General features: G+C 66.3%; 63 protein-coding genes and 2 pseudogenes (2 of these 65 cut by a window edge). 35 read left to right on the forward strand and 30 right to left on the reverse strand.

Annotation, left to right across the window (positions count from 1 at the left end; translation table 11 throughout):
- The 9 genes from NS6_RS20310 to NS6_RS20350 all read left to right on the forward strand — a co-directional run.
- Window positions 1–86: the end of an acyclic terpene utilization AtuA family protein gene (locus NS6_RS20310; RefSeq protein WP_068044071.1), read on the forward strand. The gene continues 1630 nt to the left of window position 1, outside the view; the window shows 86 of its 1716 coding nt (coding positions 1631–1716); its start codon lies off the left edge, out of view; it ends in the stop codon at window positions 84–86.
- Complete coding sequence (locus NS6_RS20315) at window positions 38–1234, forward strand: acyl-CoA dehydrogenase family protein (RefSeq protein ID WP_068044073.1); 1197 nt, start codon at window positions 38–40, stop codon at window positions 1232–1234. The genes NS6_RS20310 and NS6_RS20315 overlap by 49 nt, the downstream gene beginning before the upstream one ends.
- Window positions 1231–2829, forward strand: coding sequence for an acyl-CoA carboxylase subunit beta (locus NS6_RS20320; RefSeq protein ID WP_068044075.1), 1599 nt, complete (start codon window positions 1231–1233; stop codon window positions 2827–2829). The genes NS6_RS20315 and NS6_RS20320 overlap by 4 nt, the downstream gene beginning before the upstream one ends.
- A gap of 8 nt (window positions 2830–2837) precedes the next feature.
- The gene (locus NS6_RS20325; protein WP_245669432.1) at window positions 2838–5087 is read left to right on the forward strand and encodes an acetyl/propionyl/methylcrotonyl-CoA carboxylase subunit alpha; all 2250 of its coding nucleotides are present in this window, start codon (window positions 2838–2840) and stop codon (window positions 5085–5087) included.
- Window positions 5088–5141: 54 nt separating this feature from the next.
- Window positions 5142–6302, forward strand: a complete 1161-nt coding sequence (locus NS6_RS20330; RefSeq protein WP_068044079.1) for an acyl-CoA dehydrogenase family protein — start codon at window positions 5142–5144, stop codon at window positions 6300–6302.
- Window positions 6303–6494: 192 nt separating this feature from the next.
- Window positions 6495–7337, forward strand: a complete 843-nt coding sequence (locus NS6_RS20335) for an enoyl-CoA hydratase family protein (protein WP_084471243.1) — start codon at window positions 6495–6497, stop codon at window positions 7335–7337.
- Window positions 7338–7343: 6 nt separating this feature from the next.
- Window positions 7344–7946 (forward strand): TetR/AcrR family transcriptional regulator, encoded by a 603-nt coding sequence (locus NS6_RS20340; protein WP_068044082.1) that lies wholly within the window; start codon window positions 7344–7346, stop codon window positions 7944–7946.
- Between the two features lie 154 nt (window positions 7947–8100).
- Window positions 8101–8520, forward strand: coding sequence for a nuclear transport factor 2 family protein (locus tag NS6_RS20345; protein WP_068044084.1), 420 nt, complete (start codon window positions 8101–8103; stop codon window positions 8518–8520).
- A 326-nt stretch (window positions 8521–8846) separates the two neighbouring features.
- Window positions 8847–9170, forward strand: a complete 324-nt coding sequence (locus NS6_RS20350; protein ID WP_157112852.1) for a hypothetical protein — start codon at window positions 8847–8849, stop codon at window positions 9168–9170.
- Between the two features lie 57 nt (window positions 9171–9227).
- Here the strand turns inward: NS6_RS20350 and NS6_RS20355 are convergent, their stop codons facing one another.
- The 4 genes from NS6_RS20355 to NS6_RS20370 all read right to left on the reverse strand — a co-directional run bounded on the left by NS6_RS20355 (window position 9228) and on the right by NS6_RS20370 (window position 11961).
- On the reverse strand, window positions 9228–10115 hold the full coding sequence (locus NS6_RS20355) for an oxidoreductase (RefSeq protein WP_068044088.1): 888 nt from the start codon (window positions 10113–10115) through the stop codon (window positions 9228–9230).
- A 256-nt stretch (window positions 10116–10371) separates the two neighbouring features.
- Window positions 10372–10797 (reverse strand): organic hydroperoxide resistance protein, encoded by a 426-nt coding sequence (locus tag NS6_RS20360; protein ID WP_068044091.1) that lies wholly within the window; start codon window positions 10795–10797, stop codon window positions 10372–10374.
- Between the two features lie 8 nt (window positions 10798–10805).
- Window positions 10806–11249: a MarR family winged helix-turn-helix transcriptional regulator gene (locus tag NS6_RS20365; RefSeq protein WP_068044092.1), complete on the reverse strand. Its 444-nt coding sequence runs from the start codon at window positions 11247–11249 to the stop codon at window positions 10806–10808.
- Between the two features lie 283 nt (window positions 11250–11532).
- Window positions 11533–11961, reverse strand: coding sequence for a YbaB/EbfC family nucleoid-associated protein (locus tag NS6_RS20370; RefSeq protein ID WP_068044093.1), 429 nt, complete (start codon window positions 11959–11961; stop codon window positions 11533–11535).
- A gap of 37 nt (window positions 11962–11998) precedes the next feature.
- Between NS6_RS20370 and NS6_RS20375 the strand changes: the two genes are divergently transcribed.
- The 3 genes from NS6_RS20375 (at window position 11999) to NS6_RS20385 (ending at window position 13977) form a co-directional block, all read left to right on the forward strand.
- Window positions 11999–12265, forward strand: coding sequence for a hypothetical protein (locus NS6_RS20375; RefSeq protein ID WP_068044096.1), 267 nt, complete (start codon window positions 11999–12001; stop codon window positions 12263–12265).
- A gap of 176 nt (window positions 12266–12441) precedes the next feature.
- The gene (locus NS6_RS20380) at window positions 12442–13443 is read left to right on the forward strand and encodes a DUF6973 domain-containing protein (protein ID WP_157112853.1); all 1002 of its coding nucleotides are present in this window, start codon (window positions 12442–12444) and stop codon (window positions 13441–13443) included.
- A gap of 18 nt (window positions 13444–13461) precedes the next feature.
- The gene (locus NS6_RS20385; protein ID WP_157112854.1) at window positions 13462–13977 is read left to right on the forward strand and encodes a hypothetical protein; all 516 of its coding nucleotides are present in this window, start codon (window positions 13462–13464) and stop codon (window positions 13975–13977) included.
- A 161-nt stretch (window positions 13978–14138) separates the two neighbouring features.
- On the opposite strand, the gene NS6_RS36255 is transcribed toward NS6_RS20385, so the two are convergent.
- The 5 genes from NS6_RS36255 to NS6_RS20405 all read right to left on the reverse strand — a co-directional run bounded on the left by NS6_RS36255 (window position 14139) and on the right by NS6_RS20405 (window position 16951).
- Window positions 14139–14261 (reverse strand): hypothetical protein, encoded by a 123-nt coding sequence (locus NS6_RS36255; protein ID WP_281211425.1) that lies wholly within the window; start codon window positions 14259–14261, stop codon window positions 14139–14141.
- A 101-nt stretch (window positions 14262–14362) separates the two neighbouring features.
- On the reverse strand, window positions 14363–15190 hold the full coding sequence (locus NS6_RS20390) for a hypothetical protein (RefSeq protein WP_068044102.1): 828 nt from the start codon (window positions 15188–15190) through the stop codon (window positions 14363–14365).
- Window positions 15187–15771, reverse strand: a complete 585-nt coding sequence (locus NS6_RS20395) for a hypothetical protein (protein WP_068044104.1) — start codon at window positions 15769–15771, stop codon at window positions 15187–15189. Before NS6_RS20395 ends, NS6_RS20390 begins: the two co-directional genes overlap by 4 nt.
- Complete coding sequence (locus tag NS6_RS20400) at window positions 15768–16559, reverse strand: hypothetical protein (RefSeq protein WP_068044106.1); 792 nt, start codon at window positions 16557–16559, stop codon at window positions 15768–15770. The genes NS6_RS20395 and NS6_RS20400 overlap by 4 nt, the downstream gene beginning before the upstream one ends.
- Complete coding sequence (locus NS6_RS20405) at window positions 16556–16951, reverse strand: type VII secretion target (RefSeq protein WP_084471244.1); 396 nt, start codon at window positions 16949–16951, stop codon at window positions 16556–16558. Before NS6_RS20405 ends, NS6_RS20400 begins: the two co-directional genes overlap by 4 nt.
- A gap of 152 nt (window positions 16952–17103) precedes the next feature.
- Here NS6_RS20405 and NS6_RS20410 point away from each other — a divergent pair, with 152 nt between their 5' ends.
- The gene (locus NS6_RS20410) at window positions 17104–17625 is read left to right on the forward strand and encodes a hypothetical protein (protein ID WP_068044108.1); all 522 of its coding nucleotides are present in this window, start codon (window positions 17104–17106) and stop codon (window positions 17623–17625) included.
- A 160-nt stretch (window positions 17626–17785) separates the two neighbouring features.
- On the opposite strand, the gene NS6_RS20415 is transcribed toward NS6_RS20410, so the two are convergent.
- Together NS6_RS20415 and NS6_RS20420 are read right to left on the reverse strand one after the other, a co-directional pair.
- Window positions 17786–18811, reverse strand: a complete 1026-nt coding sequence (locus tag NS6_RS20415) for an SMP-30/gluconolactonase/LRE family protein (protein ID WP_084471245.1) — start codon at window positions 18809–18811, stop codon at window positions 17786–17788.
- Window positions 18812–18838: 27 nt separating this feature from the next.
- On the reverse strand, window positions 18839–19267 hold the full coding sequence (locus tag NS6_RS20420; RefSeq protein WP_068044113.1) for a pyridoxamine 5'-phosphate oxidase family protein: 429 nt from the start codon (window positions 19265–19267) through the stop codon (window positions 18839–18841).
- Between the two features lie 209 nt (window positions 19268–19476).
- On the opposite strand from NS6_RS20420, the gene NS6_RS20425 reads away from it, so the two are divergent.
- Together NS6_RS20425 and NS6_RS20430 are read left to right on the forward strand one after the other, a co-directional pair.
- Window positions 19477–19941: an SAM-dependent methyltransferase gene (locus tag NS6_RS20425; RefSeq protein ID WP_245669433.1), complete on the forward strand. Its 465-nt coding sequence runs from the start codon at window positions 19477–19479 to the stop codon at window positions 19939–19941.
- A 220-nt stretch (window positions 19942–20161) separates the two neighbouring features.
- The gene (locus tag NS6_RS20430; RefSeq protein ID WP_068044118.1) at window positions 20162–20650 is read left to right on the forward strand and encodes a cupin domain-containing protein; all 489 of its coding nucleotides are present in this window, start codon (window positions 20162–20164) and stop codon (window positions 20648–20650) included.
- Here NS6_RS20430 and NS6_RS20435 read toward each other — a convergent pair.
- The 3 genes from NS6_RS20435 to NS6_RS20445 all read right to left on the reverse strand — a co-directional run bounded on the left by NS6_RS20435 (window position 20610) and on the right by NS6_RS20445 (window position 23460).
- Window positions 20610–21440, reverse strand: a complete 831-nt coding sequence (locus NS6_RS20435) for a DUF2332 domain-containing protein (RefSeq protein WP_068044121.1) — start codon at window positions 21438–21440, stop codon at window positions 20610–20612. The two genes, NS6_RS20430 and NS6_RS20435, sit on opposite strands and share 41 nt — an antisense overlap.
- A 274-nt stretch (window positions 21441–21714) precedes the next feature.
- On the reverse strand, window positions 21715–22293 hold the full coding sequence (locus NS6_RS20440; protein WP_068044123.1) for a hypothetical protein: 579 nt from the start codon (window positions 22291–22293) through the stop codon (window positions 21715–21717).
- A 453-nt stretch (window positions 22294–22746) separates the two neighbouring features.
- A complete protein-coding gene (locus NS6_RS20445; RefSeq protein WP_068044125.1) occupies window positions 22747–23460 on the reverse strand; it encodes a GntR family transcriptional regulator in 714 nt (237 codons plus the stop codon).
- A gap of 99 nt (window positions 23461–23559) precedes the next feature.
- Between NS6_RS20445 and NS6_RS20450 the strand changes: the two genes are divergently transcribed.
- From NS6_RS20450 to NS6_RS20470, 5 genes are read left to right on the forward strand one after another with little or no spacing between them, the layout of a single operon-like run.
- Window positions 23560–24246 carry a phosphonatase-like hydrolase gene (locus NS6_RS20450; RefSeq protein ID WP_084471246.1) on the forward strand — a complete coding sequence of 229 codons (687 nt, stop codon included), beginning with the start codon at window positions 23560–23562 and terminating at the stop codon, window positions 24244–24246.
- A gap of 34 nt (window positions 24247–24280) precedes the next feature.
- Entirely contained in the window at window positions 24281–25240 is a 960-nt protein-coding gene (locus NS6_RS20455; RefSeq protein ID WP_068044128.1) for a phosphate/phosphite/phosphonate ABC transporter substrate-binding protein, read from the forward strand.
- 4 nt (window positions 25241–25244) lie between these two features.
- Window positions 25245–26063 (forward strand): phosphonate ABC transporter ATP-binding protein, encoded by an 819-nt coding sequence (gene phnC / locus NS6_RS20460; protein WP_068044130.1) that lies wholly within the window; start codon window positions 25245–25247, stop codon window positions 26061–26063.
- Entirely contained in the window at window positions 26060–27652 is a 1593-nt protein-coding gene (phnE, locus tag NS6_RS20465; RefSeq protein WP_068044132.1) for a phosphonate ABC transporter, permease protein PhnE, read from the forward strand. Before phnC ends, phnE begins: the two co-directional genes overlap by 4 nt.
- Complete coding sequence (locus NS6_RS20470) at window positions 27628–28641, forward strand: zinc-binding dehydrogenase (RefSeq protein ID WP_068044134.1); 1014 nt, start codon at window positions 27628–27630, stop codon at window positions 28639–28641. Before phnE ends, NS6_RS20470 begins: the two co-directional genes overlap by 25 nt.
- A 120-nt stretch (window positions 28642–28761) precedes the next feature.
- Here NS6_RS20470 and NS6_RS20475 read toward each other — a convergent pair whose 3' ends face one another.
- Complete coding sequence (locus NS6_RS20475) at window positions 28762–29058, reverse strand: HigA family addiction module antitoxin (RefSeq protein WP_068044135.1); 297 nt, start codon at window positions 29056–29058, stop codon at window positions 28762–28764.
- Between the two features lie 26 nt (window positions 29059–29084).
- Window positions 29085–29366: a type II toxin-antitoxin system RelE/ParE family toxin gene (locus NS6_RS20480; protein ID WP_068044304.1), complete on the reverse strand. Its 282-nt coding sequence runs from the start codon at window positions 29364–29366 to the stop codon at window positions 29085–29087.
- A 107-nt stretch (window positions 29367–29473) separates the two neighbouring features.
- Here NS6_RS20480 and NS6_RS34120 point away from each other — a divergent pair.
- A pseudogene (locus NS6_RS34120) lies at window positions 29474–29632 on the forward strand (dihydrofolate reductase family protein); the annotation flags it as partial.
- A 113-nt stretch (window positions 29633–29745) separates the two neighbouring features.
- Window positions 29746–30129, forward strand: a complete 384-nt coding sequence (locus NS6_RS20485; RefSeq protein WP_068044137.1) for a nuclear transport factor 2 family protein — start codon at window positions 29746–29748, stop codon at window positions 30127–30129.
- Window positions 30130–30185: 56 nt separating this feature from the next.
- On the opposite strand, the gene NS6_RS20490 is transcribed toward NS6_RS20485, so the two are convergent.
- The 4 genes from NS6_RS20490 to NS6_RS20505 all read right to left on the reverse strand — a co-directional run bounded on the left by NS6_RS20490 (window position 30186) and on the right by NS6_RS20505 (window position 35243).
- Window positions 30186–32330, reverse strand: a complete 2145-nt coding sequence (locus tag NS6_RS20490; RefSeq protein ID WP_068044138.1) for a glycosyltransferase family 39 protein — start codon at window positions 32328–32330, stop codon at window positions 30186–30188.
- Window positions 32327–33580 carry a bifunctional glycosyltransferase family 2/GtrA family protein gene (locus NS6_RS20495; RefSeq protein WP_068044141.1) on the reverse strand — a complete coding sequence of 418 codons (1254 nt, stop codon included), beginning with the start codon at window positions 33578–33580 and terminating at the stop codon, window positions 32327–32329. Before NS6_RS20495 ends, NS6_RS20490 begins: the two co-directional genes overlap by 4 nt.
- 223 nt (window positions 33581–33803) lie before the next feature.
- Window positions 33804–34643, reverse strand: coding sequence for a bifunctional hydroxymethylpyrimidine kinase/phosphomethylpyrimidine kinase (thiD, locus tag NS6_RS20500; RefSeq protein WP_068044143.1), 840 nt, complete (start codon window positions 34641–34643; stop codon window positions 33804–33806).
- A gap of 42 nt (window positions 34644–34685) precedes the next feature.
- Window positions 34686–35243 carry a TetR/AcrR family transcriptional regulator gene (locus NS6_RS20505; protein ID WP_068044145.1) on the reverse strand — a complete coding sequence of 186 codons (558 nt, stop codon included), beginning with the start codon at window positions 35241–35243 and terminating at the stop codon, window positions 34686–34688.
- A 31-nt stretch (window positions 35244–35274) separates the two neighbouring features.
- Here NS6_RS20505 and NS6_RS20510 point away from each other — a divergent pair, with 31 nt between their 5' ends.
- Window positions 35275–36531, forward strand: coding sequence for a KasA/KasB family beta-ketoacyl-ACP synthase (locus tag NS6_RS20510; protein WP_068044148.1), 1257 nt, complete (start codon window positions 35275–35277; stop codon window positions 36529–36531).
- Window positions 36532–36551: 20 nt separating this feature from the next.
- On the opposite strand, the gene NS6_RS20515 is transcribed toward NS6_RS20510, so the two are convergent.
- Window positions 36552–37217: a TetR/AcrR family transcriptional regulator gene (locus tag NS6_RS20515; protein ID WP_068044149.1), complete on the reverse strand. Its 666-nt coding sequence runs from the start codon at window positions 37215–37217 to the stop codon at window positions 36552–36554.
- 85 nt (window positions 37218–37302) lie between these two features.
- Here NS6_RS20515 and NS6_RS20520 point away from each other — a divergent pair, with 85 nt between their 5' ends.
- Window positions 37303–38391, forward strand: a complete 1089-nt coding sequence (locus NS6_RS20520; protein WP_068044151.1) for an epoxide hydrolase family protein — start codon at window positions 37303–37305, stop codon at window positions 38389–38391.
- 115 nt (window positions 38392–38506) lie between these two features.
- Here the strand turns inward: NS6_RS20520 and NS6_RS20525 are convergent, their stop codons facing one another.
- Complete coding sequence (locus NS6_RS20525; RefSeq protein ID WP_068044306.1) at window positions 38507–38860, reverse strand: nuclear transport factor 2 family protein; 354 nt, start codon at window positions 38858–38860, stop codon at window positions 38507–38509.
- A gap of 112 nt (window positions 38861–38972) precedes the next feature.
- Here NS6_RS20525 and NS6_RS20530 point away from each other — a divergent pair, with 112 nt between their 5' ends.
- Both NS6_RS20530 and NS6_RS20535 read left to right on the forward strand, forming a co-directional pair.
- Window positions 38973–39752 carry a helix-turn-helix domain-containing protein gene (locus NS6_RS20530; RefSeq protein ID WP_068044152.1) on the forward strand — a complete coding sequence of 260 codons (780 nt, stop codon included), beginning with the start codon at window positions 38973–38975 and terminating at the stop codon, window positions 39750–39752.
- A 114-nt stretch (window positions 39753–39866) separates the two neighbouring features.
- Window positions 39867–40490 (forward strand): NAD(P)-dependent oxidoreductase, encoded by a 624-nt coding sequence (locus NS6_RS20535; RefSeq protein ID WP_068044154.1) that lies wholly within the window; start codon window positions 39867–39869, stop codon window positions 40488–40490.
- Window positions 40491–40599: 109 nt separating this feature from the next.
- Here NS6_RS20535 and NS6_RS20540 read toward each other — a convergent pair whose 3' ends face one another.
- The 3 genes from NS6_RS20540 to thiC all read right to left on the reverse strand — a co-directional run bounded on the left by NS6_RS20540 (window position 40600) and on the right by thiC (window position 44103).
- On the reverse strand, window positions 40600–41748 hold the full coding sequence (locus NS6_RS20540; RefSeq protein ID WP_068044157.1) for a GTP-binding protein: 1149 nt from the start codon (window positions 41746–41748) through the stop codon (window positions 40600–40602).
- Window positions 41749–41767: 19 nt separating this feature from the next.
- Complete coding sequence (locus NS6_RS20545) at window positions 41768–42376, reverse strand: hypothetical protein (protein WP_068044159.1); 609 nt, start codon at window positions 42374–42376, stop codon at window positions 41768–41770.
- A 98-nt stretch (window positions 42377–42474) separates the two neighbouring features.
- Window positions 42475–44103, reverse strand: coding sequence for a phosphomethylpyrimidine synthase ThiC (gene thiC / locus NS6_RS20550; RefSeq protein WP_068044308.1), 1629 nt, complete (start codon window positions 44101–44103; stop codon window positions 42475–42477).
- A 216-nt stretch (window positions 44104–44319) separates the two neighbouring features.
- Here thiC and NS6_RS20555 point away from each other — a divergent pair, with 216 nt between their 5' ends.
- Window positions 44320–44898 carry a Uma2 family endonuclease gene (locus NS6_RS20555; protein WP_245669434.1) on the forward strand — a complete coding sequence of 193 codons (579 nt, stop codon included), beginning with the start codon at window positions 44320–44322 and terminating at the stop codon, window positions 44896–44898.
- A gap of 159 nt (window positions 44899–45057) precedes the next feature.
- Here the strand turns inward: NS6_RS20555 and NS6_RS20560 are convergent, their stop codons facing one another.
- The 4 genes from NS6_RS20560 to NS6_RS20575 all read right to left on the reverse strand — a co-directional run bounded on the left by NS6_RS20560 (window position 45058) and on the right by NS6_RS20575 (window position 48233).
- Entirely contained in the window at window positions 45058–45687 is a 630-nt protein-coding gene (locus tag NS6_RS20560) for a GNAT family N-acetyltransferase (protein WP_068044164.1), read from the reverse strand.
- Between the two features lie 109 nt (window positions 45688–45796).
- Window positions 45797–46612 carry an exodeoxyribonuclease III gene (locus NS6_RS20565; protein WP_068044165.1) on the reverse strand — a complete coding sequence of 272 codons (816 nt, stop codon included), beginning with the start codon at window positions 46610–46612 and terminating at the stop codon, window positions 45797–45799.
- Window positions 46613–46645: 33 nt separating this feature from the next.
- Window positions 46646–47653 (reverse strand): N-acetylglutamate synthase, CG3035 family, encoded by a 1008-nt coding sequence (locus NS6_RS20570; protein ID WP_068044167.1) that lies wholly within the window; start codon window positions 47651–47653, stop codon window positions 46646–46648.
- Window positions 47643–48233: a peptide deformylase gene (locus tag NS6_RS20575; RefSeq protein WP_068044170.1), complete on the reverse strand. Its 591-nt coding sequence runs from the start codon at window positions 48231–48233 to the stop codon at window positions 47643–47645. Before NS6_RS20575 ends, NS6_RS20570 begins: the two co-directional genes overlap by 11 nt.
- Window positions 48234–48477: 244 nt before the next feature.
- Here NS6_RS20575 and napA point away from each other — a divergent pair, with 244 nt between their 5' ends.
- The 7 genes and pseudogenes from napA to NS6_RS36565 all read left to right on the forward strand — a co-directional run.
- Window positions 48478–48822 (forward strand): nucleoid-associated protein NapA, encoded by a 345-nt coding sequence (gene napA / locus NS6_RS20580; RefSeq protein ID WP_068044172.1) that lies wholly within the window; start codon window positions 48478–48480, stop codon window positions 48820–48822.
- 89 nt (window positions 48823–48911) lie between these two features.
- A complete protein-coding gene (locus NS6_RS20585; protein ID WP_068044175.1) occupies window positions 48912–49475 on the forward strand; it encodes a LytR C-terminal domain-containing protein in 564 nt (187 codons plus the stop codon).
- A 125-nt stretch (window positions 49476–49600) separates the two neighbouring features.
- Entirely contained in the window at window positions 49601–50287 is a 687-nt protein-coding gene (gene sodC / locus NS6_RS20590; protein ID WP_068044176.1) for a superoxide dismutase[Cu-Zn], read from the forward strand.
- A gap of 25 nt (window positions 50288–50312) precedes the next feature.
- The gene (locus NS6_RS20595; RefSeq protein WP_068044178.1) at window positions 50313–51482 is read left to right on the forward strand and encodes a glutamate--cysteine ligase; all 1170 of its coding nucleotides are present in this window, start codon (window positions 50313–50315) and stop codon (window positions 51480–51482) included.
- A gap of 479 nt (window positions 51483–51961) precedes the next feature.
- On the forward strand, window positions 51962–52606 hold the full coding sequence (locus NS6_RS20600) for a class I SAM-dependent methyltransferase (protein ID WP_068044180.1): 645 nt from the start codon (window positions 51962–51964) through the stop codon (window positions 52604–52606).
- Window positions 52607–53317: 711 nt separating this feature from the next.
- Window positions 53318–53944 carry a hypothetical protein gene (locus NS6_RS20605; protein WP_068044182.1) on the forward strand — a complete coding sequence of 209 codons (627 nt, stop codon included), beginning with the start codon at window positions 53318–53320 and terminating at the stop codon, window positions 53942–53944.
- A gap of 100 nt (window positions 53945–54044) precedes the next feature.
- Window positions 54045–54236: pseudogene (locus tag NS6_RS36565) on the forward strand (hypothetical protein); the annotation flags it as partial.
- Window positions 54237–54268: 32 nt separating this feature from the next.
- On the opposite strand, the gene NS6_RS34870 reads toward NS6_RS36565, so the two are convergent.
- Complete coding sequence (locus NS6_RS34870; protein WP_068044184.1) at window positions 54269–54622, reverse strand: replication initiation protein; 354 nt, start codon at window positions 54620–54622, stop codon at window positions 54269–54271.
- Between the two features lie 302 nt (window positions 54623–54924).
- On the opposite strand from NS6_RS34870, the gene NS6_RS20615 reads away from it, so the two are divergent.
- Window positions 54925–54977 carry the 5' end (the start) of a phosphatase PAP2 family protein gene (locus NS6_RS20615; protein ID WP_084471256.1) on the forward strand. The gene runs 1468 nt beyond the window's last position, so only the first 53 of its 1521 coding nucleotides appear in the window; its start codon is at window positions 54925–54927; its stop codon lies beyond the right edge, outside the window.

Consider the following 54977-nt stretch of genomic DNA (forward strand, 5'->3'; position numbering starts at 1 on the left):
AGGCCCGTTTCGATCCGCAGGCGAAGGGCCTCGGCGAATGGCTGCGGTCCCGCCATATCGATATACCGTTGGAGCTGCTGCCGTGAGCACTGCCTGGAACACGCCCGAACGCCGCGAATTGCGCGCCACCGTCCGTGCTTTCGCCGAACGCGAGATCCTGCCGAATCTGGACGTCTGGGAGCGTGACGGCGAAATCCCGCGGGACTTGCACAAGAAGGCCGGCGCCCTGGGGCTGCTGGGTATCCAGTTCCCCGAATCCGTGGGCGGTTCCGGTGGAGACGGAATCGACGCGGCGATCGTCTGCGAAGAACTGCACTATGCCGGAGTTTCCGGCGGGCTGTTCGCCTCCCTGTTCACCTGCGGGATCGCTGTACCGCATCTGGTCGCTACGGGTGATGCCGAGCAGATCGAACGCTGGGTGAAACCGACCCTGGCCGGCGACAAGATCGGTTCGCTGGCCATCACCGAACCCGGCGGCGGCTCCGACGTCGGCCACCTGACCACCACCGCCCGGCGCGACGGCGACCACTACATCGTCAACGGCGCCAAAACCTACATCACCTCCGGCTGCCGCGCCGATTTCGTGGTCACCGCGGTGCGTACCGGCGGCCCGGGATCGTCCGGTGTGTCGCTACTGGTGGTCGAGAAGGGCACGCCCGGGTTCACCGTCGGCCGCAAACTCGACAAGATGGGCTGGCGGGCCTCCGATACCGCAGAGCTGTCGTACGAGGATGTCCGGGTGCCGGTATCGAACCTGGTCGGCCCGGAGAATTCGGGATTCCTGCTGATCGCCTCGGCGTTCGTGAGCGAACGTGCGGGTCTGGCGGTGCAGGCGTATTCGAGCGCGCAGCGATGCCTGGACCTCACTCTGGAGTGGGTGCGCAACCGGGAAACCTTCGGCCGGCCGTTGATCAGCCGTCAGGCCGTCCAGAACACCGTCACCGAGATGGCGCGCCGGGTCGATATCGCCCGCGTCTACACCCGGGAGGTGCTCAGCCGTGCCGCCGCCGGCGACAACGATCTCATCGCCGAGGTGTGCTTCGCCAAGAACACTGCCGTCGAATCGGGGGAATGGGTCGCCAACCAGGCCGTGCAGTTGTTCGGCGGCCTGGGCTATATGCGCGAATCCGAGGTGGAGCGCCAGTACCGCGATATGCGAATTCTCGGGATCGGCGGCGGTACCACCGAAATCCTGACCGGCCTGGCTGCGAAACGATTGGGGTATCAGGCATGACGACACTGCGCAGCACTCTCGACACCACCAGCGCGGAGTACACGGCGGCGGCCGAGGCTATGACGGCCAAGCTCGCCGAGGTCTCCGCAGAGTTCGAGAAAGTTGTCGCCGGGGGCGGCCCGGAGAAGCTGGCCCGGCACCGCACACGCGGCAAGCTGACCGCCCGGGAACGAATCGAACTGCTCATCGACGAGGATTCGCCGTTTCTCGAATTGTGCCCACTCGCCGCATGGGGCAGTGAATTCCAGGTCGGGGCGAGTACGGTCGCCGGAATCGGCGTCGTGGAGGGCGTCGAATGCATGATCGTCGCTCCCGACCCCACCGTGCGCGGCGGTACCTCCAATCCGTGGACGCTACGGAAAACGCTGCGCGTCAACGACATCATCCGCGAGAATCGCTTGCCGGTGATCTCGCTGGTGGAATCGGGCGGCGCCGACCTGCCTACGCAGAAAGAGGTATTCGTCCCGGGCGGCCGAATGTTCCGCGACCTCACCCAGGCTTCGGCAGCCGGCATACCGACCATCGCACTGGTATTCGGCAACTCGACCGCGGGCGGCGCCTACATTCCCGGTATGTCCGACCATGTGGTGATGATCAAGGAACGCTCCAAGGTGTTCCTGGGCGGGCCGCCGCTGGTGAAAATGGCCACCGGCGAGGAATCCGACGACGAATCGCTGGGTGGCGCCGATATGCACGCCCGCGTTTCCGGCCTCGCCGATTACTACGCACTGGACGAGCAGGACGCCATCCGGATCGGCCGGCGCATCGTCAAAAGGCTGAATTGGCAGAAAAAGGGCCCCGCGCCCCGGAGCTCGGTACCGGAACCACTTTTCGACCCCGAGGATCTGCTGGGTATCGTCCCGCCCGACCTCAAGATCCCGTTCGACCCGCGCGAGGTGATCGCCCGGATCGTCGACGGCTCCGACTTCGACGAATTCAAACCACTGTACGGTTCGAGCCTGGTCACCGGGTGGGCCGAATTGCACGGTTACCCGGTCGGCATTCTCGCCAATGCCCGCGGTGTGCTCTTTTCCGAGGAATCGCAGAAGGCCACCCAGTTCATCCAGCTGGCCAACAAGACGAACACCCCGCTGCTGTTCCTGCACAACACCACCGGCTACATGGTCGGTAAGGAATACGAGCAGAAGGGCATCATCAAACACGGTGCCCAGATGATCAACGCGGTCTCCAATTCGAAGGTCCCGCATATCTCGGTACTCATGGGCTCCTCCTACGGTGCCGGGCACTACGGTATGTGCGGCCGTGCCTACGACCCCCGTTTCGTGTTCGCCTGGCCCAGCGCGAAATCCGCGGTGATGGGCGGGGCGCAACTGGCCGGCGTGATCTCCATCGTCGGCCGCGCATCCGCCGAGGCCCGCGGGCAGGCCTTCGACGAAGAAGCCGATGCCGGGATGCGTGCCATGGTGGAGGCGCAGATCGAGGCCGAATCGCTGGCCATGTTCATGTCCGGGCGGCTCTACGACGACGGTGTCATCGACCCGCGCGATACCCGCACAGTGCTCGGTATGGCCCTGTCGGCCATCCACACTGCACCTGTCCAGGGCGCCGAAGGCTTCGGCGTCTTCCGAATGTGAGGCCGGTCGTGACAGATTCACAGCTCATCACCAGTGTTCTGGTGGCCAACCGCGGTGAGATCGCCCGCCGGGTCTTCGCGACCTGCCGCCGGATGGGGCTCGGCACCGTCGCCGTGTACTCCGACGCCGACGCGGAAGCCCCGCATGTGGCCGAGGCGGATGCGGCGGTCCGCCTGCCCGGGAACACCCCTGCCGAGACCTACTTGCGCGCAGACCTGATCATCGCCGCCGCGCAGGCGGCGGGCGCCGACGCCGTCCATCCCGGCTACGGTTTCCTCTCCGAGAACGCGGAATTCGCGCGCGCGGTGCAAACGGCCGGACTGGTGTGGATCGGGCCGTCCGTCACCGCCATCGAAGAGATGGGTTCCAAGGTGGCGGCCAAGAAGATGATGGACGCCGCCGGGGTGCCGGTGCTGGCCGAACTCGACCCCGACGAGGTCACCGCGGACCAACTGCCGGTCCTGATCAAGGCCTCGGCCGGTGGTGGCGGGCGCGGGATGCGCGTGGTGCGCACCCTCGCCGAACTGCCCGAGCAGCTCGCCGGGGCGCGCCGGGAAGCCGAATCCGCCTTCGGCGACCCGACGGTGTTCTGCGAGCGTTACCTCGAAACCGGCCGCCATATCGAGGTCCAGGTGCTGGCCGATACGCACGGCACGATCTGGGCGGTCGGCGAGCGCGAATGCTCGATCCAGCGCCGGCACCAGAAGGTTGTCGAGGAGGCGCCCTCGCCGCTGGTCGAGCGCATTGACGCCGCACGTACCGGTGCAGCGCAGACGGGCGATACCGCCCCCGACGGTCCCCCGGCCAGGGCGCGATTGCACGCGTCCGAGGACGGGTCGCCGGATGCGGCGCAGGGCAGCTCAGCGGAGTTCGCGTCGGCGTGGGAATCCGAGCCGGTCGACCACCGCGACACCTCCCTGACCGCGGGAGACCGACACCGGGCGCCCTCGGACCCGGCGCCCGAGGGCGGTATGCGAGGCCGGCTGTACGCGGCGGCTCGGCAAGCAACCGCCGCGATCGGCTACACGGGCGCCGGTACCGTCGAATTCCTGGCCGACGAATCCGGCGAGTTCTTCTTCCTGGAGATGAATACCCGGCTGCAGGTCGAGCACCCGGTTACCGAATGCACCACCGGGCTGGATCTGGTGCAGCTACAGATCGAGATCGCTCAGGGCGACCGGCTCCCGGCACAGCCACCCGCCATGCGCGGCCATTCGATCGAAGTCCGGCTCTACGCCGAGGATCCAGCGCAGGACTGGCAGCCGCAGAGCGGCACCGTGCACCGGATCGAGGTGCCGTCGGTGGCAAGCGAATTCGATCTGCTCACACGCCCTGGTATCCGGCTGGACTCCGGCGTCGCCGACGGGTCGGTGGTCGGTGTCCACTACGACCCCATGCTGGCGAAGGTCATCTCCTACGGCCGCACGCGCGACGAAGCCGCGCGGCTGCTCGCCGGTGCGTTGCAGCGCTCCCGGATCCACGGCCTGGTCACCAACCGTGACCTGCTGGTCCGGGTACTGCGCCACCCCGCCTTCCTGGCCGGAGATACCGATACCGCCTTCTTCGGCACCCACGGCCTGGACGCCCTGGCCGCGCCCCTGGTGAGCCCGGACGCCGAGAAACTGTCCATTGTCGCGGCCGCGCTCGCCGAGGCCGCAGCCAACCGGGCGGGCGCCGCGGTGGTCGCGGGGGCGCCCAGCGGCTGGCGCAATCTGGCATCGCAAGCGCAGCGCAAATCCTATGAAAGCCGCACGACCGGTGTGCACGAGATCGACTACCGGTTCACCCGATCCGGTGTCACAGTCGAGGGGTTCCCCGAACTCGAACTGATCTCCGCCACACCGGATCAGGTCGTCCTTGCGGTTCCCGCCGAGCGCAACGGGGACGAACGCACAGCTACGCACGGGCCGGTCCGGCGGCAGTTCTCGGTGGCTCGCCACGGTGAAATGGTCTGCGTGGATTCCGCGTTCGGCCCGGTGGCAGTGCGGCGCCTGCCCCGTTTCACCGATCCGGCCGACCAGGTCGCCACTGGCTCGCTGCTGGCTCCCATGCCGGGCAGTGTGATCCGGCTCGGCGCCGAAGCAGGCAGCACGGTCACTGCCGGCCAGCCCATTTTGTGGCTGGAGGCCATGAAAATGGAGCACACCATCGCCGCCCCAGCGGACGGAGTGCTCAGTGCCGTGAATGTCGAAATCGGGCAGCAGGTCGATGTCGGGGCGGTCCTCGCCGTGGTCGACCCTGCCGAAGAGGGCGAATAGCCGCGCTCACCGATGGCGCCGGATCCGAACCCACACGGAAAACCAGGAGCAGTAATGAGTTTCATAGAATCCGACGAACGCAAAGAGCTGCGGGCCGCCGTAGCCGCGCTGGCCGCGAAATACAGCTACCGCGACTATGTGCTGCCCAAGGCGCGTAACAACGAGCCGCTGGACGAACTGTGGCACGAAGCGGGCGGCCTCGGTTTCCTCGGCGTGAACCTGCCGGAGGAATACGGTGGCGGCGGTGCCGGTATGTACGAGCTGGCACTCGTGATGGAGGAATTGTCCGCGCAGGGTGCGGGTCTGCTGCTCATGGTGGTCTCGCCCGCCATCTGCGGCACCATCATCACCAAATACGGTACCGACGCGCAGAAGTCGGAATGGCTGCCGAAACTCGCCGACGGTTCGGCCAAAATGGTTTTCGGAATCACCGAACCCGATGCCGGCTCCAATTCGCATCAGATCACCACCACCGCGCGCCGCGACGGTGACGATTGGCTGCTCACCGGCCGGAAAATCTTCATCTCCGGGGTCGATCAGGCCGAGGCCGTGCTGATCGTGGCCCGCACCTCCGATCACAAGACCGGCAAACTAAAGCCTGCCCTGTTCATCGTCCCCACCGACGCTCCCGGGTTCGAGAAGACCCCGCAGGAAATGGACATCATCGAACCGGATCACCAGTTCACCCTTTTCCTCGATGATGTCCGGCTCCCCGCCACCGCCCTCGTCGGCAAGGAGGACGCCGCCCTCATGCAGCTGTTCGCGGGCCTGAACCCGGAGCGCATCATGGGCGCGGCGATGGCTGTCGGAATCGGTCGCTACGCCATCGACCGGGCGGTCGAATACGCCAAGGAACGCACCGTGTGGAAATCCCCGATCGGTGCCCACCAGGGAATCTCGCATCCGCTGGCCCAGGTGAAGATCGAAGTCGAACTGGCTCGATTGATGATGCTGAAGGCCGCTACCCTCTACGACTCCGGAGACGAGATGGGTGCCGCCGAAGCCGCCAATATGGCGAAATACGCGGCCGCCGAGGCCAGTATCAAGGCGCTGGACCAGGCAATCCAGACCCACGGTGGTTCCGGTCTCACCACGGAATACGGCCTGGCCGCCATGCTCGGTGCGGCCCGGATCGCGCGTATCGCCCCGGTGAGCCGGGAAATGATCCTCAACTTCGTCGCCCAGCATTCGCTGGGACTGCCGAAGTCCTACTGAGCGACAAACCACTCCGCCGATCCCGAAGAAAGGCAGGTCCGCACCGATGAAGAGGCCGAACTCTGCGCCCGCGTTGTCGGTGCGCCCCGGTGCGCCGGCCTTTCGGCCGGTGGCCCGGCTGCGACTGCCGGCCGGAGACCGCCGGGCCGCTACCGATCTCCCAGCGCCGCGTACCCGTAAAGGCAGGCTCCCGTGACCGGAACCGATCAGGTAGTCCGCTACGCCGTCGAAGACGGGTTCGCGACCCTCACGCTCGATTCCCCGCACAACCGCAACGCCATCTCGTCCGCGCTGGTGACCCAGCTACTGGAAGGGTTCGAGCGCGCCGCCGGCGATGTGGCCGTACGCGGTGTGGTGCTCACCCACACCGGCAACACCTTCTGTGCGGGCGCGGATCTGAAGGAGGCGGTGGATGCCGACCCGGCCGCGGCGGCCGATATCCGCACCCAGTGGATGGTCCGGTTACTGCGCACCGTCCTGGAACTGCCGAAACCGGTGATCGCCCGGGTGGACGGCCATGTCCGGGCCGGCGGTATGGGTGTGCTCGCGGCCTGCGATATCGCCGTCGCGGGCCGTGGCAGCAGTTTCGCCCTCACCGAGGCGCGGCTCGGTTTGGCGCCCTTCGTCATCTCCCTGACTCTGTTACCCAAGCTGACGGCCCGCGCCGCCGACCGCTACTTCCTGACCGGAGAGAAATTCGACGCCGTTACCGCCGAGCGGATCGGCCTCGTCACTGTCGCCGCCGACGATCCACTGACGGCGACGGCCGATGTGCTCACCGAACTCCGGCAGGGCTCGCCCCAGGGGCTCGCCGAGAGCAAACGCCTCACCACCGCCGCGATGCTGGCCGAATTCGACCGCAGCGCAGACGAATTGGCACGGCGTTCGGGCCGTTTCTTCGACACACCCGAGGTGATCGAAGGGATGACGGCGTTCCTGCAGCGCCGCCCTCCCCGGTGGGCCGCCGAACCCAGCGCACCTGCGGAGACCACCGGCTCCGCCGGCCGGGCAACGGAACCACGCTCGGCAGAATAGGCAATTATGGCGACACCGCATGAACCCAAACAGGACCGTAGCCGGGCCACCCGGCAGCGGCTCCTGGAGGCAACTATCGACTGCCTGGCCGAAAAGGGCTGGGCTGCCGCGACGGTTTCTGTGGTCGCCGAACGGGCCGGGGTCTCCCGCGGTGCCGCTCAGCACCATTTCCCCACCAGGGAAGATCTGATCACCGCCGCCCTCACCTATATGTTCGACACCCGCACGGACCAGGCGGTGACGGCTGCGGTCACCGAATCCGGTCCGGCCCGCACCGAAGCGGTCGTCGCGGGCCTGGTCGAGTCCTACACCAGCCCCCTCTTCAAAGCCGCCCTACAGGTGTGGACCCACGCCGCCGCCGACCCGGCTCTGCGCGAACGGATAGCCCCGCTGGAGGCCCGTTTCGGTCGCGGCGCTCACCGCCGCGCCGTAGAAGCCCTCGGTGTCGACGATTCCGACCCGGTCACCCACCATCTGGTCCAGGCCACCCTCGATCTCGCCCGCGGCCTGGGCTTGGCCGACGTCCTCACCGATGATTCCGCCCGCCGCAAACAGATCGTGCACCAGTGGGCCGGCACCCTGCACGATGCCCTCGAGGCTCGGCGGTAGCCGGGCCCGGTAACTCCCGAGGAGCCGGGTCCTATCCGGGCGGCCGGGAGTAGCCGCCGCCTCCTGCACGGAATCCTTTACCTCCCAGGTAATCGCCCCGCCGCGCCGTGCACTGCGAATATCGGGTGACACGGAACGAAACCAGGAGAACCCGATGACCGAAACCACCGTTGCCGATACCACCCGCGCTACCGTCGAGAAGTTTCTCGCAGCCCGCTCCACCGCCGATACCGCGGCTCTCACCGCGCTGTTCGCCGACGAGGTCGATTGGCAGCTGGCAGCGAACCCCGTGGTGCCCTGGATCAAACCGCGCCGCACCGCCGCCGAATGCGCCGCCCAGTTCGATGAACTGATGGCACATGTCGTCGCCGAGGACGCCCGCGCCGAAATCGACACCTTCCTGGTCGACGGGGCAGACGCGGTCCTGTTCGGTCACCTCGCCGGCCGGGTACGCGCCACCGGAAAAACCTTCGAGGGTCCCTTCGCACTGCGGTTGACCGTCGAGAACGGCCGGATCACCCGCCACCACCTCTACGAGAACAGCGTCTCCATCGCCCGGGCCTGCCTCCCCTGACGGAGCCGCACCGCCGGAGTGCATATTTCAGGGATTCATGCCTCGTCACTTCGCGGTACGCCTCCCGCGCGGGCATTTCGCCGCGATCGCCGGTACTCGATGGGCAGCCATCGGTAACACGCGGCGGTCCGGAACGAAAGAACTCGAAGAAGGTCCAGGTAGCGAACGCGGTCGGTAATTCGACCGACGGCTTCGGCTACCAGTGGGACGACCGGTTCACGCGTGTTCGATTACCAACCGTGTTCGCGGTCGGTCTGTTCGACAGTTCGGGTTCATTGCGCAGCGGGGCAAGCGGAACGCGGCCCTGCCGATGAGAAGAGGCGTGGATGACGGATAGAAGACGTTCGAGATATGCGGGCCGGTTGGTTGCGTCGGTCAACACGGTGGGCGCGCGGCTTTCCGACGGATGGCTACGCCACGAGCTTGCGGTGGCAGCCATCGTGCTCTCGTTGTCCACCCTGATGATGGGACTGACATCCGAACACGCCGGATGGCAGATCGGGTACTGCGCCGCGGGCGCCGCGGGTGTCACTGCTTCGGTGCGGGCGCTGCGTGGGCAAGGGCCCCGGCAGTGGGTGGCTCCGGTCGGGATAGCCCTGCTGAACGTGATCCTGCTGATCGTGTACGGGCGGATGTCCGGCGACCTGTGAAGGCCGGGGTGGTGGTCCGGTGCGCCCCGCGCTTCTCCGGACCGTCCGTCATCGGATTCAGCCCAGGCCGAACGGAACCTCGGTGAGATCCTCGGAAACCTCCCAGAGTCGTTGCGCGGTCCCCACATCACTGGCTCCGGCCGAGCGGCCGACCAGTGTGGGGTAACCGTGGAGTTCCCCGCGGCCGTCGGGCCCCACATAGCTCGCGCCCGGCAGGTCCTGGGTCGCGGCGAACAAGGTCGGCCGGGCGGCCTGCTCCGGAGTCTGGGCAAGGATCCGGCCGGCCAGGTGCACGAGCCCGACCAGGTACTTGTTGCGGTCGCGAGTGCCCAACTCTGTGGCCGCGTAACCGGGGTGCGCAGCCATCGAGCGGATATCCGAACCGGCCCGGCGCAGCCTGCGTTCGAGCTCGAGGGTGAACAGCAGGTTCGCGAGTTTGGCGCGGGCGTAGGCCTTCACCGGGTTGTATCCGCGCTTCCGGAAGTCGAGATCGTCGAAGTCGATGGTGCCCGAGCGGTGCACACCGGAGGACACTGTCACCACGCGGTCGGTGATATGCGGCAGCAGCAGGTTCGTGAGCGCGAAATGTCCGAGGTGGTTGGTGCCGAACTGCATTTCGAACCCGTCGGCCGTCCGGGATTCGGGCACGATCGCGACCCCCGCGTTGTTGACGAGAATCGCGATCTCTGCGTCCCATGCTTCGGCGAACGCGCGCACGGAGGAGAGGTCGGCGAGGTCGAGCCGGCGCACCTCGCTACTGCCACCGATCCGCCGTGCGGCTTCGGCGCCACGGTCGAGGTCACGGACGGCCAGCACGGTATGCGCTCCGGCGCGTGCGAACGCGGTGGCGGTACCGAGGCCCACGCCGCTGTTCGCGCCGGTAACGATCACGGTTCGGCCGTCGAGCGCGGGCATCTCGGCCGCGGTCCAGTGCGTGGAACTCATGGCTCCGACCGTATCGGGCCCGGGCGGCCCAGGCGACCCTCCGGAGTCGATATCGCCGCGAACTTCGCCCACCCGGCGCAATGACACAGACTGCGCCGGGCCTGCCATGTGCTCATTGTCTGCACTGATGACGCGCGGTGGCTACGACATCCGGTAGCAGACATTGTCCGGCGGGCCGGGGCGCCGGTGCCGGCGATCCGGCTCCGGAAGGCCGGTCATCCTGTCGTTCTCGGACTGCGGTGACATGGGGCTCTGCTCAGTCGTCGGTGACGACCACATCGACGTCGATATTGCCGCGCACCGCATTCGAGTACGGGCACACCTGGTGCGCGGCGTCGGCGAGTTCCTGGGCGGCGGCATGGTCGAGGGTGGGGATGACCACCTCGAGGGTGACTGCCAGGCCGAATCCGCCGCTGCCGTTCGGCCCGATGCCGACCCGTGCGCCGACACTCGAGTCGCCGATTTCGACCTTCTTCGTGCGGGCCACGAGTTGCAGCGCGGAGTGGAAGCAGGCGGCGTAACCGGCGGCGAACAACTGCTCCGGGTTGGCCCCGTCACCGTTGCCACCCATTTCTTCGGGCATGGCCAGTTGCAGGTCGATCCGCCCGTCCGGAGTGCGGGTGCGGCCGTTGCGGCCGGCGCCCGTGGAGATCGCTTCGGCGGTGTAGGCGATATCGGGCATGGAAATCCTCATTCCTGGTTGTCTTCCCGGTTCTGCGATTCACAGAACCGGGTGGCGAGGTCACGCAGTAGAACGGCTTCTTCGGGGGACATCTGGAACTTCAGTTGAACTCGGCGCTGCACCGCGGCAACTTGCGGCTGCAAGTGCCGGCCTGCTTCGGTGAGGTGGATGGTGACCAGCCGCTCGTCGGTATCCTGACGCCGTTTCTCGACGATCCCGAGCGTCTGCAGCCGCCGCAGCAGCGGTGACAATGTCCCGCTGTCCAGCCGCAGTCGTTTCCCGAGTGCAGAGACTGTGATCCCGTCCTCTTCCCACAGTGCCAGCAAGGTGACGTATTGGGTGTAGGTGAGCCCGAGCTCGCCGAGCCCGTCCCGGTAGGCATTGGACGCCACTCGCGCCGCCGAGTACAGCGCGAAGCAGACTTGCGAGTCCAGCAGCAGGTCCTCTTCCATGCAGGCAATCGTGCCACGCAAGTGAGTATTGCACAACTAAGTAGTGCGCAATCATTCATGCGAAGGGAAACCCTGCGGGGATGCGTCGGTGGTGGGCGCCGCGGCCCGGTGCTTACCGGCCGCCGCGGTATCGCGCGGGGATCCTCGTCGACGCCATAGTGACGGGTTTGGCTGCATGCCGCGCCGTAGGCAGGCGTTGAAAAGCAGTTCCGAAGTCCGGGGCAGCGCGGAAATTCGGCCGACCACGACCCGGCCGATGTCGAGCCCCCATTGGTCGATTCGGTCAGGTTCGGAAAAATCCTTGATTGCGGCGTTGATTCTGTTCGATCAACTCTTCCTCGGTCAGTTCGTCATCCGGATCGACGAATCCGGCGGAAGCTGCCGGTGCCGGCCGGGGTTTCTCGGCGGCGTCACCGAATGATTCGGTGGCGGCGGCAATACGAGGGTCCGATGTCAGTCGGCCCAGGGTGTCACGAACATTGTTGCGCGCGAGGACTAATGCCTCGCCGACGAGTTGCGTGATCAGCTTGCCCAGTTCGGTGCCATAGGGGGTGACCGTCTCGTCGATTTCAACCGATTCGAGCGCGCCGTCCGCACGGACCCGTACCGAGACCCCGTATCGCCCGGCCGTTGCGGCATCGGTCAGCAGCGCGCGTTGTACGGCTTCGAGCTGGCCGCTCAGGGGGTCGATTTCGCCGAAATTTGCTGCCACTGGACTCGGTTCCGTTGATCCACCTGCGGTAGAAGGAATGATCGGAGCACTCGGACGTTCCAGAACCCAGTTGGACGGGGTGTCCACGGAAAGCTTTGTTGCGCAGGTCGAAGGCGCCCTACCGGGATCCGGGCTCGGGCACGCGGTGATGACAGCCGGGTTTCGGGCCCGCGCCGCCACCCGGGGAGCCGGCGGACAGGTCCAGGAGATCTGCGACCGGGCGAGGGCCGATATCGGAGAGTTCCTGCACACCGAGTCACAGAACGTGGCGGGGCTCGAGAATGCCGGTGAGCCACCGCGATGAGTTCAATCCCGCCATCGAAATCACAAATCCGCCAGTGGAACCCGGCGCCGCTGACCGACCAGGGGCAGGAATGGGCACGGGCCGCGCAGGCGGTACTCGTCGAACATGGTGCGGTATCGCACCAGCTCGCGGATTCGCCGGGGTTCTGGCGCGGCGATGCCGCCGATGCCATGCGGGTGAAGGGCGATCAGACGCGAACCTCGCTGTCCAGCGTTTCCACGGCGCTGGAGAAAGCCGGCACTGTCCTTACGAGCGCGGGAACCGCGCTGTTCACTGCGAAAACCACCGCGGTGGACACGATCGCGAATGCTGAACGGGAGCGGTTCCTGGTCGGTGAGACCGGGGATGTGGGCTACAGCGAGGAACTACTCGCTTGGGTGCAGCAGGAGATGGGCGTAGCCAGCTGGATGGTGGCGCATTCTGTTCTGTACAAACAGGCGGAAAGCCATCGAGATGCCATCAAAGCCGCCCTTCGAGCCGCCGGCGATGCCGCCGAATCGGTCCGGACGGAGTTGGACAGAGCTTTCGAAGATGTCCGGCTGCCGCCGGGCTGGGAGTTGGAGGCGGTCCTCCTCGAAAACCAGGCGGAAGCCGACCCGGGCGGCATGGTCAAATGGCCTGAGGACGGCCTGCTCGGTATGATCGCCGGCCCGCTGGGGAAAGCCAAGGATGTTACCGCTGCCGAGGCAGAGATGCTGAGCAATCTCGGTCTCGGCGATCAGATCCGTTTCTATCGGATCATGACCGAGGCCGAGGACACCGCCAACGGGATGTATGACGGCGATGTGGAGCAGGACGACCACACCGATGCTTTCCGTCACGCTTACTGGAATGCGCTGATGACGCAGGAGTTCGGCGAGGACTGGACGACAGAGTTCACCGCCAAGCACGAGGGCCGCCCGGACAATGCCTCTGTTCGAGAGGCCATGGACCTGCACAACAATGAAATCGGGCGAACGATCGCACTACAGAATCCTGATGCGAGCCCGGAGGAGTTGCAGGGGTTGGTGAAGGATGCTGTAGAACGCGGAGACACTGTGGTCATCAACCAGGACCGCGAACTGAGCTGGTCTGATGACGTCGAAATCGGTCAAACGGTGGACTCGGGCGAGCTCGACAACAGGGCCGAGTTCTTGCCGGGTTCGCCGGTGGGTGACGATGGCTCGTCGCCCAAATGATGTCGAGTCGAGGAGACGGTGAATCCGGTGCGCGTTCGGAATTATAGTCGGTGGATCGCGATGGTTGCGGCCGCCGTGACTGCACTGGCTGTGCCGGGTTGTGGGTTTCTTTTCGATCGTATCGAGGTGATCGAGGACGATTCGTCGGTGAACGCGGCATTTCAGCGGGTCCTGGACTCGCGCATGCCGGCTCGGCTGGGCGATGTGATTGCCGCGGCCGGTCTACCGTTGGATTCCTGGGACCGCATGTATACCTTCCATTCGCCTGTCGATAGTGACGAGGTGAATTCCAAGCTCGGCACCGACGCCTATTGGCGGGGTCTGCCCGGTGACTCCGACTCCGCTGTACAGGTGTTCGTGAAGGACGGGGAAGCGGTGGGTGCCTATGTGGACACCTATCCACGGCACAGTGTGGGACGAGATGCATACGCTACGCCGGAGTCGGCGGTGACGCCCGTCAGTGAAGTTGAACCCGATCAGTTCACTCGGGAGCCGACAACGGTTTGGTACCTGGAGATCGAGGAGACTCGCTGAGCGGGCGAATCGCCAGGACGAGGAGCCCGGCCGCCCTGTGATACCGCTGCCGGCGTCGGCCTGCTCCTGCCTTCGCGGCGGCTACCAGACCGAGGGAGCCGCTACCGGCCGTGGATGCCTTCTGAGATCGTCCAGCGCCGCGATGAACGCGGGATGTGCGGTCACCACCAGGGCGGTGCGCTCATCGCTGAGCCGGGCGCGCAGAACAGGACGTGCATAGCTGAAAGCACCATGGGTGAACGGGAGCCCACCAGCGCATAGGGTGCCGCTTTCACGATGTTCACCGAGGCTTCTCCATCGCTCGAGTGTGGCGGTGGCCGTGGAGGTACACGGGTTCAGATCGGCCGCTCTGTGCCGCGGCCCTGGCACGCTGCCCGGAGGGTTTCTATGCTCCCCATCGAGTAGGGCGCTGGGGTCGTGTTGTCCGGTCATTCGGCGCTGAACAGTCCGGCACCACCCGCCCGTTCTCGAGCCGGAGCCGGGGTGGCGGGAGTTCTTCGGCAGGAGGTGGCGAGGGAATCCGGTGAAGGGCTGTCGCGAAATTCGGATGCGCGTCGACCCGGAGGAACCGTTCATCGTCGATCGGTCGGACCTGTACGCGGGTATTGCCTTTCTCGTAGAGCAAGAGCGCGACGATCAACCCGATCGGGAGCGAACCCGGGAAGGTAGCGACGGCCAGTGGCACGATCAGCGGTTCGTACTCCAGGACACGCGCAACCACAATCATCGCGATCACATTGAGAGCCATCACCAGGACGAGGACACCGGCCGTCCCGTGGTACCACTGCCTTCGGCGGGTACACCGGTCGCATATCGGCCACTCACCCGCAACGATGGTCGAAACCGGTGTGGGGTGGCGGCCCATCGAGCGTCCGGTCTGCGGGTGCCGGGGGTGAACTGTGGTCTCGTAGAACAGGGACCGCACGAGTAGCCGGGACACCGCGGGCCGGCCATGCGCGGCGCAGACGTCCGGGAGTGGTTGGATGACCTCCAGTTCGAGCGGTGCCACGCTCAGCGGCGAACGGCGCCTCTTGTACCAGTGCGGGTCCTTGTACTCCCGCGCCCCCGGCCGGCGCCCCAGCGATACGGTCACATCGGTCGGTGCGTAGTGCGCCTCGCGTCCGGCCCCACCCGAATGCTCGGAAAGCGACCACATCCGCTGATATTCGTTGGGGCGGTACCGGACGTCTTCGATCCGCTCCTTCCAGCTCACTGCAACCAGCCGCGTTGCCGTCGCTCCTGGAAGTAGAGGTCGTCCTCGTCGGGTTCGTCCGGGGTGACGACCACGTCGCGCCACGATTGCCGGCGGTTGCGTGGCGGTTGGGGCGCGGGATCGCCCGGTGTTGCGGGGCCTGGTGCGGCCGCAGAACCGGGCAGGGCGCCGGGATGGTGCGGTGCGGGAGCCGGTTTCGGCGGCGGCTCGCTCGCGGCGGAAGGCGGCGCCACGGGGGCGGCCGGAGGGGGCGCCGGTTCCGGGGCGTTGGGATCGCGCCGTCGGTAGCTTTCGAGGGTTGCGTTGCCCTCGTCGATCAGCCGTTGCTTTTCCTCCGGCGTCTGCTCACGCAGGTCTTCCTGCGCCTGCGTGAGCACCGAATCACTGAGCCGCAGAAATGATTCGCTGTGCCGGAGATCGCGCAGACTGCCGTTGCCCTGCGCTATCTCCCGGAGCTGCTTTTCCATATCCGGGGCCAGCCCACTGCCGGCGAGAATGTTCAGAGCACTTCTGAGATGACGTGACATACCGATATCGCCGCCGGCGAGATCGAGCACCGGTTCCTCTTCGGGGTTCGTCATAGCACTCCGGGGTGGTCATAGGATGCGCTGGGCAGGTCGGGGATCGTCCCTGTCTCCAGCGCGGAGAGAAGTCCTGCGGAGATGGCGCCGACCAAGGCTTGAGCCGCGCCCACCCATTGGCTCAGATCGTTGATCGCCTTTGCGACTTTCGTTGCCATGATTGCCGCAATAGCGGCGGCGACACCCTCCAAGATATTTGCGGTAGTCGTCAAACCGGCCGCCACGGCAGCCCCCACACCGGTCGTTGCCGCAATCGCCGCGGCAATACGTTTTGCTGCGGCAGCTGCTTTCGTGATCATCCATTGAATGGCGAGGTCCCCGAGGGCCTGGACCACGGTGGCGAGGCCGTTTGCCATATGGTATGACGCCAGTGCGAATCCATCGATATCGTCCGCCATCTTGTTCAGCGGATCCACCTGGGCGTCGAGGGCGGCGTCGAGAGTTTTGAAGAACTCTCGCGCGGAATCCGCCGCATTGCCCTTCCAGGTCTGTTCGGAGAGGCCCATTGCTCCGTCGAGTGCCTCATGGTAAGCGCCGTTATAGGCGGATAGGTTCCGGATAGCGCTGGAGGATTTCTGAAGCGAGGACCAGTTCCCGGTCACATTGTTGGTTATTGTCGCAAGCAGATCGCACCCGGTAACCATGACGATCAGGTTGTTGGCGTGGTAGGTGAGGCTGAGTCCGTTGCCGTTGATGATCAGTTCGAGGAGATTGGGGTACGGATCATTGTCCGTGGGGTCGGTGAGCTTCTCTATCGGAAACCCGACGACTGCTTCTTCGGTGCTCATTTGCCGCCGCCCGCGGAATAAGTTCGATCCAGATCAGCGGCTGTCGAATTATCGGTATTCCGGTACATGGCCGCCGCATCGGTCAACTCTGTTGCCGAGGAATCGGTGACGGATCCCAGGCGTTCATAGTTGGATTTCAACTCTTCGCAGACTTCCTGTAGCCGATCGAGCACCGGTGTCAATATCAGCCCGCCGCTCTCTTGTACATTCAGCCACTTCTCTGCGTACGAGACGGTTCGGGAATTCTCCTGTCCCAGTCTCCACAGGTGGCGTGCCGACTCGTCGAGATCGTCCGGCTCGACCTTGAACTCGTAGACCAATTCCAACCCCCTGCTGCATAACGAGATTTCGCCATCCGATACTGCCATGTGCTCGACGATCGCGTCGACCATGGCCGGTTGTCGTCAGTGTCATACGGCTATTACCGCTGTCCGGATTGTTGTCTGCACAGCACGCTCGACGCCTCGCTCGGGTCGCAGGCAGACCGGGACCTGTGGTTCGATGGGTCCGTCGGAGTCGGTTCGTGGCCGATGGAGGGGGGAGTATGCCGTTTTGGTTCTGGCGCATCGTCGGTGGCATCGCCGGTCTTGCGCTGAGCGCGATGGCGGCGGTCTTTCTGACCGATCCGATCAATATCGCTGCCTACTACCTGGGTTACGGCAAGGAGATGCGTGTCGAGGTCAGTGCGGGTACGAGTTTCCTCGGGCCCGGCGGTGACTCCCCGGGCCCCGGTGCAGCCGAGGTGATCGGCGAAGGCCGGAAGGTCGGCATCTACGACGCGGATTCCGGGGAGACGCTGACCGCGCGGCCACGGCTGATCGATACCGGAGTCGAAAAGTATGTGTACCACGGGAATGCCTCGGTTCTGAACGGCCTGACATCGATCATTCCGGTGTTTCTGTTCGGCATTCCGGGGCTGCTGTTGCTCTTGTTGCTGGTTCCGAACCGCCTGCTGAGACCACTGGAACCGGTACTGAACCGGCTCACAGCGCGATTGAACAGTTTCAATGATCGGACGTCGAAATCTTCGGCGGATCACGAGAAGCCGGAAGAGCCGAACCGGTAGCGCTCGGAGTGGTGAGGTGCGCAACCACCGAGGACAGTTGACGCGAACAGGCGGAAAACAACCGCGGCTGATTTCGGCCTCGACCCGTTCGTTCTCGTCGGGGAAGAACTCGGCCGGGAAGGTCTCCTTGTCACACGAATGTGCGCTCAGGAGGGTTTTCCTACCCTCGGGGTACCCGGGTTATTGCAATGGCCGACTCGTGCAGGCTGCCGAGGATCAGGGTGCCTTCATGTTCGACCACTCCGGTGACCATGGCGTAGTCCGTGCCGTCGCGCTGTAGGTCGTGGACGATAGAACCGTCGGTTCCCACGCCCAGCACCCACGTGGTTCGGGCCGGCGCCGGTTTCCAGCGGTCGGGCAATGCCCAGATTGCGGTGCGCAGTATGGCGGGCCGTGGTAGCAGTGCGTCGAGCAGCGGATTGCGGGGCGAAACGAGGGTCACCCAGATCAGTCCGTCGCTGCCCAGCGCGATGTTGTCGGGGGCTCCGGGAAGATTGTCCACCAGCGTTTCCCGCGTGCCTGCTTTCGGGCCGCGTAGCCAGTAACGGCCGAGGCGGTAGGCGGCGGTTTCGGCGAAGATCAGCGAATCTCGGTTGGGCGAGAATGCGACACCGTTGGCGAATTGCAGGTCGTCGAGCAGGACGTCTACCGTGCCGGCCGGTTTCCGGCGCAGCAATCTGCCTGTGCCGGAGTGTTCGAACAGGTCACCGAGCCACTGGTCCAGTGGCCAGCGGGTCGACGAGGCGGTGAAGTAGATGGTTCCGTCGGCGGGATCTTCGATGACGTTGCTCGCGAATTCGAGCCGGTGGCCGTCGACAGCATCGACCAGGATCTCGATCGGGCGGTCCGGCCCCGGCCACTGCAACAGACCGCGTTCCGCATCGCAGATGAGCAGTGATCCATCGTGTCGGGCGTGTAGTCCGAGCGGGCGGCCGCCGGTATCGGCGACCGTGGTGACCGCTGCGGTGTCGATCTCGACGCGCAGGATCTCGCCGCCGGCGAGGCCCGTATAGACAGCTCCGTCCACACCGCGAACCACATCTTCCGGTCCGGGACCCGGAAGTTCGATTCGCCGCACCGGTGGAAGTGGTGGCGTGCTCACCTTCTGCTTCGCCCGTGCGGGGGCCGGCGGCGGGGTCCAGCGCTGCGGCCGCAGGCGCGTAGCCGAACGAGCGGCAGTGTTCATGATTGCTCCGGATATGTCGGTCTGTGTTCAGAGAGCGTAGCGGTGCACTTTTTCCGGGTGGATCACGACGCGGAGCAGATCGCCCGCGAGTATCTCGGCGAGTGTGTCGGCTCGGGACTGTTCGCCGAGGTCCCAATAGCGCGGGGCGAGGCGGGAACACAGGTCGTGCGCGCCGTCGGTCTCTATGGTGGTATGGCCGGAGATGGACACCCAGCGTTCGAGCTCGCCTACCGGCGCGGCGACGACGATCGAGGCGCGGGGATCGCGGCGCAGCCGGCGCACCTTCAGCGAGTCCGGTTCCGTGAAGAGCTGGATAGTTCCATCCGTGGTGGCCTCGAACCATACGGGCCGGGGCTGCGGTGGCTGTGTCGCCCCGGCGACGGACAGAAATCCGTGCAGTGGGCGTGCGAGGAACTCGAGATCGGCGGCGGTGAGGTGGGCGGAGTCGTCGCTCATAGCAGCGAGTCAACGGCATTTGCCCGCCCGAATCCATAGGTGGAACGCCAGAGTTTCTGTGTGATCGTCCATGCCGTGGGTGGTGCGCCCGGTCCGTGCTGCGGGGTGTGGCCAGAATAGTTGAAAGCCATCACCGTTAAGGCCAGCTGCACCCGAATATCGGTGACGTCACCGCCTGGCCGTCCGACGGCTACGACCTGGTGCAGGTGGTGCTGGGGATTTTCTTCTTCCCGGATATGACCGCGGGAGCCGAATACCTGATCGGCCGGGTGCGTCCCGGCGGCCGGACCGGGTTCACGATCCGGCGGCGTGGCGCCGTCGAAATCGCGGGTAAGCACCTCGGGGCGGCGGTCGCCGCGGTCACCGGTGCGACACCCCCACCGCCGCGGCCACCGCATCTCGTCGACGAGCTCAACCGACCGGACCCGCTGCGCATCTGGCTCGGTGAACGCGGTCTCACCGATGTCACCGTCAAAGAAAACGAACTCCGGCTCCCGCTGGCACCCGACATCGCCTGGCTGATGGTCACCGGCTCCGGGTTCGCCGGAGCCCTCGCCGAACTAGACGAGGCACAGCGAATTGCGGTCCGCGATGCCTACCTGAGTTCGTTCGACGCCGCCGGGGTCCGCGAACTCGACGCCACCCCCCTTATCGGTGTGGGCATTCGGCGGTAGCGGTGGTTCGCACGGCGACCGATCGGCGAAACCGCCGACGGACCGGTCCGTGGCGCGGGTATCCACCGGTACGGCTCGTGGTCGACGCGGGGCGGCGGCGCCGCGTGGACCTGCGGTCCCGCATGCGTGCTGCGCGTTCGCCTGCCGGGGGCGTGGCTGCCGATTACAGTCGGCTGGGTCAACGAAATCGCCGGTGCCGCAAGAGGAAAGAGGGCTGGACATGACTGCTATCGGTCGTGGCGGCGTCCGTAATCCGTGGACGCAGCCGACATACGGTTACTACAACACTCGATTCGAGCAGTCGCTCACCGAACAGGACACCGCAGGTCAGTTGACCATGATGCGGACGACGCTCAACCCCGAGTCCGCGCCGCCACTGCATTTCCACACCCGGGAGGACGAATTCTGGACGGTGGTCTCCGGCCGGGTGCGGTTCTGGCTCGGCGGACCCACCCTGGAGAGCTGTGCGGTGCAGGAAGCCGACCCCGGCGCCTTCGTATTCGGTCCACGCAATGTCCCGCACACCTTTCAGACCATCACCGAAACCGCCGAAGTGCTGATAGGTAACACCCCGGGCGCATTGGAGGGGTACTTCACCGGAGTCGGTCCGGCGGATGCTCGCCACGACGACGCGAACACCTCCGTCTTGGAGGACTACGGTGTGTTCTTCATCGGCCCGGCGCCGGTGTGGAACGAATGGAACAGGTGATATCGGACAGCTGTCGGTGGTGCGGGGCAGAATCCGTCAGCCAGCTCAGCATGCGGCCCCGTGACCAGCACCGGCCGATGGCCTCGGCGCGCAAGGCCGGACCGTCGAAGATCGCCAGACCGATGATGCTGTGACCGCAAGCGTGCCGATCACCGAGTGTCGGTACGGCCGGCGCCACGCCGACGCCTTCGGCCGAAACCCAGGCCACCACGCGACCGGCGGCCGACTCGTCCAGTCGGTGCAGGAAACGCAGGCGACGTTCGCGCGAGAAGCGGGACAGGGCCCAGGTCGTAGTGACAACGGGCAGGGCGTCCGCGGGGACTCGGGCGATAGCGCCGGGTAACAGGTCGATGGGGTCGCCGCGCAGCAGTTGTGCGGTTGTCGCGGTGGTCAACGTGATATCGGCGTCCAGCCGAGCCGATTGTTCAGGCCGGTCCGGCGGGACGGAGTCTCGTAGCCGTTGGGCCACAGCCGGATCGGTCACGTCGATCGGGTCGTTGTCGATGCCGATCCGGGTGCGGACCTTCGGCATGGTGTGCACCGGGACGGGGCGGTGGCCGACGATCGCGGATGACAGCTGGACAGGAGACTGTGGGTCGCCCAGCGGGTGCCCGTCGCGGTAGGTGATGCCGACACGATCCACGGTGAGATCGAAACCGGCACCGCAACCCACATCGATCAGTCCGACCGTGTTCGCGCTCACCCGGCGGGCTGCTTCGGTGACTGCGGGATACAACACGGCTCGGGCTTCGGTATGTGAGGCGGGGGGATTCGTTGCGGTTCGGTTCATGCATGTGAATCGTATCGTTGAAACAACGGTTGAGACCTGAGCTGAGGTGCCCGGCTCGATCTGCGGTCAAGTCTCGAAACCATGATGGATATCGAATCGGGCTCGGCCGGCACCGATATGCCGGGCCGGCGGTTCCCGGTGGTGCGGTCCGATCTGTCGGCGTCGGTTCTGTGGTGCTTGGGCCGGGTCCCTCAGGGGTGGCGGACCCGGCCCAGTGTCAACAGAGGGTCACCAGAAAACGAACCGTTGAACAACGGCGCGATAGGCGGGGGCGTCAGAACGCGCTACCGGTGCCCGGCAGCCCGGCCATCGGCAGGGGCAGGTGCGGCAGTACCGGCATATGCAGCGCGGGGATCGCCGGCAGCAGGGCCGGCGGGGGCGGCGGGATGTAGGGGTTGGGCATGTTCCAGCCCTGGTTCTGGGTCCCGCCACCGTTGTTGTATCCGTGGCCGGCCGGTCCATCGTGGTCGCGGCCGCCACCGTAACCGGCGTGTGAATCGCGGCTCCCGCGGTTGGTGTGGCCGGTGTTGAACTGGTCGTTCCAGCCGTCGTAGTTCTGCTGGTTGTGGTCGCGATATCCGTAGTGGCCGTTGTCGTCCCAGCCGAAACCGTTATCGCTGATGCCGTAGTCGCCGGGTGTGTTGTCGCCGAGCCTGTTGTCGCCGAAGTTGTGACCGCCGTCGCTGCCGCGGCCGCCGGAACTGTGGGAATCGCGGTCGCTGATCTGTGTCGCGCCTGCCGGGTCCGCCAGGGCGGTGCCGGTGGCGGCGGCCAAGGGAGCGAGGGCGATGACCGCGATCGCGGCGATCCGGGCGGCGATGCGGCGGGTGCGCTGTTCGGGATTTCGGTTCATCGGTGGAGTCCTCACTCGTCGCGCCCCGTGTACTTCGGACGGTTACACCTTCAGGGGCGTCTATCGATACATTCATTACCGTACCGCTAGATAACGGCACATTCAATAGGGACTCGAAACTGGTTGGTAAGCGGGATTGTCAACGGCGTTCACCGTGTCGTATCGGGCAAGGTGGCGGCCCCCTACCGACACGGTCGGCGTCGTGGCTCGGTGCGAGACCGCGTGGTCTGCGAACTCGGCTCGTTGCCGTTCGGCGTGGCGCAATGCGACGGCTCGGCATCGACGAGCGGTCGCACAGTCTTCGGGCCGCAGGCACTGGGCGAGTCGCGGAAGAGGGTCCAGGAGGGGGTGGCCCCGGGGTATGGGCAGGCGGCCGCGGCGGTCCCGGCCGGCATCGAACCTGCCCGCGCGAAGCGGCGACTCGGGGTCTGGCCCGCTCGAACCCGTGCTGGGTTACGGGGTTTGGATGGCGGTGAAGGTCATGCGGTCGCCGCGGTAGAGGGAGCGGCGGTGTTCGATGGGGACCCCGGCGGGGTCGTAGGAGAGGCGTTTCAGCAGGAACATCGGGGTGCGGGTGTCGACGGCGAGCAGGGCGGCTTCGCGGGCGTCGGGCAGGGTTGTTTCGATACTGTCCACTGCTTTGGCGAAAGCTATTCCACGGCCGGCGATTTCGGCGTACAGCGACTGGGTGTAGTCGAAGGTGTCGATCAGTCCGGGGTAGCGGTAGGCGGGGAGCCGGGTGGTTTCGAGGCCGAGGTGTACGCCGTCGGTGGTGAGTACGCGTTCGAGCTGGATCACCGGATCGCCCGGGTCGATGGCGAGTCGGCCGGCGAGATCGGGATCGGCGGCGAGCCGGGACCAGCCGACGAGAATTCGGGTGGCGGTGCGGCCTTCGGTGCGGGCGGCCTCGGTGTAGGAGCCGAGAGCAAGGGGAAGAACGAGTTTCGGGCCGGCCACCAGGGTGGTCTTACCCTGGCGTTCGATCCGTCCGGCGACGAGTAGTTCGCGCAGCGCCTGCCGCACCGTTTCCCGGGCTACGTCGAACCGCACCGCGAGATCGCGTTCGGAGGGCACGGTATCGCCGACGTTCAGCCCGGCGAGCAGTTCTTCGATGCGCGCGCGCACGATCTGGTGTTTGAGAACCCGGGGTTCGACGGTCGACGTCACGGTCCAACCCTACCGCGAAGGTGGTCTATACCAGCTGTTAACCCAAGGTTCGCTCAACGGCAGCCCCCTGGTCTATACCAGCATGGCATTCTCGGTCCCGTGCAAGACAACAGCGATATCGCCCTGGCAGTACTGGATATGGCCGGAACCACGGTCGCCGACGACGGCGCCGTGATCGCGGCCTTCGACGACGCCGCCACGGCGGTAGGTCTGCCGGTGGCCGGCCCCGAGCGCGACAACGCCCGCCGCTACGTGCTCGACACGATGGGTCAGTCGAAAATTGTAGTTTTCCGGGCGCTGTTCGGTTCCGAGCGCAAGGCGGCCGAAGCCAACGCGGCATTCGAATCCGCCTACGAACGCTACGTCGACGAGGGCGCGCTCGAGCCGATTCCGGGTGCCGAAGAAGCCATCGCGAAACTGCGCGCGGGCGGTGTCAAGGTTGCGCTGACCACTGGATTCAGCCGGTCCACCCAGCACCGAATCCTCACCGCCCTCGACTGGACCGAAGTAGCCGACCTGGTGCTGGCGCCCGCCGACGCCGGCCGCGGCCGTCCCTACCCCGACCTGGTGCTTACCGCCTTGCTGCGAGCCGAGGTCGACGACGTCCGTCGAGTGGCAGTCGTCGGCGACACCGCCAGCGATATCACCTCCGGTCTGCGTGCCGGCGCCTCCATCGTGGCGGGCACCCTCACCGGCGCGCACAACGCGCAGGCCCTGCGCGAGGCGGGCGCCACCCACATCCTCGACACCATTGCCGAACTCCCCGACCTGCTCCTTTCTGCCTGATCCCGTTCGACCCCGACTCCTCCGAGGACGTTCCATGTTCTTCCGCCGCAGTCATACCGTGGCCGCCGTACTCGCCGGCCTGGCCCTCACGTTGTCCGCCTGTTCCGGCTCCGATTCCGAGGCGCTGAACGAACAGGGCTACCCCGAAACCCTGACGCTGGCCGCCATCCCGGCCGAGAACTCCACCGATCTGAAAGCCAGCTACGAACCGGTGATCGCCCTGCTGGAACGCGAAACCGGTTCGGAGATCGATTTCGTGCAGGCCTCCGACTACGCAGGGGTGGTGGAGGGGCTCATCGCCGGCAATGTCGACCTCGCGTTCTTCGGACCGTTCGCCTATGTGGTGGCCGGCGTGAACGGCGCGGAGATGACCCCGCTGGGTGCGGTCGTGCAGGACAAGGGCACACCGCCGGGCTATCGGTCCTACGGCCTTGCCCGCGCGGATAACGATCAGGTCAACGAGCTCGGCGACTTCAAAGGCAAGAAGGTCTGCTTCGTCGACCCGGGTTCGACCTCCGGCTACCTCTATCCCACAGCCGGTCTGATCGAGAACAAGGTTATCGAGTCCGGATCGGAAGCGGACCTTTCCGCCGGTGTGCAGCCGATCTACGCCGGCGGCCACGATGCCTCCGCGCTGGCCATCGCAGCCGGTGACTGCGATGCCGGGTTCGCCTTCGACACCATGGTCGACAAAACCCTGATCGAAAAGGGCGACCTTAAACCGGGTCAACTCGAGACCGTGTGGAAATCGGAAACCATCGCCGGTTCGCTGTTCGCCGCGAACAATGATCTCGGCACCGAAACCGTCGACAGACTACGCACCGTCTTCACCGAAAAGGTCAACGCCGACTACATGCTCGGCGAAGGACTGTGCACCGGCGATTGCCGGATCACCGACGAACGGGTGTGGGGCGTCGTCCCTGCCACCGACGCCGACTACAACGGCGTGCGCCACGTATGTGAAGTAACCGGCTCCGAGAAGTGCAAGGGCTGATCCGATGCCTCCCGCGCCGCACCGTCCGACCGTCGCCGGCGACGACACCGTCATCTCCGCGCACGCGGTCACCAAGAAATTCGGCGAAACCACCGCGCTCGACGAAGTGTCGTTCGAGGTGCATCGCAGTGAAATGGTCGTTCTGCTCGGGCTTTCCGGCTCGGGAAAATCGACGTTGCTGCGTTGCCTGAACGGCCTGCACCCAGTGAGCTCGGGCCGGGTCGAGGTCGGCGGGACCCGGGTCGACCTCGCATCCGGTGCCCGCCTGCGCGCGCTACGGCGTGATGTGGGATTCGTCTTCCAGCAGTTCAACCTGGTCGGGCGGCTCAGCTGCCTGGAGAACGTGCTCATCGGCGGGCTCGGCCGGATCACGCTGCCCCGCTACGGGGCACTCACCTACCCGAAACGGATGCGGGCCGAGGCACTCCAGCATCTCGACCGGGTCGGGTTGGCCGATCTCGCCGATCGCCGCGCCGATACGCTCTCCGGCGGTCAGCAGCAGCGGGTCGCGATCGCGCGCACCCTCATGCAACAACCCAAGGTGCTGCTCGCCGACGAACCCGTCGCCTCCCTCGACCCCGAGAACGCGGGTGTGGTGATGGACCTGCTGTTCCGGGTGTGCATCGAGGAGAAACTGACGGTGCTGTGCACACTGCACCAGGTGGATCTGGCAATGGGCTGGGCGCACCGGCTGATCGGGCTACGGGGTGGAGCGAAGGTGCTCGACCGCCCCGCGGTGGGCCTGTCCCGGGACGAAGTCATGGAGATCTATCGGCGGGTCGAACCGGCGGTGTCCGGGGCGAACGTGGTCGAACCACGATGAGTGCGCTGCTCGCCCCGCAACGGCGGGCCGCGAAACCACCGGTACCGAACACGATTCGCACCGTGGTGTTACGGGCCTGCGCCGCGGCCGCCGTACTGGCCACCCTGGCCGGCGCCTGGTACATCGACTTCGCGCCGGCCACGCTCGTCGACGGTCTCGACGAGATCGCCGCGCTCCTGGAACGGATGCTGCCGCCGCGGCTCGACGACCCCGGCCGGATATCCTCCCTCGCCGTCGAAACCTTGCTGATGGCGGTACTCGGCACCGTACTGGCCGCGCTGGTCTCGGTGCCGCTGGCGTTCCTCGCCGCCCGCAACACCACCCCTCATCCCGTGGTCTACGGTGCGGCGAGGGGCGTCATCACGTTCTGCCGGGCCATGCCGGATCTGCTGTTCGCGGCCTTGTTCGTCCGTGCACTCGGGATCGGTGTGCTGCCCGGCATTCTGGCGCTGGCGCTGCATTCGATAGGGATGCTCGGAAAATTGTTCGCCGATGCCATCGAGCAGACCGATCCGGGCCCGCGAGAAGCGGTCCGCGCGACCGGCGCCGGATATGTCCGGGAGATGCTGAACGCCGTCGTACCGCAGGCGATCCCCTCCTGGATCAGCACTTTCGTCTACCGCATCGATATCAACCTACGGATGTCGGTGGTACTCGGTTTCGTCGGCGCGGGCGGGATCGGTTTCGCCCTGCAGGACGCGCTGCGCGGTTTGATCTACCCGCGTGCCCTCGGCATCGTCGCCGTGATCTTGGTGATCATCGCGGCCATGGAAGTCCTCACCATCGTCATCCGGCGCACCCTGCTGACACCGTCGAAGGCAGGTCCGGGCCGAGACCGGCAGACGCGCTTCGCCTTCGGTGTGCTCCTCGCAATCACCTGTCTCGCCTCGCTGGTCGTCCTCGATATCGACCCGTTCGCGCTGTTCACTTGGCCGTGGCCGTCGTTCGAGGTATTCGGCAGGATGATCCCGCCGGATTTCGACGCGCTCGGCGCCGACCTGTTCGATGCCGCCGTCCAGACCATCGCCATCGGCCTGGTAGCGACCGCGATCGGGGTGGTGCTCTCGATTCCGCTCGGTATCCTCGGCGCGGCCGATGTATCCCCGCACCCGGCGTTGTACTGGCTGGCCCGGACCTGGATCCTGGTGGTGCGCGCGGTTCCGGAGCTGATCATCGCAGTGGTGTTCGTCGCGGCGCTCGGTCTCGGCCCGATCGCCGGAACCTGCGCACTGGCCCTCGGCTCCATCGGATTTCTCGGCAAACTCGTCGCCGACGCGGTCGAAGAGATCGACCCCGGACCGCTCGAAGCGGTCAGGGCGGTCGGCGGCGGCTGGTGGAAAACCCTGTTCGCCGCGGTCATCCCGCAAGCCGTCCCGGCATTGATCGGTTCCAGCCTCTATCTACTCGACGTCAATATTCGTACCTCGACAGTGCTGGGCATCGTCGGCGCGGGCGGTATCGGATACCTGCTGTTCGAAGCCATCCGGACGCTGAACTTCGATATCGCGGGCGCGATCGTCCTGGTCGTCTTCGTCATCGTCTACACCATCGAAAGGCTTTCCGGATGGATACGCTCACTCGTCGTATGACCCGCGCAGCCGTATGGTCCGCCGACGGCATCCGGATCCGCGACGTCGAGCTGCCGACTCCCGGCCCCGGAGAACTGCTGGTCCGTGTGGACCTGGCCACCGTCTGCGGAAGCGATCTGCACACCGTCTCCGGGCGCCGCCCGGCGCCGTCACCGTCGATCCTCGGGCATGAGGCAGTCGGGCACGTGGCGGCCGCAGGCCCCGGCGCCGAACGGGAGATCGGTGAGCGGATCGTCTGGTCGGTCACCGCGACCTGCGGCCGGTGCGGGCGCTGCCGGCGCGGTTTCACCGCCAAATGTGAACAGGTACGCAAGGTCGGGCACGAGGCGTTCACGGGTGACTGGCCGCTGTCCGGCGGATACGCCGATCACATACTGCTCCCCGCCGGAGTCACCACGGTCACGGTCCCGGAGACGGTTCCCGATGCGGTTGCCGCACCCGCCGGATGCGCTACCGCGACCGTTATGGCCGTGCTCGAGGCGGCCGGAGCGATGGCCGGCCGCCGCGTCCTGATCTGCGGGGCGGGCATGCTTGGCGTCACCGCTGCCGGTGCCTGCGCAGAACAGGGTGCAGAGGTGCTGATCAGTGACCCGCACCCGCAGCGACAGCACATCGCGGCACGATTCGGCGCGACCCCGGACCCCGGCGGGAGGGTGGATATCGCACTGGACTTCTCCGGTTCACCCGATGCTGTCACAGGCGCACTCGCCCGCGTCGACCTCGGCGGACGGCTGGTGCTGGCCGGCTCGGTGACCCCCGGCCCTGCCATCGCACTCGACCCGGAGGCCGTGGTCCGCGGCTGGCTGACCATAACCGGTGTGCACAACTACGAACCCCGCCATCTGATCCGGGCCGTGGAATTCCTGACCCGGACCACCCGGACTCTGCCGTGGCCGGACCTGGTCGCCGAACCCGTCGAGCTGGCCGCGATCGGCACCGTCCTGCAACCGCTGCCACGAGCCGTTCTCCGTGCCTCCATCGCGCCGTGAATACCGCCGCGGAGCCACGATCGCGGAGGCGCGGCGACGGCGATTCCGCGGCTTCGCCGGACAGCTCGAACGGCATTCGGTCAGACCTGATCCACTCTCGACCCCGCAACACTGGGCCGATCAGGCCGACAGTGGAACTATTCGGTCCAGCGAATCCCCGAGCTTGTCGGCGGTTACGTCTAGGTCGTAGCGATCCTGCAGGTTGAGCCAGAATTGAGCGCTGTTACCGAATACTCTTCCGAGCCTCAGCGCAGTATCGGCAGTGATGGAACGCTTGCCGTGTACGATCTCGTTGATCCGGCGGGGCGGAACTCCGATGATGACGGCCAGTCGGTGCTGGGTGATCCCGAACGGCTCCAGAAAATCTGCGACCAGGATCTCGCCGGGGTGGATGGGCGTAGCCAGTGGATTGTTCATCTCGTGTACCTCATGGGTGGGTGCGGTCAGTGGTAGTCGGTTATTTCGACACGATGTGCAGCGCCGGTATGCCAGGCGAAACAGATCCTGTACTGGTCGTTCACCCTGATGCTGTAATGGCCCGCACGGTCGCCACTGAGCTTTTCGAGCCGGTTTCCGGGCGGTACCCGAAGGTCGTTGACATCGGTTGCCGCATCGATGAGGAGTAGCTTGCGGCGGGCGGTGCGCTGGATGTCCTGTGGCAACTTCGTGGACACAACCCGGTGGAACACGAGTTCTGTCTCCTTGTCTGCGAACGATGCGATCACAGACATAATATAACGTCTCTCGTTATTAACGGGATACGTTATGATTTTGGTACCACCGCTGGGGCAGCGGCGCTGGATTCGGGAGTCGCCGGTCGCACTCGCCCGGAGCCGGATTGGTCGACGAGTACCGGCTGTTCACCTACCCCGTGGTCCAGGGCCGGGGGCGCAGGCTCTTTCCGGACGGCTACACGATCCCGGCGCTGCGGCTCGCCGACAGCAAATCCTTTCGGTCCGGGATCACCTACACCTGCTACGCCGTGCGCTGAATCGTGAGTTCCGAGTTGTGCTCATCGGCCGCGCGGGCCGCGATGTTGCACTACCCTGGGCACGCATTACGGAAAAACGTTACCTACGTAGGTAACTCGGCAAGGAGTGGTTGATGGCGGTTCGGAAGCTGGCGGAGAAATACTACGAGCTCATCGACTCGGGGCGGCTGGCCGAGGCGGCGGCGCTGATGACCGATGACGTGAAGCTGACCTTCGCCAACGCCGAACCGGTGACCGGCCGGGACGCGGCGACAGCGTCCATCCAGTACGTACTCGACCAGACCACGAAGATCGAACACAAGGTGGTGCACTGGATCGAACCGCACCCGGCCACCGACGGCACCACCGAGGTGATGTTCGAGATCCGGATCCACTACTGGCTGAAGAGCGGTAAAGAGCTCGATATTCCGGGGGCGGTGTACGCGACGGTGAACGCCGACAACATGATCACCGAACAGCGCCTCTACGGCGATCTCACCGAGGTCTTCGCCGGCTGATCCCAGCACTCGCACAGGCGGCCCCGGGCGAATGTGCCCGGGGCCGCCTGTCTTGCCTACTTCGGTGCGGTCAGGTCGTAGACGGTTACACCGTCCACCTCCTGCGCGGTGAAATGCTCCTGCACCCACTGCGTGATTTCCGCGCCCGTTCCGGTCCGGCCGCCGGGTCCGCCACCGCTACCGCCGAGGAAGTAGTGGATCTGCCCGGATTCGACGTACTGCCGGAACTTTTCCGGTGTGGGTGAGGGATCGCTGCCGTTGAAACCGCCGATCGCCATGACCGGCTCCTCGACGGCCAGCTGGTATCCGGCGGCGCTGTTGGCGGATACGGTGGCCGCGGCCCAGGTGTAGGCGCCGGCGTTGTCCGCCAGCAACGCGACCAGGGCGTCGCCGGGTTCGCTCACACCCATCACGCCGCCGGGACCGCCACCCATCGCGCCGTTCGCGCCACCGGCGTCCGAGGTGCCGCCGCCCGCAGGCCCGCCGCCGTCGGTGGCCGCACCGGGAATCCCGCCGGGCCCACCGGCCGCCCCGCCGTAGGCGCCACTCGCCCCGGCCCCTGTGCCGTGCGTTCCGCCGGGAACAGGGGGCCCACCGGCCGCCCCGCCGGTTCCGCCCGGTGTACCGGGTGTACCGGCGGGCGTACTCGGTATCCCACCCCACCCGCCCGGCCCGTTATCGCCGTTTTTCCTACCCGGTGGCCGCATCCCGCCGAACGTTCCGGTATCCGGGCCGGCAGTCGGAATCGGTCCGGCGTGCGCCGAATTCAAGGTGTCGGCGGTGTAAGCGACCGGCCCGCCCAGCCCCACGACCGCGGCCAGCAAGGCCACCACGACAGCAACTCGGCGGGGGAGCGGCAGCAGGAGAGCGAGGGCGGCGATGATGCCGGTAACCAGAATCGTCCAGCGCAGCCACGGTAGGAAATCTGCACTGCGTGACAACAACATCCACGCGGTCGCAGTGGTCAGCCCCATCGCCACACCCGCCGGAATCCGCACCCACCGGCGCGACCGGTTGCGCCAGAACAACACCGAACCGATACCCACCAGCGCGGCGATCGCGGGCGCCAGCGCCACCGTGTAGTACTGGTGGAAGATGCCGGCCATGAAGCTGAACACCAGTCCGGTGATCAGCAGCCAGCCGCCCCACAGCAGCAGGTGGGCCCGCGCGGTGTCGGTGCGTGCGGCCCTGCCCCGCAGTAGCAGGCCCGTGACCAGCGCGATCAGTGCCGCGGGGAGCAGCCAGGCGATCTGCCCGCCCTGGGCCTGGTCGAACATCCGGGCTATCCCGGTCTGCCCCCACATTCCGTTTCCGCCCGGCGGCAATTCGCCGCTCGGACCCACGCTGCCGGTTTCGTTGCCGTTCAACCGGCCCAGCCCGTTGTAGCCGAGGGTGAGCTCGATAATCGAATTGTTCTGCGATCCGCCGATATACGGCCGGGAATCGGCCGGCCACAGTTCTACGGCCAGCAGCCACCAACCGGCCGCAATCACCGAGGCCGTGCCCGCCGCGAACAACTGCGCGATCCGCTTACCGAGCTTCGGCGGGCCGGCGAACAGGTACACCAGTGCGAGCACCGGAACCACCAGCACGACCTGCAACTGTTTGGCCAGGAAACCGAAACCGAGGCAGGTGCCGGTGAGTACCAGCCAGCGCCAGCGGCCGTCGTCCAGTGCCCGCGTCATCGCCCACGCCGCGGCAACCATGAGCAACACCAGCAGAGCATCGGGATTGTTGAACCGGAACATGAGGGCGAACACCGGTGTCACCGCAACGACGAACCCGGCGATCAGTCCCGCCGCGGGGCCGAACGAACGCCGGACGGTTGCCCAGAGCAGTGCCACCGTCATCAAACCCAGTAGGACCTGCGGGACCAGCATGCTCCAGCTGTTCAACCCGAACAGCCGGACCGACAGTTCCATAACCCACAGTGAGGCAGGTGGTTTGTCCACGGTGATGGAATTCGCGGCATCGGAGGAGCCGAAGAAGAACGCCTTCCACGACACCGAACCGGCCTGGACGGCCGCGGCGTAGAAGGAGTTCGCCCAGCCGTTCGCGCCCAGGTTGTACAGGTAGGTCAGTCCGGTGGTGAGCAGCAGTACGGCCAGCGCCGGAAACTCCCAGCGGCCGGCGCGGGTGGGGCCGATGCTGTCCGCGGGGACGGGTTCGGTGGTCGAGGGGGGCACGGCGGTGAGAGTCATCGGGCGACCTCCACGGTGAGCTGTGCGGGCCCGGAGGTATTGCGGAACACCCAGCGCAGGCCGACGAAGCGCATGAGGGTCGCGATCAGGTTCGCCACGACCAGCACGAACAGTTCCAGTTGGACCGGCGCCGCGGGCGCCCAATGATGCAGCGCGAACAGCGATCCACTGGTCACCGACAGTCCGAACCCGAAGATGAGCAGGCCCTGGAACTGATGCGATGCCATCCCGCGCTGCCCGCGCACGCCGAAGGTGAACGAACGGTTGACGGCGGTGTTGGCGACTGCCGTGGCGAGCAGCGCCGCGAAGTTCGCGGCCTGCGCGCCGGTCACCGGTTGTATCAGAAGGTAGAGCAGCACGTAGGCGAGCGTGGAACCGGCGCCGACCAGTGCGAACCGGATCAACTGACCGGCCATGCCCAACGGCACACCCGAAACCAGCGGCTCTCTGCCCACCGCCCGGCGCAGTTCGGCCAACGGTAGGGACCCGGTGGTCAATGCGCGGCCCATCCGCCAGATCCCCTGTAGGTCCTTGCGGGCGGTATCGACGATATCCACCCGGCTGTCGGGATCATCGATCCAATCCACCGGGATTTCATGGATCCGCAGCCCGGCGCGTTCGGCCAGCACCAGTAGTTCGGTGTCGAAGAACCATTCACCGTCTTCGACCAGCGGCAACAGTGTGCGCGCCACCTCGGTGCGCATGGCTTTGAACCCGCATTGGGCGTCGGAGAAGCGGGCCCGCAGCGAGGCTTTCAACAGCAGGTTGTAGCAGCGGGAGATGAATTCACGTTTGGGTCCGCGCACCACGCGCGAGCCGGCGCTGAGCCGGGTGCCGATCGCCAGATCGGAATGGCCCGAGACGAGCGGCGCGACCAGCGGGAGCAGGGCATCGAGATCGGTCGACAGATCGACATCCATATAGGCGACGACCTGTGCATCCGACTCCTGCCACACGGTTCGCAACGCCCTGCCGCGGCCCTTGGTGTCGAGATGCACCACGCGTATATCGCCGAGTTCGGCGGCGAGCAGTTCGGCCACCGCGAGCGTGGCATCGGTGCTGGCGTTGTCGGCGACGGTGATCCGGGCCGGGAACGGGAACCCGCTGCCCAGGTATTCGTGCAGGCGGCGCAAGCAGGCGCCGAGGTCGGTTTCTTCGTTGTACACGGGGACGACCACATCCAGCACGGGGGGTGTTGACGGGTGGTCGACTTGATCCGCCGGTCCGGCGACGGTCACGGTCTCGGTCATATCGCCCAGACTCGACCGGTGGGCTGGGGCCGGGCTCCAGCGAACCTGGGAGGTTCCTGTGTTCGTGGTGACCGAGCTCGGCCCGGCTACGCTTCAATTGTCGAAAGTGCCGATGCATCGGCGGTTCGGCCACGGACCAACCGGAACCTCGTTGTTCTCGCACGCCGTTGTGGTGTTGTTCCGTAACGCCCTCAGTATGCGCGCGGGTACCGACAGGTCCGGGTCAGTGCAGCCGCCACAGCGGCGATACCGGACCGTGCCCTTTGCCCAGGTCGTAGGCGGCTTCGAGGCAGCGGCGGGTCCATTCCTTGGCGAATTCGAACGCGTCGGGCACCGAGTGGCCGTTGGCCAGGGCGCAGGCCAGCGCGGCGGCCAGAGTGTCGCCGCCGCCGTGGTCGTTACCGGTGGCGATGCGGGGCGCCCGGAACTCCAGGAAGCGTTCACCGTCGAACAGCAGGTCCGTGCTGTCGGCGGAGGTGCGCAGATGCCCGCCCTTCACCACCACCCACTGCGGACCGAGGGCGTGCAAAGCTTCGGCCGCCGAACGCGCCGAAGCCGTATCGGTGACCCGCACCCCCGTCAGTAGCCGGATCTCGTCCAGATTGGGCGTGACGATCGTGGCCAGCGGAAACAGGGTGTAGCGCACAGCGTCCAGGGCCTCGGTGTGCAGGAGCGGGTCGCCGTGCATGGAGGCCGCGACGGGGTCCACGACCAGCGGCGCCGAGCCGTCGCGCCCGATCCCGACCTCCCGGCAGACCGCGGCTACCGCCTCGATGATGGCGCTGGAGGCGAGCATGCCCGTCTTGGCGGCACCGATTCCGATATCGCCGGCCACCGACCGCACCTGATCGGCCACCACCTGCGGCGGAACCTCGTGGAACCCGGTCACCCCCACCGAGTTCTGCACGGTCACCGCGGCAACCGCTACCAGTGCATGCACTCCGCACAGCGCCATGGTGCGGGTATCGGCCTGGATCCCGGCGCCGCCACCCGAATCCGTCCCGGCGATGGTGAGCACTCGCACCGGGGTCTGTCCCGGCGGGGTCAACGGCAACAAATTCACGCAGTCACCCTACGTGGACTCGGCTGCGGGCCGGCCATGTGCTCAGCGGATGGCCTGGTCGATGAGGCGGCGGGCCGCGCGGTCGGTGCGTTCGGTATCGCCGGTGATGAGGCGGTCCTGGAGGATGCCGCGGAGGCCGGAGATCAGCAGGGTGGCGACGACTTCGGGGTCGTCCACCGAAACGAGTTCAGCCAGTCGGGTGGTCAGGGCGGTGGTGAAGGCCGCGATCGCCTCGTCGGCGTAGCGGGCGTACGGGGCCGATGGGGCGCAGGCGGCGCCGAGGACTTGCAACATCACGGTGTTGCTGACGGCCTCGGGGCCGGTGGCGTTGGAGCGATAGAAGTCCCACAGGCGTTCGCGGAGCGCGGTGGCGTCGTGGATATCGGCGAATACGGCGGTGAGGTCGGGACGGTGGGTGGTCAGAGCCTGGACGAGCAGTTCTTCTTTGGTGCCGAAGTAGTAGATCAGCATGCGGGAGCTGGTGCCGAGGGCAGCGGCCAGGGGGCGGAGTGAGAGGTCCGCGAGGCCGTGTTCGGCGATATAGCGGACCACGGCGTCGAGGAGTTCGGCGCGTTTGGCGTGGTCGAGGGGGCGGGCCATGGGTTGACTGTAGCGAACGCTACAGGTATTGATGAACCCCGTGAATGTACCGATCGCTTCAGAAACTCGGCAGGCGTCCGGCCGAGTGGTCGTCACCGCCTATGCGGGAGCCACCTCACTGGCCGACGATATGGACGGCACCTGGGCCGCGCTGCTACGCGGCGAAACCGGTATCACCACTCTCGATGACGATTTCGTCGCCGAGTACGACCTGCCGGTACGTATCGGCGGCAAGCTGAAATCGCATCCCGGCGCGGAGCTCACCCGGGTCGAGCAGCGGCGGCATTCGTATGTGGAACAGCTCGCTCTGGTGCTCGGGCGGCGAGTCTGGGGGGCGGCAGGACGGCCCGAGGTGGAGGGTGAACGGCTCGCGGTGTGTATCGGTACCGGGCTGGGCGGCGGTGATGCGCTCATCGACGCGGTCGACGCCATGCGAGCGGGTGGGTACCGCAAGGTTTCGCCGATGTCGGTGCCGATGGTCATGCCGAACGGTCCCGCGGCGGCGGTGAGTCTCGAAATCGGCGCGAAGGCGGGTGTTTTCGCCCCTGTCTCGGCGTGCTCATCGGGAACCGAGGCAATCGCGCAGGCCTGGCGGCTGATCGTCACCGGAGAGGCCGATGTGGTGGTGGCGGGCGGTGTGGAGGGGCATATCCACGCGGTACCGATCGCGAGTTTCTCCATGATGCGTGCGATGAGCACCCGCAATGACGAGCCACAGCGTGCCTCCCGCCCGTTCGACCGGGACCGCGACGGTTTCGTCTTCGGTGAGGCCGGAGCGCTGGTGGTCCTCGAATCGGAGCGGCACGCCCACGCCCGCGGCGCCCGGATCCACGCCCGGGTGCTCGGGGCGGGTATCACTTCCGACGCTTACCATATCGTCGCTTCCGACCCGGCCGGTGCGGGCGCGGCCCGGGCCATGCGTAAAGCGATTACCGCGGCAGGCCTGCGGCCCGCCGACATCCGGCACGTGAACGCACACGCCACCTCGACCTCGATCGGCGACGCGTCCGAAGCGGCCGCGATCCGCGCGGTGACACCGGAGGCTTCGGTCTACGCGCCCAAATCAGCGCTCGGACATTCCATCGGGGCGGTCGGTGCGCTGGAAACCATCCTGACCGCGCTGACGCTGCGTGAACAGGTCGTTCCGCCCACTCTCAACCTCGACAACTGCGACGTCGACCTCGACGTAGTCCATGGTCGCGCCCGTCCGCAGGCCTGCGAGTACGCCCTGACGAACTCCTTCGGATTCGGCGGGCACAACGTCACCCTCGCCCTCGGGCGCGCATGATCCGAACCGCGCGTACCTGCTCAATCGCCGGCCCTGGGCCCAGGGGTGCGTTTCCAGCGCCAGGCGAATTCCCCGGCGTGGGGCGGCGGACCGGGCAGCTCTCCGTCGGCGCGCAGGCCGGCGAGCAGGAGGGCGAGAATCCGGCGGCGTAACTGTCCGGTGCGCTCGGCGTCCGGGGTCGACACCGCGGCGCAGGCCTCCAGAACAATGCCGAGGTCCTGGGGAGTGATGTCTGGGCGTAACTGTCCGGATTCGTGTGCGCGCCGGACGAGTTCGTTGTTCACCTGCTCGGAGTGCTGGACTTCGGGCAGTATCGATTCGTCGGGTGTGAAGGTGCCGGCGAGGTGGACGGTCAGTGAATGCACATCTGCCTCGACCACTCGCTCCAGAAAACCGGCCAGTGCCTGCCAGCCTTCCGGTTCCTCCAGTGCGGCGTCGGCTTCGGCGTTGTAGCGGCGGAGTCCGTCGTGGCAGAGGGTGCGCAGCAGTACGTCTTTGCTCGGGTAGCGGCGGTACAGGGCGCTGATACCGACTCCGGCTCGTTCGGCGACGGCCGAAATCGGCGCGTTCGCATCGGCGAGGAATACCGCTCGTGCGGCGTCGAGGATGAGCTCGTCGTTACGGGCGGCCTGTGCTTTGCGGCCGGGGAGGGGTTTGGCCGCGGGAGGTTCGGCTGATCGGGGCATGCTCCGAGGCTAGCACTTGAAACGGAATGATCCGTTCTGATAGGTTTTAAACAGAACAAAACATTCCGTTCCAATAGGAGTCGATATGACCGCCATCCAGCCCTTCCGCATCGAGATCCCCGGCGCCGACCTCGACGATCTGCATGCCCGCCTGGACCGCACCCGCTGGGCGGATCAGATCCCCGGCTCCGGTGACGAGTACGGCGTGAGTGTCGGCCGGGTGCGTCACCTGGCCGATGTCTGGCGCTCGTTCGACTGGCGCGCCCAGGAACGCACACTGAATGCCTACTCGCAGTTCCGCACCGAAATCGACGGCCAGCTGATCCACTTCCTCCATATCCGGTCGACGGGCGCGCAGGGATTCCCACTGATCCTGACCCACGGCTGGCCCGGCACCTTCGTCGAATTCCTCGATCTCGTAGAGCCGCTCACGGGGGCCGGTTTCGACCTGGTCATCCCCTCGGTACCCGGCTACGGTTTCTCCGGCCCGACAACGGAAACCGGCTGGAACGATGCCCGGATCGCCCGCGCCTGGGCGGAGCTGATGCGTCGCCTCGGCTACCGCCGTTACGGCGCGGCAGGAAACGACGGCGGATCGGCCATTTCCGCGGAACTGGGCCGATACGCTCCCGAACAGGTGGTGGGAGTGCACGTTGCCCAGGTGTATTCGTTCCCTTCCGGTGATCCCGCCGAACTGGCCGATCTCACCGCCGACGAACAGCAGGCCATGGCAACGCTGGACTGGTTCGTCAAGAACAAGATGGGCTTCAACGTCCTGCAATCACAGCAGCCGCAGACCCTCGCGCACGCCCTGACGGATTCGCCGGCCGGCCTGCTCGGCTGGAACAGCCAGCTGCTCGGACCCGACCTGGACGACGAATTCGTCGTCACCAATATCGCGATCCACTGGTTCACCGGAACCGCCGGCTCGGCGATCCGGCACTACTACGAGAAGGACAAGGCCGAGCAGCCCACCGAACCGAGTACCGTCCCGCTCGCGTTGTCCGGGTCGACCGGGGATTTCCACGGCATCCGGCGTTTCGCCGAACGCGACCACAATGTGGTGTCCTGGCGGACCCACGATGTGCACAGCCACTATCTGCACCATGCCGCTCCCGAGCTCATGGCCGAGGAGATCGCCGGGTTCTTCGACAAGTACCGTGCCGGCGAGTAGGTCGCGAAATCGGAGCCGGATCGATGTCGACGGTGCGGGCACGGCTCCGATCGGTCGCGGGGCCGCCTCGGCCGGAGGCGGCCCGAGGGCCTCGGGCGCCGGTCGTCTCGACGTCTCAGCCCGGAACCTTGTCCAGGAATCCGAGGACGGTCTCGATACGGCCCTGTTCATCTGTGACCAGGACATCGAATCCGATGATCACCGGTTCCGCGCCGGCCGGTCCCAGGCCCCACTGGAATCGGACTTGGCGATGGTGGTTGTCCGGCTCGCCGACCTGGGTGAATACGAATCCCGGGAACTGCTCGTGCACGGCGCCGATGGTGGCACCGATCGCCTCGCGACCCGCTGCCTCGGCGAGGGGGTCGGTATAGGTGGCTTCGGGCGCCCAGTGCTCGGTGAGCAGGGTGGTGCGGGCCTGCTGGTCAGTGCTGTTCCAGGTGTGCAGGTAGGTGGTGACGATATCGTTCATCGGGTGCTCCTTCGGGTGGGTGAATGTGCTCACAGCATCGCCGCGATCGTGCGAGCCGGCGATTACCCCGGAGGTAATGGGATCGGCTACCGGGACGGCTAGCATTCGACGTGTGGCGACTTTGGAGACCGAATCCCAGGTGGGCGGCCTTATCCGCGCCTGGCGAGAGCGGCGGCGGCTGAGCCAGCTGCAACTGGCCGCGCAGGCGGAGGTGTCCACGCGGCATCTGAGCTTCCTGGAGACCGGCCGGTCGCGACCCACCCGGGAGATGATCGAGCGGCTCGCCACGCATCTGGATGTACCACTGCGTGAACGCAACGAATTGATGCTCTCGGCCGGCTACGCGCCGCGCTACGGCCAGCGTGACCCGGACGCGCCCGAATTGCGTGCGGTGATGGACGCCTTCCGCACTCTGCTCGATGCGCATCTCCCGCATCCGGCGCTGGTCCTGGACCGCTGCTGGGACGTGGTCGATCGCAATACCGCCACCGATGTGCTGCTCGAAGGCTGCGCCCCGGAATTGCTCGAACCGCCGGTCAATGCGATCCGGATCTCGCTGCATCCGGACGGCCTGGCGCCGCGGATCCGCAACCTGGGGCAGTGGCGGGGCCATCTGCTCAGTCAGATCCGGTCCCGCTCGGCGGCCACCGGGGATCCGCGATTGCGGTCACTGCTGGACGAGGTGTCGGCCTATCCGTGCCGGGATACGGGGATAGCGGCGCGTGCGGATGTGGTGGTTCCGCTCCGGCTGGGTGTCGGTGATACGGAGTTCTCCTTCTTCAGTGTCACCACCTCGGCGATGTCGGCCACCGATGTGACGATCGACGAGTTGCATATCGAGGCCTTCTACCCCGCGGACGAGGCGACGGCGCGGGCTTTCCGCGCGCCGTAACACTGCCTGTAGACGCTCGCTTATGTAGGAGAGCGCTCGAGCCATGTTCCGTCTCGCTTCTGGCGGCTGTACTGGATTCAGTAACCAGCCAACAATCTTCGACCAGGAGCGGATATGCGAATCGCGATTTTCGGAGCCACCGGCACAGTCGGCCGGCACATCGTCGACCAGGCGCTCGAACGCGGGTACGAGGTCACCGCGCTCACCCGGGACGCCGCCCGGATCAGCCGGGCGCACGAACGATTGCACATCGTAGAAGGCGATGTGCTCGACCCCGGCGCGGTCGAACGAGCGGTCACCGGCCAGGACGCGGTTCTGGTGGCGCTCGGTAACGGCCGTCAGGGCGTGGTGCGGGCCGAGGGCACCCGCACGGTGATCGAGGCGATGAACCGGGCCGGGGTGAAACGGCTCGTCTGCCAGTCCACCCTCGGCGCCGGCGACAGCCGGGCAAACCTGAACTTCCTGTGGAAATACGTCATGTTCGGCCTGCTGTTGCGCCCCGCCTACGCCGACCATCAGCAGCAGGAGACCTACGTCCGCGCGAGCGACCTGGATTGGACCATCGTGCGCCCGAGCGCTTTCACCGACGGTCCCCGCACCGGAACCTACCGCCACGGATTCGGTCCTGGCGAAACCGGTCTCGATCTGAAGATCGCGCGCGCCGATATCGCGGCCTTCCTGCTGGATCAGGTCACCGACCGCACCTATGTGCACCGGGCTGCGGGCCTGTCCAATTGAATTCGGCCGGATCATCGCCACCGCCGTCGCGCCCGGCGGTGGGCCGGTCGCCCAGCGGCGACCGAACTGTCACACGGCACCTGGCCGGTGCGGGGCCTGTGGCCGTGTTTCAGGAGTGTTCGTGGACGGTGTCCCATGCAGGGAAGGGGTCGGGGTAGCCGGTCCAAATCCCCGGCCCGGCCGTATATTCGGTGTCGGTGAGCAATGCTGAGTCCAGTAGTGCGCGCAGGGCGGGGCGATCGAGCCGGACCCCGATGAAAACGATTTCCTGACCTGCGGGGATATCCAGCGAAGACCACCAGGCGGCGGGTTCGAAGGTGAGGTTCGGCCCCGCCTGCGACCAGACTGCGGCGAGTTGGGGCCGGCTGGCGATCCAGCAGAAACCCTTGCTGCGCAACAGCCGGCGCACCTGGGTCAAGGCGTCGGCCAGGCGCTGCGGGTGGAACGGGCGTTCGGCGCGGTAGGTCATACTGCTGATTCCGTACTCCTCGGTTTCCGGTATGTGCCCGCCTGTCAGTTCGTCGGCCCAGCCCTCGGTGCTCGCAGCGGCCACCGGGTCGTAGCGGCCCGTGTCGAGCACCTCGCTCAGGTCCACGACGCCGTTGCTGGTGCGGATCAGTTCGGCCCGCGGGTTCATCCGCCGGACGGCCGCTTCCACGGCGCCCACGATCTGCGGACTCACCAGGTCGGTCTTGTTGATCAGCAGGACATCGGCGAATTCCACCTGGTCGGCGAGTAGATCGGCGATACCGCGTTCGTCGCCGTCGCCGGCTTCCAGATTGCGGGCGGCCAGTGTTTCGCCGCGAGTGATCTCAGTGAGGAAGGTGGTGGCATCCACCACCGTCACCATGGTGTCGAGACGGGCGAGCTCGCCGAGGGAGAAGCCGTCCTCGAATTCCCATTCGAATGTCGCCGCCACCGGCATCGGTTCGGAGATACCGGTGGATTCGATCACCAGCTGGTCGAATCGGCCCTCGCGAGCGAGCTTTCCCACTGCCTCGATCAGGTCCTCACGCAGTGTGCAGCAGATACAGCCGTTGGTGAGTTCGACGAGCTTCTCCTGTGTCCGGTCCAGATGTCCTTGGCCGGCGACGAGGGCCGCGTCGATGTTGACCTCGCTCATATCGTTCACGATGACGGCGACGCGGCGTCCTTCGCGGTTGGCGAGTATGTGGTTCAGGAGGGTGGTCTTACCGGCGCCGAGGAATCCGGACAGCACGGTTACCGGCAGCGGGCGGGAAAGCGCAGAACTGGTCACATGTAAATGATAACCATTTTCATTTAGGCTGCCTTGTTCGGGCTGCCCTACCACCGGCAATGCGCTGCCGGACCACGATGATCAGGAAGAGACCGGCCCCCAAAGTGGTCGCGTAGACAGGGAAAGCCCACACGGCAGGCTTCCAGACGGTGATCGTGAGCAACGTGATGATTCCGTTCACCGCGACGAGACCGAAGACGAGCGGGTTCTCACTGCCGGGCGCGGACCAGGCTTTACGGAAGGTCGGAATCGCCGCGGCCAGATCGCCGAACACGGCGAAGATCACCGCCGTCTGCGGATCGTCCCAGCCGAGCCAGATCGCCAGCGCCACCACCGAAGCCGCCCCGCAGAGCAGATCGGCGAACGACAGCCGCCAGTAACTCGACCTGTTCGCGAACGACGCGAGGAACACCACTGCCGGGCCGGCGCCCATCGAGAAAGTGAGGACCGCGGGCAAGCCGACACCGTCGTCGAGCTGGGCGCCGAACCCGGTCAGCGACGCGGCGGCCCACAGGAACCACGAGACGCGGTTCGGTTTCACCTCGCCGCGCACGGTGAGCAAGGCGTAACTGAGCGTTCCTACCATGCTGAGGGCGGCCCCGAGGAAGACGAACCGTGGATCGATCACCGATCAACGAGAACACCGGGGCCGCCGGCCAGGCAAGCGGAACACCCGGACTGCGGACAGCGCCGGCGCCCGCACTCGGCGCGGGCGCCGGCACTTGGTCAGCTGGTGATCGGCAGGTACACGCGCTTCCCGGAATCGGCGAATTCGGCCGATTTCTCGGCCATCCCCGCCTCGATGGCCGCGATATCGGTCAGATTGTTTCGCTCCGCGTACTCGCGGACATCCGCCGAAATACGCATCGAACAGAACTTCGGACCACACATCGAGCAGAAATGCGCGGTTTTCGCCGGCTCCGCGGGCATCGTCTCGTCGTGATATTCGCGAGCGGTATCGGGGTCCAGCGACAACGCGAACTGGTCACGCCACCGGAATTCGAAACGGGCCTTCGACAATTCGTCGTCCCGTCGCTGCGCGTCCGGATGCCCCTTGGCGAGATCGGCGGCATGCGCGGCGATCTTGTAGGTGATGACGCCGGTCTTGACATCGTCCCGGTTCGGCAGGCCGAGATGTTCCTTGGGCGTGACATAGCAGAGCATCGCCGTCCCCGCCTGCGCGATCATCGCGGCACCGATGGCCGAGGTGATGTGGTCGTAGGCGGGCGCGATATCGGTGGCCAGCGGGCCGAGCGTGTAGAACGGAGCTTCCTCGCACAGCTCCTCTTCCAGCCGGACGTTCTCCACGATCTTGTGCATCGGCACATGACCCGGACCTTCGATCATCACCTGCACACCGTGCGATTTCGCCACTTTCGTCAGCTCACCGAGCGTGCGGAGTTCGGCGAACTGCGCCTCGTCGTTCGCGTCGGCGATCGAGCCGGGACGCAAACCGTCGCCGAGAGAGAAGGTCACGTCGTACCGGGCCAGAATTTCGCACAATTCCTCGAAATGCGTGTACAGGAACGATTCCCGATGATGTGCCAGGCACCACGCGGCCATGATCGACCCGCCGCGCGAAACGATCCCGGTGACCCGCTTCGCGGTGAGCGGCACATACCGCAGCAGCACACCGGCGTGCACGGTCATATAGTCGACGCCCTGCTCGCACTGCTCGATCACGGTATCGCGGTAGAGTTCCCACGTGAGCGCGGCCGGATCGCCGGCGCATTTCTCCAGCGCCTGATAGATCGGCACCGTCCCCACCGGGACCGGAGAGTTCCGCAGAATCCATTCGCGGGTTTCGTGAATGTTCCTACCGGTGGACAGATCCATGATGGTGTCGGCACCCCAGCGCGTGGCCCACACCATTTTCTCGACCTCCTCGGCTATCGACGACGACACCGCGGAATTACCGATATTGGCATTGATCTTCACCAGGAACTTCTTGCCGATGATGGTCGGCTCGAGCTCCGGATGCCGGTGATTCGCCGGGATCACCGCGCGCCCGGCGGCGACCTCCGCACGCACTCTCTCCGTCTCGACGCCCTCACGCGCGGCGATGAATCGCATCTCGTCGGTGACGACCCCGGCCCGCGCCCACGCCAACTGGGTGCGCGGGCCGGGAACATCCGGTGTCACCCAGGTATCGCGCAACTTCGGCAGTCCGGCCTCGAGATCGATGGCCGCCGACGTATCGGTATACGGCCCGGACGTGTCGTAGACATCGAAATGTTCGTCGTTGGTCAGGGCGATCCGGCGTACCGGTATACGCAGACCGTTCGCTTCCCGGTAGTGCTTGACGCTGCCCTCGATCGGACCCGTGGTCACGGAATCGACAGGTGTGCCCGTCATTTTTTCTCCCTACGCCGGCATTACCCGGTCAGGTTCATACGGTCGACGGCCCTGAACGCCCGGATGGGCTAGCCGTCCTCTCAGCCCGCTGGTGCGAGCCCCCGTCGGTATGGATTTTTTCCGCCGCCGACCATACCTGGAGTGTTCCTACCGGCGCAGGACTTCGCCCGGGTGTTCGGTGCGGGTTCCCGGGGCCGTGAGCGATAGGGTCGAACGGTGACGCTCTCGCATGGATCGCTGATGAACGTGGACGAGTTCGAAGAACTCGACGCCGCGGCCCAGCGCATATCCGAGGGGCTGCGGCTGGAATACCTCAACGGGCTGCTCGCGGCGAAGGCGCGTCCGGACGCGAACCACAGCCGGGTCATCCAATGGCTGGCCCGGTTTCTCGTACCGCGCAGATCGGAACTGTGGCTTTTCGCCGACCACGGCCTGCGGGCCGGCCGCGGCGGCGGCAGCCGGGTACGCCCGGATGCGATCCTCGCGCCCGCTTCGGCGTTCGCCGGGGAAGGCGAATGGTCGGATCCGCAGCCGGTACTGATGACGATCGAGGTCACCACCCGGGCCCAGCACACCGAACTCCGGGACCGCCTGGACAAACCGTTCCTGTATGCCGCGACCGGTATTCCGCTCTACCTGCTCATCGACCGCGGTACCGCCGAGATGAATATCTTCAGCGAACCCGACGACGGTCGCTACGCCTCCCGCGTAACCCTCCCCTTCGGCACCGATATAGAAATCCCCGACCCCCTGAACGTCATCCTCGCCACCGACGCCCTACTCGACTGGACCTGAACCGCCCAACTGTCGCGAAGGATGTCTTCGGCTCTTCGCAGCCGTCCTACCACTTGCCGCCGCCCTCGGCTGCTACAAGAAGCTCTCACACAAGGCGCCCTGTCACCCTTCTGGCCTGCCCGCCGGAATCGGATGTTCGGGGTTTCCCGGCTTCCCTTCTCAACGCGGTGCACGGCGTCGATGGTCGGATGGGACAGGCACGGCCGCCGACTCCTCGACGGCCCATTCCGGGTCGGTGGCCAGGGCAGCCATGTAGTGGACATCGATCCAGTCGCCGTCGAACCGGAGCGCGTCGCGGCCGGTGCCTTCGAGACGGAAACCGACCTTCTCGTAGACGTGGCGGGCGCGCGGATTGAAGGCATAGACCTGCAGCGTGATGCGGTGCAGACCGAGCTCCTGCAGGCCGTAGGCGACGATCAGCCGGGTCGCCTCGGTGCCGAGCCCGCGGCCGCGCCCTGCTTGCCCGATCAGGGTGCGGAAGCCGCAGGACCGGTTCTCCTTGTCCCAGTCGTTGAGGACGACTTCGCCGAGCACGCTGTTGTCGCCGGCGGTCACGGCGAGGACCAGGCGGTCGTCGGCGGTGCTCCACCGGCGGTAGATTTCGCGCATCGTCTCGATCGGCGGGTTGGTGACCGGCTCGTCACGGGAATGTACTGTGCCGGTCAGAATCGCGACTTCGGGATCTTTGCGAATGATCTCGTCGAGAACGTCGGCATCGTCGGCATGGACGGGGCGTAGGGTGACGCGCTCGCCGCGGAGCGTGGGTTTGTGGCTGAAGATCATGGACATACGGATCTTTCTTCGGCGCGTGTTCGGGGCAGGCAGGTGCTGGTTACCTACCCGATGATCGAGTGGTGGACAACCGTGTGCGCCGGGCAAGCGGCGCAACCGAATGCGATCAGATATCGAACTCCGCGATCACCGGCGCGTGATCGCTTGCTCCCTTACCTTTGCGTTCCTCCCGGTCCACCCCCGCGTCCACCACGCTCGCCGCCAACGCCGGAGAGGCGAGGATGAAATCGATCCGCATCCCTTCCTTCCGCGGAAATCGCAGCTGCGTGTAGTCCCAGTAGGTGTACACCCCGGGTCCGGGGGCGAAGGGCCGCATCACATCGGTGAATCCGGTCGCCGTGACGGCCGTGAACGCGTCCCGTTCCGGCTGGGAGGTATGGGTTTTACCGGTGAAGAATTCGGTGGACCACACGTCGTCGTCGGTGGGCGCGATATTCCAGTCGCCGACCAGGGCGGTCGCGGTCTCCGGGTTCTCGGTCAGCCAGCGGGCGGCATTGTTGCGCAGAGCCGTGAGCCAGGCGAGTTTGTATTCGTAATGTGGATCGTTCAGTGCGCGGCCGTTGGGCACATAGAGGCTCCAAACCCGCACGCCACCGCAGGTGGCCCCGAGCGCACGTGCTTCGACCGTAGGGGTGCTGATCAGTGCCTCCGCGGCATCCCGATCGAATCCGGGCTGGCCCGGGAACCCGATCTCCACATCGTCCAGCCCGACCCGCGACGCTATCGCCACCCCGTTCCACTGGTTGAGCCCCACATGCGCGACCTCGTAACCGGCCTCGGTGAACCGTTCGAACGGGAACTGGTCGTCGCGGCATTTGGTTTCCTGTAATGCCACGACATCGATGTCCTGGCGGTCCAGCCAGGCCAGCACGCGGTCCTGCCGCGAGCGGATCGAATTGATATTCCAGGTGGCCAGTCGCAACTGAATTCCCGTCTGTGTCGAGGTGCGGCGACGTTACGACGCCGGCGCTGCGCCGCCGGGCACGGCGTAGCGGTAGCTGTGATGGTCGAGGAAACCCAGCTCGCCGAAAAGTTCCAGTGCCTCCACATTACCGGCATCGACCTGCACGTACGCGTGGGTTGCGCCACGGTCGTGACCCCAGCGCAGCAGTTCCCCGCAGACCAGTGCGGCCAGGCCGTGGCGGCGGTGCGCGGCCAGGACTGCCACGCATGTCAGGCCGACCCAGCGGCGGCCGTCCGAGGCGGTGGTGAGGGCGCCACGGGCGATCGCGATGGGGCCGGGCAGGCCCAGTGACGCGAATCCCAGTTGCCCCTCGTGCACCGAGGTCAGCACCTCCGGCAGGGGGACGGTGGCGGTCTGGCCGCTGGGTTCGTCGCCGCGACAGCGGTGGATCTCGAGCCAGGCGATATCGGGTTCGGTGGAGATGCGAACCATGGACGGCCCTTGCGGGAGGACGAAATTCTCCAGATCTATGCCCAGTACCTGGGTTTCGCCCCAGCTGTTCCAGCCCGGCGGTACGGTCGCCAGCCGGTCCGGTAGTGCCAGTTGCAGCGGTAGCCCCTTGGCTGCGTACCAGGCGCCGATGCGGTGCAGCGTTTCCGCGTCGGTCCGCGCCGGCCCGCTCGAATCACCGATGGGTACAGCGGAATTGGCGCGGCGGGTATAGCCGTGCCCGGCGCGCAGTAGCCAGCCGTCCAGCCAGGCGTATTCGGTGCCCGGCCAGCCGTAGGCGGCCGCGGATTCGAGCGTGCGGATCTCGGAGATGCGAATCGGCCTGGGGCCCAGTGTTTTCAGCGCAACCACCCGGGTGGCCGGAATCAGCACCGGGTGGCCGTCGGCGCCCATGACAGTGAGCGGGTTGGTGGAAACCACCTCGCCGATCACATCGGTCAGTGGCGGATCGCTGCCGTCCGGTAGCCGGTACCGGACAACGACCCGCTCACCGACCGGGATATCCGGTTCGGCCGGGTGCTGTTCGGGTTCCGGCGGTTCAGTCGTCATATCCGAACGGATCCGGATCGACACCGGGTAGCCAGCTCAGGCCGGGAACACCCCAGCCGTTGCGTTTCACCGATTTCTTCGCCGCCCGCGCGTGCCGGCCGATGAGCACATCGACGTAGAGATAGCCGTCCAGATGCCCGACCTCGTGCTGCAGCATCCGGGCGAAGAAACCTGTTCCCTCGATCTCGACCGGTTCGCCGTGCTCGTCGGTGCCGGTGACCTTGGCCCAGTCGGCGCGGCCGGTGGGGAACTGTTCGCCGGGTACGGAGAGGCAGCCCTCTTCGTCGTCGTCGGGGTCCGGCATGTTCTCCGGGATTGCCGAGGTCTCCAGTGCGGGGTTGATCACGGCCCCGCGGCGTCGTGCCACCGTGCCGTCTGCCGCCGGGTCGGGGCAGTCGTAGACGAAGAGCCGTTTGGACACTCCGACCTGGTTGGCGGCCAGGCCCACGCCGTTGGCGGCGTCCAGCGTTTCGTACATATCGGCGATCAGCCCGGCCAGTTCGGCCGGAGTTTCGGTCACCGGCTCGGTCGGGCGATGCAACACGGGATCGCCGACGATCACGATGGGCAGGATTGACATGATTACGAGCTTATGGGGACGCGTGCTGCGGCCGGAATAGGGCCTGTCCGTGGCCGTCGGGGACGCAGTGGTGGCCGGACCGGCCGGTCGGCGCCCGGATTTCTGGTACTGATGTACCGGACACGCCCGGGTCGACTCGTCAGCGGCCGGCGGGGCGTCGTGGTTGAATATCGCAAGGCAGTAACACGGTGACGCGTTCGGTCACGATTCGATCGCATCCGGTGGTAACTCGGCGAGGAGCAAGATGGACGGCGCAGCAGCGCGGGAGCTTTCCGCAATCCAGGGCAGTCCTCCGGCCAGTACGAATACATTCCCCGAACCGGCCCACGATCCCGAGAGCGGCTTGAGCCGCCGCGAACACGAGATCCTGGCCTTCGAGCGGCAGTGGTGGAAATACGCGGGCGCCAAGGAGGAGGCGATCCGCGAACTCTTCGCGCTTTCGCCCACCCGCTACTACCAGGTCCTCAACACCCTCATCGACCGGCCGGAGGCCCTGGCCGTCGACCCCATGCTGGTGAAACGCCTGCGCCGGCTGCGCGCCGGCCGCCAGAAATCCCGGGCCGCCCGCCGCCTCGGGTTTCAGGTGTAAACCCCACTCGCGTACCCGTGTGCTGTTCGCGAAGGCCGAATCCGCGCGCCGGGGGTGCGCCGTAGCCACCTCCCGCTAGGCTCGGGCGGGTGAGCAATTCGAACCCTGGCTCCGGTGGTCCGCCGCTGCGTGCGACCGCAATGGTTCTGATCGCCCTGGCGATCGTTTTCGCCGGTCTGGGCGCGATGTCGCTGTCGAGTGCGGATTCCGGCAGTGACAACGCCGAGGGGGCCGGCACTACCTCGGCCTCCGCTGCGCAGACCACCCTGCGTGCCACGACCACAGCGGCGGCGCCCACCACTGCCGCCGTCGGTGCACCGTCCGCCGGCGCGACCACTACGCCGGGCGCGAGCACCACACCTCCCGCCGGTGAAGTCGACCGCGCCACCCCGGTCCGCGTACTCAACAACAGTCTGGTCGCCGGTTTGGCCGCCACCACGGCCGACGAACTCGTGGCCCTCGGCTGGACCAACACCTCGACCGGTAACTACGCCGCCAACACGCTCGCGGCCACCACGGTCTACTACGGTTCCGCACCGGGCGACGAAGCCGCCGCGGCGGCGGTCGCCGCCGATCTCGGTGCCACCACCGCGCCCATGCCCCCCGGGCTCGGCGAAGATTCGGGCGTGGTCGTCGTGGTCACCGGCCGGTGAGCAGGACCAGCCGGAGGTCGGGGGCCTCCCGGGCAGGTGTCGCGGGCGTGGCATCATCATCTGCGTCGAATGATCGTTGTCGAAACGCTGTATCCGTAAACTCGGTACTCGTAAAGGAGTTCCTGATGGCACAGTCCACATCTCGTCGCCCGTCTTGGCGGAGCGTGACCCCGGTGCTGGCTGTCGCGGCTTTCGGCCTCGTTGCCTGCACGAACAGCCAGGAATCCAGCGACGTGGCGGGCACGACTCCGCCGGTCTTCACTTCCTCGCCTGCCCCGGCCGGCGAAAGTGAGCACGGCGAAGCGCAGCAGGACACCCCGGCCGGTTCCGGTACGGAGGTCGAGCTGAAGTCCCCGAGCGGCGCGAAGATCGGTACCGCGAACTTCACCGACGAGGGCAACCATCTGCGCGTCACCGTCGACGCCACCGGCCTGACGCCGGGCTTCCACGGGCTGCATATCCACCAGCAGGGCAAATGCGAGGCCAATTCCGCGCCGCCTGCCGGTGGCGCGCCCGGCGACTTCCTGTCCGCGGGTGGGCATCTGCAGGTCGGCGGTGCCACCGGGCATCCGGCCAGTGGTGATCTGAGCTCGCTGCAGGTGCGCGAGGACGGCCACGGCTACCTGGTGACGACCACCGACAACGTCACCATGTCCGATATCCAGGGCAAGGCGATCATCATCCATGCCGGTTCGGACAACTTCGCCAATATTCCGGACCGCTACTCCCGCGCGGGTGGCACCGGCCCGGATGAGCAGACGATGAGCACCGGTGACGCGGGCGGCCGCGTGGGCTGCGGCGTCATCGGGTAGCTGTCGACCCGCGACGGAGGCGTGTATGGGTGGGGCACGGATCGACCCGGTACCTTTCCGTGGCTCGCCCCGGCCGACCATCGGGATCGAATGGGAGATCGCACTCGTCGACAAGGCGAGCCGCGATCTGTCCAATACCGCATCCGCCGTCTTCGACGCTGTCGGTGAACTCCGCGCCCACGACGGCACTCCGCAGGTCAGCAAGGAACTGCTGCGCAACACCGTGGAATTGGTCACCGGGGTGCACGAAACCGTCGGCGCAGCAGTGCAGGACCTGTCCGCCACCATGGATACCGTGCGCCGGGCCGCCGACGAGCTCGGCGTGGACCTGTTCTGCGCCGGTACCCACCCGTTCGCGCAGTGGTCGACCCAACAGCTCACGCGTTCGGTGCATTACGACGAGCTGATCGAACGCACCCAGTGGTGGGGTCGGCAGATGCTGATCTGGGGTGTGCACGTGCACGTCGGGGTATCGCACCGGGAGAAGGTTTTCCCGATCCTGAACTCGTTGCTGCTGTCCTATCCGCATCTGCTGGCGCTTTCGGCGTCCTCGCCGATGTGGTCCGGCTCGGATACCGGTTACGCGAGCAACCGGGCGCTGATGTTCCAGCAATTGCCGACGGCGGGCCTGCCGTTCCAGTTCGAGAACTGGAACCAATTCGAGCATTACGTGCACGACGAGATGAAAACCGGTGTGTTCGAACAGCTCGGCGGTATGCACTGGGATATCCGGCCCGCACCGAAATGGGGGACCATCGAGGTACGGATCTGCGACGGGATCTCCAACCGCGGTGAGCTCGCCGCGCTGGCGGCGCTGATCCACTGTCTGATCGTGCATCTCGACGAACGGGTGGAACGGGGCGAAGAGTTGCCGACCCTGCCGCCCTGGCATGTGCAGGAGAACAAATGGCGGGCGGCCCGATACGGGTTGGACGCCATTGTGATCGTCGGCTCGGACAATACCGAACGCCTGGTCACCGAGGATCTCGACGATCTGCTGAATCGGCTGGAACCGACCGCACGACGGCTGGGTTGCGCCGATGAGCTCGCGGCTGTGGCGGATATCCCACGCCGGGGCGCGAACTATCAACGCCAGCGTCAAACCGCCGCCGCTGCACAGGGCGACCTGATCGCCGTAGTAGATGCTCTTGTTCAAGAGCTGAACAATTCGGGACCCTTTTCGTATCCGGCTTGATCCCGCCACCGGACCGCGGGTATCCGCGTATGTCCGAATTGCTCGGTGTGGTCCATAGAAGGGTTTGCGCTCCGGTTTTGTTCGGGGGCGACGAAGTAGTCGTGTCGGCGCCGGTCCATAGGGGGCCCGTTAGTAACCGCCGCAAAAACAACGGATATGGGGCCTGGCCCGGATAACGGGGCCGCTTCGCGCAGGCTGGAGCGCTATAGCCGCAGGTCGGCAGATGCACTACCCCGGATATCGGGCTGTTATCCGGGGTATCCCTGCTATCGTTGAGCGGTCACGGCCGGACGCGTACCGCTTTTCGCCGCAGTCACCGATGCCCACGCCGCCGGATGACAGAGTCGGCCAGAGTCTCTCGGGGCCCGCGCAATGAGCGACGCCGTCCTGCCTACCGGTGCCTCCACCCGGTCGGGTGGAGGCACCTTCGTCGTTCCCGGGTAGCGGCGCCGCCGCGATCATGGAATATCGTGCCGGTCATGACCACGGATGACTGGTTGGCCGACACCCGAACCTCGTATGACACGGTCGCGGTCAGCTATGCCGACCAAGTGCGCGGTGCCCTCGCCGGACACCAGTACCTTCGCGCGGCTCTGGCGTTGTTCGCCGACAGCGTGCGGACCGCTGGCAGCGGACCGGTCGCGGACGTCGGCTGCGGCCCCGGTGAAGTCACCGCCCACCTGCATGAGCTCGGTGTCGACGCCTTCGGTATCGACCTCTCCCCGGCGATGATCGACGTGGCCCGGCGCGCCCACCCCGGCCTGCGGTTCGAGGTGGGCTCGATGACGGAGCTGAACCTCCCCGTCGCTTCGGTGGCCGGCCTGCTCGCCTGGCAGTCGTTGATCCACGTCCCAGACGACGAGGTGCCGACTGTGTTCGGGCGCTTCCACCGAGCATTGCGTCCCGGCGGACCGTTGCAACTGCTGTTTCACGTCGGCGACGAGTCGCGGTTGAAGACGGAGGGCTACGGCGGTCACCCGATGAAGGTCCATGTCCACCACCGTCAGCCGAACCAGGTGGCATCCTGGCTGCACGATGCCGGGTTCGTGGTCGAGGCCCAGATGCTGCTCGACCCGGATGCGAAGGCTCAGCAAGCGATTCTTTTCGCACGCAGTAAGTCCTAACTTCTGCATATGTCGGGCTCGCCACTGGCCGGGTGTGGCGGGTGATCATCTGGCACTCCGGACGCCAGTGGGCGGGCATCACCGCCGACAAGCTGCGGATCGGAGTCGAGGGCGCCCCTACTCCTTCGGCTACGTCGCCGGACCGCACTACCCGCGAGCCTGGGACCACGACTGGACCCAGGACGGACGATCCTGCGCGGACCTGATCCCGGATATGACGACCACCGAATGGCTCGGCCGCGAGCACACGAACCGGGCCCTGGGGTAGCGCCGGGACCGGTCAGAACAGGGTGTCGCGCACCCGCAGCGGCCGGTAGCCCGTCGGGCCGAGCGCGGCGAGTTCGGCGTCGATGTCGACTTCGATCGCGCCGAAGAAGTTGATGTTGGCGCTGTGCGCGGGTGAGATGTGGGCCAGGACCTCGTCGTCGATGCGGTGGCCGCGGCTACGCCATATCCGTTGGTTTTTCGGCGGTTACTACCGGAACCCCAAAACGGGCAATCAGCGAACATGAAGTTGCCGTGGGGGTGCGCTCCTTTGGTTGCGTCATCGCCGCCGACAACCCCGAAAGCCTGAAAGCTATCCAGCGAGCCGGATACGAGTGTGTCCGCATCGACAAGGTCGCCAGTCGGCCCGGTCGGCCCGATAAGACCGGGAACCTTCATTTCCGACTGAAGCGGTAAATCTCTGCTGGTGTCGATACCATCGGCGGCATGGGTGGGGCAGGTTTCGACGATCTCGAGTTCGCGCGGCAGCAGCTGCATCTCGCTGTTTCGGAGCTCTCCGGTTCCGAGATGACACCACAGGACCGGGTTCAGCTGGGACTGCTGGCCGCGCAGGTCGCCATCTGCGATCGTCTATCCGCGCTACTCCCCGATGACGCGGTTACCGAAGCCCCTCCTGCGGAGCACCCCCCGGCCGCAGACAGAGTGGCGGTCGTCGATGAGTTGGCGCTCGCGGCCGGAAAGGTCTCCGCGGATACGCGGTGGACTCCGGCACTGTGCGAGCGGATCCTGCGGTCCTCGTCACCCGCCGGCCACCGGCTGGTGCGGGCCCTGCTCGCTGAGGGCGGCTCTGCTTCTGTCGACCGGCTCACCGAGCTGACCGGTGACACGACGCTGCGGGCGGCCACACTGTCGCTCAACACGGCGGCCCGCCGGGAAGGCGCCGCACGCGTACTACCAGAGAGGCGGCTGATTCAGGCCCACCGCTACCCCCATCCGCTCACCTCCAAGGTGACCGCCTACTCACTCCCGGCCGAGACGATCCCGTCCTTCACCACCGCGGTGGAAATCCTCGGCGAACTGCACCGTCGGCTCTACGAGCCACCTGCCTCATAACCGCCATCGGGCCTGCACGGGACTGCTGATCTGGTGGTGGCCACCAGGGTTGAACCCGCCCGAACAGGGCCGGTGTGTCGGGTCGCCGCGTCATAGGCACGTGGGGTCCAAACGGCCGGAATCCGGCGGTAAGCCCGCTACAGCAGATAATTCGCGGAGTCGGCTCCACCTGGCGGGAGCATTCACCCAGGTCGGCACCAGAACGACCGCAGATAATGGGCTCAAATGGCCTGTTTGCAAGAGTGATTCGGCCCGGCTCAAGCCGCTGCGATTCGCGCAGCGCGTCGAGGCAGGACTCCGGATCGCGGTCGGTGGCGATCCGGCCTACGCGGGCCGACTGACAAAGAACACCAGCCGATGTGTCCCCGGCCGGACGGCGACTGTGCCACCCAGTTCGGATCCGGATTGGTTCTTGGGCCTCTCGAATGCTCTCAGGGCCGTATCTACGTGGTCGCAGTCGATCACGATCGACCCGAGCAGGACGTAGGGCGAGTGCTCGATGTAGCGCATCGTTAGTGCGTTCTCGCGATGCATCGGCCGCTGACCGTCGTGTAGGTCGTTCGTGGCACTGGGCTTGTGCGGCAACAGAACTTCGTCGGCCCACTGGGCGTCCCGGTAGTAACCGCCGAAAATCGGGCGGATATGGATACAGTCCCTGGTCAGGAGGCTGCGGTTCATCACCGAGGCGGACCGGGATAGCAGCCCGATATCCGGGGTAGTGCATCTGCCGACCTGCGGCTATAGCGCTCCAGCCCGCGCGAAGCGGCCCCGTTATCCGGGCCAGGCCCCATATCCGTTGTTTTTGCTGCGGTTACTACCGGGACCCCCATAGGGGCCGGTACATGCCTGAACCGCTCGATGGAGTCCAACCCCGCGCCGCCGGAGGCGGCGCCATGAAATGAGCACAGCTGTTCAACAGCGCGTGAGTGCTCCGTTCACCTGCCGTTTACGATGAGCGGGTGCTGGTCGAAAACCCGAATATGGGAGCTGGAGCCGCGGTGCGAAGACCTGCGCCGCGCTGGGGGGTTCGGGT

Source organism: Nocardia speluncae NBRC 108251, from assembly GCF_001613245.1.
Taxonomy (GTDB): domain Bacteria; phylum Actinomycetota; class Actinomycetes; order Mycobacteriales; family Mycobacteriaceae; genus Nocardia; species Nocardia speluncae.

Coding starts and splice junctions, on each gene's coding strand:
- NS6_RS20315 (WP_068044073.1), top strand. CDS start 38: ATGGCTGCGGTCCCGCCATATCGATATACCGTTGGAGCTGCTGCCGTG.
- NS6_RS20320 (WP_068044075.1), top strand. CDS start 1,231: ATGACGACACTGCGCAGCACTCTCGACACCACCAGCGCGGAGTACACG.
- NS6_RS20330 (WP_068044079.1), top strand. CDS start 5,142: ATGAGTTTCATAGAATCCGACGAACGCAAAGAGCTGCGGGCCGCCGTA.
- NS6_RS20340 (WP_068044082.1), top strand. CDS start 7,344: ATGGCGACACCGCATGAACCCAAACAGGACCGTAGCCGGGCCACCCGG.
- NS6_RS20345 (WP_068044084.1), top strand. CDS start 8,101: ATGACCGAAACCACCGTTGCCGATACCACCCGCGCTACCGTCGAGAAG.
- NS6_RS20350 (WP_157112852.1), top strand. CDS start 8,847: ATGACGGATAGAAGACGTTCGAGATATGCGGGCCGGTTGGTTGCGTCG.
- NS6_RS20355 (WP_068044088.1), bottom strand. CDS start 10,115: ATGAGTTCCACGCACTGGACCGCGGCCGAGATGCCCGCGCTCGACGGC.
- NS6_RS20360 (WP_068044091.1), bottom strand. CDS start 10,797: ATGCCCGATATCGCCTACACCGCCGAAGCGATCTCCACGGGCGCCGGC.
- NS6_RS20365 (WP_068044092.1), bottom strand. CDS start 11,249: ATGGAAGAGGACCTGCTGCTGGACTCGCAAGTCTGCTTCGCGCTGTAC.
- NS6_RS20375 (WP_068044096.1), top strand. CDS start 11,999: ATGATCGGAGCACTCGGACGTTCCAGAACCCAGTTGGACGGGGTGTCC.
- NS6_RS20395 (WP_068044104.1), bottom strand. CDS start 15,771: ATGACGAACCCCGAAGAGGAACCGGTGCTCGATCTCGCCGGCGGCGAT.
- NS6_RS20400 (WP_068044106.1), bottom strand. CDS start 16,559: ATGAGCACCGAAGAAGCAGTCGTCGGGTTTCCGATAGAGAAGCTCACC.
- NS6_RS20405 (WP_084471244.1), bottom strand. CDS start 16,951: ATGGTCGACGCGATCGTCGAGCACATGGCAGTATCGGATGGCGAAATC.
- NS6_RS20410 (WP_068044108.1), top strand. CDS start 17,104: ATGCCGTTTTGGTTCTGGCGCATCGTCGGTGGCATCGCCGGTCTTGCG.
- NS6_RS20415 (WP_084471245.1), bottom strand. CDS start 18,811: ATGAACACTGCCGCTCGTTCGGCTACGCGCCTGCGGCCGCAGCGCTGG.
- NS6_RS20420 (WP_068044113.1), bottom strand. CDS start 19,267: ATGAGCGACGACTCCGCCCACCTCACCGCCGCCGATCTCGAGTTCCTC.
- NS6_RS20430 (WP_068044118.1), top strand. CDS start 20,162: ATGACTGCTATCGGTCGTGGCGGCGTCCGTAATCCGTGGACGCAGCCG.
- NS6_RS20435 (WP_068044121.1), bottom strand. CDS start 21,440: ATGAACCGAACCGCAACGAATCCCCCCGCCTCACATACCGAAGCCCGA.
- NS6_RS20440 (WP_068044123.1), bottom strand. CDS start 22,293: ATGAACCGAAATCCCGAACAGCGCACCCGCCGCATCGCCGCCCGGATC.
- NS6_RS20455 (WP_068044128.1), top strand. CDS start 24,281: ATGTTCTTCCGCCGCAGTCATACCGTGGCCGCCGTACTCGCCGGCCTG.
- phnC (WP_068044130.1), top strand. CDS start 25,245: ATGCCTCCCGCGCCGCACCGTCCGACCGTCGCCGGCGACGACACCGTC.
- phnE (WP_068044132.1), top strand. CDS start 26,060: ATGAGTGCGCTGCTCGCCCCGCAACGGCGGGCCGCGAAACCACCGGTA.
- NS6_RS20470 (WP_068044134.1), top strand. CDS start 27,628: ATGGATACGCTCACTCGTCGTATGACCCGCGCAGCCGTATGGTCCGCC.
- NS6_RS20475 (WP_068044135.1), bottom strand. CDS start 29,058: ATGAACAATCCACTGGCTACGCCCATCCACCCCGGCGAGATCCTGGTC.
- NS6_RS20485 (WP_068044137.1), top strand. CDS start 29,746: ATGGCGGTTCGGAAGCTGGCGGAGAAATACTACGAGCTCATCGACTCG.
- NS6_RS20490 (WP_068044138.1), bottom strand. CDS start 32,330: ATGACTCTCACCGCCGTGCCCCCCTCGACCACCGAACCCGTCCCCGCG.
- NS6_RS20495 (WP_068044141.1), bottom strand. CDS start 33,580: ATGACCGAGACCGTGACCGTCGCCGGACCGGCGGATCAAGTCGACCAC.
- NS6_RS20505 (WP_068044145.1), bottom strand. CDS start 35,243: ATGGCCCGCCCCCTCGACCACGCCAAACGCGCCGAACTCCTCGACGCC.
- NS6_RS20510 (WP_068044148.1), top strand. CDS start 35,275: ATGAACCCCGTGAATGTACCGATCGCTTCAGAAACTCGGCAGGCGTCC.
- NS6_RS20515 (WP_068044149.1), bottom strand. CDS start 37,217: ATGCCCCGATCAGCCGAACCTCCCGCGGCCAAACCCCTCCCCGGCCGC.
- NS6_RS20520 (WP_068044151.1), top strand. CDS start 37,303: ATGACCGCCATCCAGCCCTTCCGCATCGAGATCCCCGGCGCCGACCTC.
- NS6_RS20525 (WP_068044306.1), bottom strand. CDS start 38,860: ATGAACGATATCGTCACCACCTACCTGCACACCTGGAACAGCACTGAC.
- NS6_RS20535 (WP_068044154.1), top strand. CDS start 39,867: ATGCGAATCGCGATTTTCGGAGCCACCGGCACAGTCGGCCGGCACATC.
- thiC (WP_068044308.1), bottom strand. CDS start 44,103: ATGACGGGCACACCTGTCGATTCCGTGACCACGGGTCCGATCGAGGGC.
- NS6_RS20560 (WP_068044164.1), bottom strand. CDS start 45,687: ATGTCCATGATCTTCAGCCACAAACCCACGCTCCGCGGCGAGCGCGTC.
- NS6_RS20570 (WP_068044167.1), bottom strand. CDS start 47,653: ATGACGACTGAACCGCCGGAACCCGAACAGCACCCGGCCGAACCGGAT.
- NS6_RS20575 (WP_068044170.1), bottom strand. CDS start 48,233: ATGTCAATCCTGCCCATCGTGATCGTCGGCGATCCCGTGTTGCATCGC.
- napA (WP_068044172.1), top strand. CDS start 48,478: ATGGACGGCGCAGCAGCGCGGGAGCTTTCCGCAATCCAGGGCAGTCCT.
- sodC (WP_068044176.1), top strand. CDS start 49,601: ATGGCACAGTCCACATCTCGTCGCCCGTCTTGGCGGAGCGTGACCCCG.
- NS6_RS20595 (WP_068044178.1), top strand. CDS start 50,313: ATGGGTGGGGCACGGATCGACCCGGTACCTTTCCGTGGCTCGCCCCGG.
- NS6_RS20600 (WP_068044180.1), top strand. CDS start 51,962: ATGACCACGGATGACTGGTTGGCCGACACCCGAACCTCGTATGACACG.
- NS6_RS20605 (WP_068044182.1), top strand. CDS start 53,318: ATGGGTGGGGCAGGTTTCGACGATCTCGAGTTCGCGCGGCAGCAGCTG.
- NS6_RS34870 (WP_068044184.1), bottom strand. CDS start 54,622: ATGAACCGCAGCCTCCTGACCAGGGACTGTATCCATATCCGCCCGATT.